Annotated in this window: 50 protein-coding genes, 4 tRNA genes and 1 other annotated feature (1 of these 55 running past the window's edge); of the genes, 12 read left to right on the plus strand and 42 right to left on the minus strand. The window is 40.7% G+C overall.

Going from position 1 to position 57,671, the window contains the following annotated elements:
- Positions 1-433: 433 nt before the first annotated feature.
- The 3 genes from clpB to rluD all read right to left on the minus strand — a co-directional run bounded on the left by clpB (position 434) and on the right by rluD (position 4,842).
- Complete coding sequence (gene clpB / locus ACPEH5_RS05510; protein ID WP_042848669.1) at positions 434-3,007, minus strand: ATP-dependent chaperone ClpB; 2,574 nt, start codon at positions 3,005-3,007, stop codon at positions 434-436.
- A gap of 123 nt (positions 3,008-3,130) precedes the next feature.
- Positions 3,131-3,865, minus strand: coding sequence for a purine nucleoside phosphorylase YfiH (yfiH, locus tag ACPEH5_RS05515; protein WP_042848670.1), 735 nt, complete (start codon positions 3,863-3,865; stop codon positions 3,131-3,133).
- Entirely contained in the window at positions 3,865-4,842 is a 978-nt protein-coding gene (rluD, locus tag ACPEH5_RS05520; RefSeq protein WP_042848671.1) for a 23S rRNA pseudouridine(1911/1915/1917) synthase RluD, read from the minus strand. The genes yfiH and rluD overlap by 1 nt, the downstream gene beginning before the upstream one ends.
- A gap of 138 nt (positions 4,843-4,980) precedes the next feature.
- On the opposite strand from rluD, the gene bamD reads away from it, so the two are divergent.
- The 3 genes from bamD (at position 4,981) to pheA (ending at position 7,817) form a co-directional block, all read left to right on the plus strand.
- Entirely contained in the window at positions 4,981-5,712 is a 732-nt protein-coding gene (gene bamD / locus ACPEH5_RS05525) for an outer membrane protein assembly factor BamD (RefSeq protein WP_042848672.1), read from the plus strand.
- A 315-nt stretch (positions 5,713-6,027) separates the two neighbouring features.
- Positions 6,028-6,357: a ribosome-associated translation inhibitor RaiA gene (raiA, locus tag ACPEH5_RS05530; RefSeq protein ID WP_042848673.1), complete on the plus strand. Its 330-nt coding sequence runs from the start codon at positions 6,028-6,030 to the stop codon at positions 6,355-6,357.
- 140 nt (positions 6,358-6,497) lie between these two features.
- Positions 6,498-6,619 (plus strand) — a sequence feature (Phe leader region).
- 25 nt (positions 6,620-6,644) lie between these two features.
- A complete protein-coding gene (pheA, locus tag ACPEH5_RS05535) occupies positions 6,645-7,817 on the plus strand; it encodes a bifunctional chorismate mutase/prephenate dehydratase (RefSeq protein ID WP_042848674.1) in 1,173 nt (390 codons plus the stop codon).
- Between the two features lie 76 nt (positions 7,818-7,893).
- On the opposite strand, the gene ACPEH5_RS05540 is transcribed toward pheA, so the two are convergent.
- From ACPEH5_RS05540 to ffh, 8 genes are all read right to left on the minus strand, one after another.
- Complete coding sequence (locus ACPEH5_RS05540) at positions 7,894-9,441, minus strand: methyl-accepting chemotaxis protein (protein WP_129466806.1); 1,548 nt, start codon at positions 9,439-9,441, stop codon at positions 7,894-7,896.
- A gap of 316 nt (positions 9,442-9,757) precedes the next feature.
- On the minus strand, positions 9,758-10,879 hold the full coding sequence (gene tyrA, locus ACPEH5_RS05545; protein ID WP_042848676.1) for a bifunctional chorismate mutase/prephenate dehydrogenase: 1,122 nt from the start codon (positions 10,877-10,879) through the stop codon (positions 9,758-9,760).
- A gap of 13 nt (positions 10,880-10,892) precedes the next feature.
- The gene (locus ACPEH5_RS05550) at positions 10,893-11,987 is read right to left on the minus strand and encodes a 3-deoxy-7-phosphoheptulonate synthase (RefSeq protein WP_042848677.1); all 1,095 of its coding nucleotides are present in this window, start codon (positions 11,985-11,987) and stop codon (positions 10,893-10,895) included.
- 641 nt (positions 11,988-12,628) lie between these two features.
- Positions 12,629-12,982: a 50S ribosomal protein L19 gene (gene rplS, locus ACPEH5_RS05555; protein WP_042848679.1), complete on the minus strand. Its 354-nt coding sequence runs from the start codon at positions 12,980-12,982 to the stop codon at positions 12,629-12,631.
- Between the two features lie 41 nt (positions 12,983-13,023).
- A complete protein-coding gene (gene trmD / locus ACPEH5_RS05560; protein ID WP_042848680.1) occupies positions 13,024-13,788 on the minus strand; it encodes a tRNA (guanosine(37)-N1)-methyltransferase TrmD in 765 nt (254 codons plus the stop codon).
- A gap of 38 nt (positions 13,789-13,826) precedes the next feature.
- Positions 13,827-14,372, minus strand: a complete 546-nt coding sequence (gene rimM, locus ACPEH5_RS05565) for a ribosome maturation factor RimM (protein WP_042848681.1) — start codon at positions 14,370-14,372, stop codon at positions 13,827-13,829.
- 18 nt (positions 14,373-14,390) lie between these two features.
- Entirely contained in the window at positions 14,391-14,639 is a 249-nt protein-coding gene (gene rpsP / locus ACPEH5_RS05570) for a 30S ribosomal protein S16 (protein ID WP_042848682.1), read from the minus strand.
- Between the two features lie 136 nt (positions 14,640-14,775).
- Complete coding sequence (ffh, locus tag ACPEH5_RS05575; protein WP_042848683.1) at positions 14,776-16,137, minus strand: signal recognition particle protein; 1,362 nt, start codon at positions 16,135-16,137, stop codon at positions 14,776-14,778.
- Positions 16,138-16,525: 388 nt separating this feature from the next.
- On the opposite strand from ffh, the gene ACPEH5_RS05580 reads away from it, so the two are divergent.
- Positions 16,526-17,317, plus strand: a complete 792-nt coding sequence (locus ACPEH5_RS05580; protein WP_042848684.1) for a cytochrome C assembly family protein — start codon at positions 16,526-16,528, stop codon at positions 17,315-17,317.
- A 39-nt stretch (positions 17,318-17,356) separates the two neighbouring features.
- Positions 17,357-18,643: a CNNM domain-containing protein gene (locus tag ACPEH5_RS05585; RefSeq protein ID WP_042848685.1), complete on the plus strand. Its 1,287-nt coding sequence runs from the start codon at positions 17,357-17,359 to the stop codon at positions 18,641-18,643.
- Between the two features lie 88 nt (positions 18,644-18,731).
- Here ACPEH5_RS05585 and luxS read toward each other — a convergent pair whose 3' ends face one another.
- From luxS to gpt, 18 genes are all read right to left on the minus strand, one after another.
- A complete protein-coding gene (gene luxS, locus ACPEH5_RS05590; RefSeq protein ID WP_042848686.1) occupies positions 18,732-19,247 on the minus strand; it encodes an S-ribosylhomocysteine lyase in 516 nt (171 codons plus the stop codon).
- Between the two features lie 154 nt (positions 19,248-19,401).
- The gene (gene gshA / locus ACPEH5_RS05595; RefSeq protein WP_042848687.1) at positions 19,402-20,961 is read right to left on the minus strand and encodes a glutamate--cysteine ligase; all 1,560 of its coding nucleotides are present in this window, start codon (positions 20,959-20,961) and stop codon (positions 19,402-19,404) included.
- Positions 20,962-21,144: 183 nt separating this feature from the next.
- Positions 21,145-21,221: transfer RNA gene (locus ACPEH5_RS05600), tRNA-Arg, on the minus strand.
- A 93-nt stretch (positions 21,222-21,314) separates the two neighbouring features.
- Positions 21,315-21,391: transfer RNA gene (locus ACPEH5_RS05605), tRNA-Arg, on the minus strand.
- Between the two features lie 139 nt (positions 21,392-21,530).
- Positions 21,531-21,607: transfer RNA gene (locus tag ACPEH5_RS05610), tRNA-Arg, on the minus strand.
- Between the two features lie 10 nt (positions 21,608-21,617).
- A tRNA-Ser gene (locus ACPEH5_RS05615) sits at positions 21,618-21,710 on the minus strand.
- A 435-nt stretch (positions 21,711-22,145) separates the two neighbouring features.
- Positions 22,146-22,331, minus strand: a complete 186-nt coding sequence (csrA, locus tag ACPEH5_RS05620; RefSeq protein ID WP_004264815.1) for a carbon storage regulator CsrA — start codon at positions 22,329-22,331, stop codon at positions 22,146-22,148.
- A 228-nt stretch (positions 22,332-22,559) separates the two neighbouring features.
- Entirely contained in the window at positions 22,560-25,187 is a 2,628-nt protein-coding gene (gene alaS / locus ACPEH5_RS05625; protein WP_042848688.1) for an alanine--tRNA ligase, read from the minus strand.
- A gap of 325 nt (positions 25,188-25,512) precedes the next feature.
- Positions 25,513-26,580, minus strand: coding sequence for a recombinase RecA (gene recA / locus ACPEH5_RS05630; RefSeq protein ID WP_048608224.1), 1,068 nt, complete (start codon positions 26,578-26,580; stop codon positions 25,513-25,515).
- Positions 26,581-26,672: 92 nt separating this feature from the next.
- Entirely contained in the window at positions 26,673-27,188 is a 516-nt protein-coding gene (pncC, locus tag ACPEH5_RS05635) for a nicotinamide-nucleotide amidase (protein ID WP_048608226.1), read from the minus strand.
- A gap of 14 nt (positions 27,189-27,202) precedes the next feature.
- On the minus strand, positions 27,203-28,405 hold the full coding sequence (gene lplT, locus ACPEH5_RS05640) for a lysophospholipid transporter LplT (protein ID WP_042848691.1): 1,203 nt from the start codon (positions 28,403-28,405) through the stop codon (positions 27,203-27,205).
- Between the two features lies 1 nt (position 28,406).
- The gene (gene aas / locus ACPEH5_RS05645) at positions 28,407-30,554 is read right to left on the minus strand and encodes a bifunctional acyl-ACP--phospholipid O-acyltransferase/long-chain-fatty-acid--ACP ligase (protein ID WP_042848693.1); all 2,148 of its coding nucleotides are present in this window, start codon (positions 30,552-30,554) and stop codon (positions 28,407-28,409) included.
- A 137-nt stretch (positions 30,555-30,691) separates the two neighbouring features.
- Positions 30,692-31,189 carry a shikimate kinase AroL gene (aroL, locus tag ACPEH5_RS05650; RefSeq protein ID WP_042848746.1) on the minus strand — a complete coding sequence of 166 codons (498 nt, stop codon included), beginning with the start codon at positions 31,187-31,189 and terminating at the stop codon, positions 30,692-30,694.
- 128 nt (positions 31,190-31,317) lie between these two features.
- The gene (gene proA / locus ACPEH5_RS05655; protein WP_042848694.1) at positions 31,318-32,571 is read right to left on the minus strand and encodes a glutamate-5-semialdehyde dehydrogenase; all 1,254 of its coding nucleotides are present in this window, start codon (positions 32,569-32,571) and stop codon (positions 31,318-31,320) included.
- Positions 32,572-32,573: 2 nt separating this feature from the next.
- Entirely contained in the window at positions 32,574-33,677 is a 1,104-nt protein-coding gene (gene proB / locus ACPEH5_RS05660) for a glutamate 5-kinase (RefSeq protein ID WP_042848747.1), read from the minus strand.
- A gap of 117 nt (positions 33,678-33,794) precedes the next feature.
- Entirely contained in the window at positions 33,795-34,196 is a 402-nt protein-coding gene (crl, locus tag ACPEH5_RS05665; RefSeq protein ID WP_042848695.1) for a sigma factor-binding protein Crl, read from the minus strand.
- A gap of 71 nt (positions 34,197-34,267) precedes the next feature.
- Entirely contained in the window at positions 34,268-35,518 is a 1,251-nt protein-coding gene (gene frsA, locus ACPEH5_RS05670) for an esterase FrsA (RefSeq protein ID WP_131680470.1), read from the minus strand.
- A 192-nt stretch (positions 35,519-35,710) separates the two neighbouring features.
- The gene (gpt, locus tag ACPEH5_RS05675; protein WP_042848748.1) at positions 35,711-36,175 is read right to left on the minus strand and encodes a xanthine phosphoribosyltransferase; all 465 of its coding nucleotides are present in this window, start codon (positions 36,173-36,175) and stop codon (positions 35,711-35,713) included.
- A 439-nt stretch (positions 36,176-36,614) separates the two neighbouring features.
- Between gpt and pepD the strand changes: the two genes are divergently transcribed.
- Positions 36,615-38,075, plus strand: a complete 1,461-nt coding sequence (pepD, locus tag ACPEH5_RS05680; protein WP_042848697.1) for a beta-Ala-His dipeptidase — start codon at positions 36,615-36,617, stop codon at positions 38,073-38,075.
- A gap of 50 nt (positions 38,076-38,125) precedes the next feature.
- Here pepD and dinB read toward each other — a convergent pair whose 3' ends face one another.
- Positions 38,126-39,181 carry a DNA polymerase IV gene (gene dinB, locus ACPEH5_RS05685; protein WP_042848698.1) on the minus strand — a complete coding sequence of 352 codons (1,056 nt, stop codon included), beginning with the start codon at positions 39,179-39,181 and terminating at the stop codon, positions 38,126-38,128.
- A gap of 290 nt (positions 39,182-39,471) precedes the next feature.
- Here dinB and ACPEH5_RS05690 point away from each other — a divergent pair, with 290 nt between their 5' ends.
- Complete coding sequence (locus ACPEH5_RS05690; RefSeq protein ID WP_048608232.1) at positions 39,472-40,368, plus strand: glycerophosphodiester phosphodiesterase family protein; 897 nt, start codon at positions 39,472-39,474, stop codon at positions 40,366-40,368.
- 316 nt (positions 40,369-40,684) lie between these two features.
- Positions 40,685-41,059 carry a hypothetical protein gene (locus ACPEH5_RS05695; RefSeq protein ID WP_281111335.1) on the plus strand — a complete coding sequence of 125 codons (375 nt, stop codon included), beginning with the start codon at positions 40,685-40,687 and terminating at the stop codon, positions 41,057-41,059.
- A gap of 227 nt (positions 41,060-41,286) precedes the next feature.
- Here the strand turns inward: ACPEH5_RS05695 and nqrM are convergent, their stop codons facing one another.
- From nqrM to ACPEH5_RS05735, 8 genes are all read right to left on the minus strand, one after another.
- The gene (gene nqrM, locus ACPEH5_RS05700; protein ID WP_042848701.1) at positions 41,287-41,514 is read right to left on the minus strand and encodes a (Na+)-NQR maturation NqrM; all 228 of its coding nucleotides are present in this window, start codon (positions 41,512-41,514) and stop codon (positions 41,287-41,289) included.
- Between the two features lie 18 nt (positions 41,515-41,532).
- The gene (locus ACPEH5_RS05705) at positions 41,533-42,564 is read right to left on the minus strand and encodes an FAD:protein FMN transferase (RefSeq protein WP_042848702.1); all 1,032 of its coding nucleotides are present in this window, start codon (positions 42,562-42,564) and stop codon (positions 41,533-41,535) included.
- A gap of 234 nt (positions 42,565-42,798) precedes the next feature.
- Positions 42,799-44,025, minus strand: coding sequence for an NADH:ubiquinone reductase (Na(+)-transporting) subunit F (gene nqrF / locus ACPEH5_RS05710; RefSeq protein ID WP_042848703.1), 1,227 nt, complete (start codon positions 44,023-44,025; stop codon positions 42,799-42,801).
- A gap of 15 nt (positions 44,026-44,040) precedes the next feature.
- Entirely contained in the window at positions 44,041-44,637 is a 597-nt protein-coding gene (nqrE, locus tag ACPEH5_RS05715; RefSeq protein ID WP_042848704.1) for an NADH:ubiquinone reductase (Na(+)-transporting) subunit E, read from the minus strand.
- 4 nt (positions 44,638-44,641) lie between these two features.
- Positions 44,642-45,271: an NADH:ubiquinone reductase (Na(+)-transporting) subunit D gene (locus ACPEH5_RS05720; RefSeq protein WP_042848705.1), complete on the minus strand. Its 630-nt coding sequence runs from the start codon at positions 45,269-45,271 to the stop codon at positions 44,642-44,644.
- Positions 45,264-46,058 (minus strand): Na(+)-translocating NADH-quinone reductase subunit C, encoded by a 795-nt coding sequence (locus ACPEH5_RS05725; RefSeq protein ID WP_071547816.1) that lies wholly within the window; start codon positions 46,056-46,058, stop codon positions 45,264-45,266. Before ACPEH5_RS05725 ends, ACPEH5_RS05720 begins: the two co-directional genes overlap by 8 nt.
- Entirely contained in the window at positions 46,051-47,289 is a 1,239-nt protein-coding gene (locus tag ACPEH5_RS05730; protein ID WP_042848707.1) for an NADH:ubiquinone reductase (Na(+)-transporting) subunit B, read from the minus strand. Before ACPEH5_RS05730 ends, ACPEH5_RS05725 begins: the two co-directional genes overlap by 8 nt.
- A gap of 4 nt (positions 47,290-47,293) precedes the next feature.
- On the minus strand, positions 47,294-48,637 hold the full coding sequence (locus ACPEH5_RS05735) for a Na(+)-translocating NADH-quinone reductase subunit A (protein WP_042848708.1): 1,344 nt from the start codon (positions 48,635-48,637) through the stop codon (positions 47,294-47,296).
- A gap of 414 nt (positions 48,638-49,051) precedes the next feature.
- Between ACPEH5_RS05735 and ACPEH5_RS05740 the strand changes: the two genes are divergently transcribed.
- Positions 49,052-49,789, plus strand: coding sequence for a L,D-transpeptidase family protein (locus ACPEH5_RS05740; protein ID WP_042848709.1), 738 nt, complete (start codon positions 49,052-49,054; stop codon positions 49,787-49,789).
- Here the strand turns inward: ACPEH5_RS05740 and ACPEH5_RS05745 are convergent.
- Together ACPEH5_RS05745 and lpcA are read right to left on the minus strand one after the other, a co-directional pair.
- Positions 49,760-50,527, minus strand: coding sequence for a class II glutamine amidotransferase (locus tag ACPEH5_RS05745; RefSeq protein ID WP_042848710.1), 768 nt, complete (start codon positions 50,525-50,527; stop codon positions 49,760-49,762). The two genes, ACPEH5_RS05740 and ACPEH5_RS05745, sit on opposite strands and share 30 nt — an antisense overlap.
- Before the next feature lie 27 nt (positions 50,528-50,554).
- Entirely contained in the window at positions 50,555-51,133 is a 579-nt protein-coding gene (gene lpcA, locus ACPEH5_RS05750) for a D-sedoheptulose 7-phosphate isomerase (RefSeq protein ID WP_042848711.1), read from the minus strand.
- Between the two features lie 387 nt (positions 51,134-51,520).
- Here lpcA and fadE point away from each other — a divergent pair, with 387 nt between their 5' ends.
- Positions 51,521-53,986, plus strand: coding sequence for an acyl-CoA dehydrogenase FadE (gene fadE / locus ACPEH5_RS05755; protein WP_042848712.1), 2,466 nt, complete (start codon positions 51,521-51,523; stop codon positions 53,984-53,986).
- A gap of 112 nt (positions 53,987-54,098) precedes the next feature.
- Here the strand turns inward: fadE and lysA are convergent, their stop codons facing one another.
- Positions 54,099-55,364: a diaminopimelate decarboxylase gene (gene lysA / locus ACPEH5_RS05760; RefSeq protein WP_042848713.1), complete on the minus strand. Its 1,266-nt coding sequence runs from the start codon at positions 55,362-55,364 to the stop codon at positions 54,099-54,101.
- 141 nt (positions 55,365-55,505) lie between these two features.
- On the opposite strand from lysA, the gene ACPEH5_RS05765 reads away from it, so the two are divergent.
- A complete protein-coding gene (locus ACPEH5_RS05765; RefSeq protein ID WP_166687059.1) occupies positions 55,506-56,444 on the plus strand; it encodes a LysR family transcriptional regulator in 939 nt (312 codons plus the stop codon).
- Here ACPEH5_RS05765 and ACPEH5_RS05770 read toward each other — a convergent pair.
- Positions 56,415-57,335 carry a LysR family transcriptional regulator gene (locus ACPEH5_RS05770; protein WP_166685465.1) on the minus strand — a complete coding sequence of 307 codons (921 nt, stop codon included), beginning with the start codon at positions 57,333-57,335 and terminating at the stop codon, positions 56,415-56,417. The genes ACPEH5_RS05765 and ACPEH5_RS05770 overlap by 30 nt on opposite strands.
- A gap of 136 nt (positions 57,336-57,471) precedes the next feature.
- Between ACPEH5_RS05770 and ACPEH5_RS05775 the strand changes: the two genes are divergently transcribed.
- Positions 57,472-57,671, plus strand: partial view of an MBL fold metallo-hydrolase gene (locus ACPEH5_RS05775; RefSeq protein WP_042848716.1) — the beginning only. The gene runs 673 nt beyond the window's last position; 200 of the gene's 873 nt are visible here — the first part of the coding sequence; the start codon lies at positions 57,472-57,474; its stop codon lies beyond the right edge, outside the window.

The following is a 57,671-nucleotide window of genomic DNA, read 5'->3' on the forward strand; positions in this document are numbered from 1 at the left end:
AGTCACTCTTCAAGACTTAAAATCAAATATTTTTTGATAGTGTCCTGTGAGTGCCCACACAGATTGTCTGATAAATTGTTAAAGAGCGTTGCGACTAAATCTGTTTGATTTTCGACTTCGAGGTCGTTGTCGCGAGGAGCCGTATAATACGCTTTCCTCTGTGAGAGTCAAGCAATTTTTTGTTTTTTCTTTTCAGAATCTCTCGCTGCCGTTTCAGTGTTCATCGCGCTTTGCGTTGTCTTGTTCCCGGTCAGTGGTGGCGCATTATAGGGAGTCAGAAAAATCTGGCAAGTGTTTTTTGAAAAAAAAACCTCAAGTGATTATATTTTATACTTTACGCCCAATTCTCAAGCAAAAAACGCGGTTTTATACGTAATTTGATATAAAAAAGGTGGCTAATATTAGCCACCTTTTGATTCTATAATAATATCAATTACTGCTTAGCAACTATCTCGTCATTTTCTACATCTAAAATGACAGGTTTACCCGGTAATAACCTACCTGACAAAATTTCTTGTGCCAGAGGGTTTTCAATTTCTTGTTGAATAGCACGTTTCAATGGCCTTGCACCGAAGATTGGGTCAAAACCTGCCTCACCAATTTTCTCAAGTGCAGCTGGAGTCGCTGTCACTTCATAGCCGTGTTCTTCAAGACGTTTATATAAACGAGCTAACTGAATATTAGCAATATTCGTAATTTGCTCTTTACCTAATGGATGGAATACAACCACTTCGTCAATACGGTTAATAAACTCAGGTCTGAAACTATGGGATACCACTTCCATTACCATATCTTTCATTTCTGAATAACCGATCATGCCAAACCTTTCTTGGATTAAGTCAGAACCCAAGTTAGATGTCATGATAATTACCGTATTACGGAAGTCTACCGTTCTACCTTGACCATCAGTTAAACGCCCATCATCCAGTACTTGCAATAAAATATTGAAGACATCTGGATGCGCTTTTTCAACTTCATCCAATAAAATAACAGAATATGGACGACGTCTAACGGCTTCAGTTAAATAGCCACCTTCCTCGTAACCGACATAACCTGGAGGCGCACCCACTAAACGCGATACCGCATGTTTTTCCATAAATTCAGACATATCGATACGCACCATTGCGTCATCGCTATCAAACATAAAGTTCGCCAGCGCCTTACACAGCTCAGTTTTACCGACCCCTGTAGGCCCTAAGAACATAAATGAACCTATAGGTCTATTTGGATCAGATAAACCTGCGCGACTACGACGAATCGCATTAGATACAGCAACAACCGCTTCATCTTGACCAATAACACGTTGATGTAATTGCTGCTCCATACGTAACAGTTTTTCCCGTTCACTTTCAAGCATTCTTGATACAGGTATCCCAGTCCAACGCGCTAAAATTTCAGCAATTTCAACGTCAGTGACTTTGTTACGTAAAAGCTTCATGCTTTTATTTTCCGCTTTCGTTGCGGCTTCAAGTTGTTTTTCAAGCTCTGGAATGCGGCCATATTGCAATTCAGACATTTTAGCTAAATCGCCCATTCGGCGTGCTTTTTCCATCTCTATACGTGTATTCTCTAGTTCAGCTTTTATATGCTGTGTACCAGTAAGAGATGCTTTTTCTGCTTTCCATTCTTCTTCTAACGCAGAATACTCACGTTCTTTCTCTGTTAGTTCTTCCTCTAACATTTCAAGACGTTTTTTACTTGCGTCATCAGATTCTTTTTTCAGAGCTTGCTGCTCGAGTTTAAGCTGAATAATCCGACGTTCTAGTCTATCTAAGGATTCAGGTTTTGAATCCATCTGCATACGCAAACTTGCACCAGCCTCGTCAATTAAATCAATAGCTTTGTCTGGCAGCATACGATCGGTAATATACCGATGGGATAATGTTGCCGCTGCGACAATTGCTGGGTCAGTAATTTGTACATGGTGATGTAGCTCATAGCGCTCTTTCAAACCACGTAAAATCGCAATAGTGTCTTCAACTGACGGTTCTGCGACATAGACTTTTTGGAAACGGCGTTCCAACGCAGGGTCTTTTTCAATATATTGGCGATATTCATCTAACGTTGTCGCACCAACACAGTGTAATTCACCGCGAGCTAGCGCAGGTTTTAACATGTTGCCGGCATCCATTGCACCGTCAGCTTTACCAGCACCAACCATGGTGTGTAATTCATCAATAAATAGAATGACATTACCTTCTTGCTTTGCAAGGTCATTCAAAACGCCTTTTAAACGTTCTTCAAATTCACCACGGTATTTAGCGCCAGCAATTAGTGCGCCCATATCGAGTGAAAGTACACGTTTGTTTTTTAACCCTTCAGGAATTTCACCATTAACAATACGCTGAGCTAAACCTTCAACAATCGCAGTTTTACCAACACCGGGTTCACCAATAAGCACTGGGTTATTTTTAGTACGGCGCTGCAACACTTGGATCGTACGACGAATTTCTTCATCACGACCAATCACAGGGTCTAATTTACCTTGTTCTGCTCGCTCGGTTAAATCGACAGTATATTTTTTCAAAGCTTGGCGCTGGTCTTCAGCGCTTTGGTCATTCACTTTTTCTCCACCACGCATCTGTTCTATTGCCTTTATTAAGTTATCTTTATTAACACCTGCTGCTTTGAGCATGTCTGCTAATGTTGTATTGGCTTCTAAAGCGGCGATAAGAAATAATTCTGAGGAGATAAATTCATCCCCATGCTTCTGTGCCAATTGGTCACATAAATTCAAATGACGCATTAAGTCACTTGATGGTTGAACATCCCCCGCAACACCTTGCACCTGAGGCAAACGTTCCAATGCATCTTCAATCTTTTGCTTAAACTGCACAGCATTAACGCCTAGCGTTGTCAGTAAAGGACGAACAGTGCCACCGTCTTGATTAAACAAGGCACTTAATAGATGAATTGGTTCGATAAATTGGTTTTCGCGCCCAAGGGCTAATGATTGGGCGTCAGCGAGAGCTTGCTGGAATTTATTAGTTAAACGGTCCAGACGCATAACACCTCCGATAAATGAGATTAAATTTGCTACTGGTTACTAAATGAGGTCTATTTTTAACTATTCAAGTTTTGCATGGGATTATTTTTATTATATTTGTTAATTTAGATTATAACTCTAAAATTAGTTGGATACCCATATTAGAGAGGCCATTCTGCCCGTTTTTCCTTCACGTCTATAGGAAAAAAATCTGTTTTCATCCGTTACTGTACAAAAATCACCACCATAAATGGCATTAATTCCCATCGTACTCAGTTTTTTACGTGCTAATAAATAGATATCGGCTAAATATTTTCCATTATGGGGAGTAAAAGCTGAGGCCAAATCAGACGATTGATTAACAAATGCGTCTTTCACTTCGCCGCCAACTTCAAATTTCTCAGCTCCGATCGCAGGCCCTAACCATGCCATAATTTCATTTGTTGGGCTGACAAATTGGCTCACCGTATTCTCAAGTACACCATTGCATAAACCTCGCCAACCCGCGTGTGCCGCTGCGACTTCACTACCTGCCATATTACAAAAAAGCACGGGTAAACAGTCTGCGGTCATGATTGCACAAACCTGACCTTTTTGATTGGTATATACCGCATCAGCTTGTTTATTCTTGATTTTACTGCCATCAAGATGAAGCACGCGGGTACCGTGTACTTGCTCAAGCCACACCGGTTGTTGCGGTAATTGAGCAAGTTTAACTAAACGTTGGCGATTTTCACTGACGGCCTCAAAGCGATCCTCAACGTGATCACCTAAATTTAAGCTATCAAAAGGTGGTAGGCTCACACCACCAGCACGGGTCGTACTACAGCTTGATACACTTTTAGGCTGTGGCCAGTCAGGGAAAATCAATATGCTCATTACCAGTCCATATCGTCTTTGTGAAGTTCAGTATCTGCCTTTAAGGCATCAATAAGCTTAACCATATCATCCGGTAACGGTGCATGCCACTCCATTTGAATACCTGAAATTGGGTGATACAGGCGCAACATAGTCGCATGCAGCGCTTGCCTATCAAAGCTACGCATGACTTCGAAGAACTCTTCTGTTGCGCCTTTTAATGGACGCGGACGACCGCCATATAAAGGATCTCCAATTAAAGGATGATTAATATGAGCCATATGGACACGGATTTGGTGAGTTCGACCTGTTTCCAAACGTAAACGTAAACGAGTATGAGCTCTAAAATGCTCCATCACACGGTAATGTGTCACCGCAGGTTTCCCCATTGGATGAACAGCCATGTGGGTTCTTTTGGTTGGATGGCGTGAGATTGGCTCTTCCACCATGCCACCAGCAGTCATGCGGCCTACCGCTACGGCTTCATATTCACGCGTAATTTCTCTGCGTTGTAACGCTTCAACTAAATGAGTTTGCGCAGGAACCGTTTTTGCAACAACCATCAAGCCAGTCGTGTCTTTATCTAAACGGTGGACGATACCCGCTCTTGGTACATCGGCAATTTCAGGGTAACGATACAATAATGCGTTAAGGATCGTCCCATCTGGGTTGCCAGCGCCAGGATGAACAACTAAATTACGTGGTTTATTAATAATTAGGATATCTTCATCTTCATAAATAACATTAAGTGGGATATCTTGAGGCTCCCAGCGATTATCTTCTTCGATAAGGGCATCGATTAAAATTTGTTCGCTACCAAAAACTTTTTCTTTTGGCTTATTGATAACTTTGCCATTAACCTGCACTCTATCAGCTAAAATCCATTCTTTTATGCGTGAACGAGAATAATCAGGGAACAATTCGGCTAAAGCCTGATCTAAACGTTGACCAAGCTGTGATTCAGCGATAGTTGCACTAAGTTGTACTTGTTGAGCCATAAATTAATCTACTTTTTTGGTGTTTGTATTTTGACGGCACAGCCGTTTCATTTAAAATATATGCTATTGTAACTCGAATTTTGCCGGGAGCCTTATGGATAGTCTCCCTCGAAACACTCAGAGGATAACCTACACGTGATGATACGTATGAAAAATCTGGTGGCCGCTGCCACGTTAAGTCTGGTCTTAGTCGGCTGCTCCAGTAACAATGAAGTCAGTCCTGATAGCTCCCCAGCTGAAATTTATAGTACGGGTCAGCAAAAATTACAGGACGGCAACTTTAAAGCTGCTATCAAACAATTTGAAGCACTCGATAACCGTTATCCATTTGGTCCATATGCTCAGCAGGTCCAATTAGACCTCATTTACGCATATTATAAATCAGCAGAGCTGCCAATGGCGATAGCTGCGATTGACCGTTTCATGCGTTTGAACCCAACTCACCCAAATATTGACTACGTCCTTTACATGCGTGGTCTTACTGCTATGGCATTAGATGATAGTTTACTGCAAGGGCTCTTTGGTATCGACCGCTCAGATAGAGATCCACAACATGCACGCGTTGCATTTAAGGACTTTAGCCAATTAGTTCGCTACTATCCTAACAGTTTATACTCAAATGATGCGAGTAAGCGTTTAGTCTACTTAAAAGACCGCTTAGCGAAATTCGACCTTTCCGTGGTTGAATACTACAACAAACGCGGGGCTTATGTCGCGGTTGTTAACCGTGTCCAACAGATGCTAAAAGATTACCCAGACACAGAAGCAACACGTAATGCCTTGGCATACATGGAAATTGCTTATAAAGAAATGGGGTTAAATCAAGAAGCGACTAAGGTTGCGAATATTATTGCAGCAAACCCACAATAATATAACCGAGTAATCTTAAACAGCAGCCTTGGCTGCTGTTTTTCTTTGTTTGCTATTTTGAGACTAACAATACTTTCATTGGCTTAATTTTAACCCAAAAAAAGTTCCGACTATTTGCCGTATCGATAGCCAACTTGACCAGTTTGTCTTAATCTACTCATTTTGGCAATGCTTTTTCACCCCTTTTATACGTGAAATCACACTTCAAATGTACCGACTCCCTCCCCTGAATTAGATGTGATCTATATCAATTTTTTATTAGAGATAATAGGTATTCTGGACTCATCAAAGACGGAAACAATGAGAGGTAACTATATGATAGTGAACATTACTAGCAAACAAATGGATATTACCCCAGCAATTCGCGAGCACATTGAGAACCGTCTAACAAAACTTGATAAGTGGCAAGTCTCACTCATTAACACTCACGTAGTGTTATCAAAAGAGCCACAAGGTTTCATGGTTGATGCAAACATAAAAACAGCGACAGGTAAACTGGTCGCAAGCGCCAAACATGAAGATATGTACGTTGCAATTAATGAACTAATTAACAAACTCGAAAGACAACTTAATAAAGTGCAACATAAAGGAGAATCAAGAAGAGCCAACAATAGTGTAAAAGAAGCGAACCTCGTTACGTTATAATTTTATATTATCTATCAACTTATCTTGAACCTTGTAAACGCGCCTACTATAGGCGCGTTTTTTTGTGTTCTTAACCTTTTTTATTGACATCTTATTAAGTATCGGGTCTATTTAATACAGGTCTAATAATAGGTGTTGCAGATGAATCTTAATTTTGTCTTTTTTTTCTTCTTTTTTAGTGACTCTTAAATAAGGGGCTTTTGTCGTTCGAGAAAAAAAGAAGACAAGATTAGAAAGCCCCCAGCTAGGGGGCTTTTTTATATCATGATATTTACAGGGTGGGCAGAATGGATAACAGTAATAATCTACTGAAAGTAAGAGAGAAAATCAGCCAATTGGATAGTGAATTACTTGGCCTTTTGGCAAAACGTCGTGGTTATGCCGTTGAAGTGGCAGAAACAAAGATTGATGATAACCGCCCCATTCGAGATAAAGATCGCGAACGCCAACTCCTTGATGTTTTGATTAATAAAGGCAAACCCCTTGGACTAGACGGGTTTTATATTACTCGTCTATTTCAGATGATTATCGAGGACTCGGTTCTCACACAACAAGCCATTTTACAAAAACATTTAAATCTAACGCCAAGTGATACGGCTAGGTTTGCTTTTTTAGGCCCTAAAGGTTCTTACTCACACATCGCCGCTCGTCAATACTCTGCACGCCATTTTGATCAACTAGTTGAATGTAGTTGTCATAAATTCCAAGATATATTTTCATTGGTTGAAAGTGGGCAAGCTGAATACGGTATTTTACCGATAGAAAACACCAGTTCCGGTGCAATTAATGATGTTTACGATTTACTGCAGAATACAACATTATCAATTGTTGGCGAAATTCGACTACCAATTAACCATTGCCTTTTAACAACGGGCAATACTGATTTAAGCTTAATTGATACGGTGTATAGTCATCCGCAACCATTCCAACAATGTAGTCAATATTTAGCACAATACCCCCACTGGAAGATTAAATATTGCGACAGCACATCCACTGCGATGCAAATGGTAGCAGAACAAAATTTACCTAACGTCGCGGCGCTAGGCAGTGAAGCTGGGGGGGCTTTATATAATTTAAGTGTAATAGAGCATAGCCTTGCCAATCAACAGATAAATATGACCCGTTTTATTGTAGTCGCTCCACAACCGATTGAAGTAACAGAACAAGTTCCTGCTAAAACCACGTTATTAATGACTACAGGTCAACAAGCAGGTGCTTTAGTTGATGCACTGGTTATTCTAAAAAACAATCAGATAATAATGAGTAAATTAGAATCTCGCCCAATTAACGGTAAACCTTGGGAAGAGATGTTTTACGTTGATGTGCACGCTAATTTGCGTTCAGAAAATATGCAACAAGCTTTAAAAGAGCTATCAGCAATTACACGCTCAATAAAAGTATTGGGTTGTTACCCATCAGAGAATGTTGTCCCCGTTGAGCCAGAAAAGATCACACCTTAATTGTCTATATCAAAATACGTTGGCTGCACAGGTAGTTGTGCAGCCTTATCATCAGATTTGCAACGATTCTATTGTACTAATTAATAGCTTTTATTTTAAAGTAATTCACTAGTTCTTTTAAGTGGAATGCCTGCTCATTTAATGAGTCTGCTGCCACAACAGATTCCTCTACCAAGCTAGCGTTTTGCTGCGTTGTTAAATCAAGTTGCCCGACAGCACTATTAATCTGTGCAATCCCATCACTTTGTTCTCGGCTCGCTTGGCCAATTTCTCGTAGTAATGTGTTCATCTCTTTTACACTGTCAATCATTCCATAAATTTGATCAGTGGCTTTTTCAACTAAATCCATACCGTCTTGAGTTTGGGATGAAGAATTTTCAATAAGCTCGCGAATGTCACTAGCTGATGCCGCACTTTTTTGAGCTAGCAGCCTGACTTCGCCAGCGACGACAGCAAAACCACGGCCGTGCTCCCCTGCTCTAGCGGCTTCAACTGAGGCGTTTAATGCCAAAATATTTGTCTGAAATGCAATTGAATCAATCAGATTAATAATTTCTGTCATTTGTAACGATGATGTATTGATAGCCCGCATTTTATTAGTTACTTGACTCATCATATCACCATTGTTTTGTACTATGATTGCGGCTTGATCAGCCAACATACTTGCTTCGTGAGTATGCTCTGTTGTATTTTGGACTGTTGAAGTAATTTGTTCCATTGAGCTCGCGGTTTCTTCAACAGATGCAGCTTGCTCTTCTGTACGAGACGCTAAATTTTGGTTTCCTGCAACAATTTGCCCTGCCGCAGCCGAAATACTCTCCGAACCTTGTTGAACTTCTTGGACAATTTCTAACAAACGCCCCTTCATGTCGTTAAGTGCTTGCAGCAGCACACCAGTTTCATCTTTTGAGGTTACTTGCATATCTTTAGTTAAATCGCCGCTTGCTATGGCTTGAGCAAAATGGACTGCATTTTCTAGAGGGCGAGTAATAATGGTAGTAATAAACCAACCAACTACACAGCCAATCCCAATACTGAAGAGCGACAATACCGCAAGCAGTATCTTATTACTTTCATAGTCAGCATTCACATTACGACCGATCTCTTGCATTTGTAGGTCTTGAATAGCCATTAGCGTCTGAATTTGCTCACGGTATTCGCGTTGAATACTAGAGGTTTTTGTCATCATTTCATCAATTGCAGCTTGGCGATTATTTTGCTGCAAGAATGTATTCATACGGGCTTGTGATGCATGGAATTGCTGACGAATTCCCCGTAGATCGGCCAATATTTCTTTAGAACGATCATCCGTTACACTACTTTCCAGTTTTTCCAGTAACTCCGTTATCTTAAGTGTAATTTTAGAGAGTTCTTCACGACGTTTATCGCTACCTCTATCATCAAGCAAAATAAGCTCTTGTATCCCAATAAAAGAATAAAAGTTATCCATCATTTGCCCTGCGGTCGATGCAATTGGATAGCTTTCATAAAGCACCTGCTTCATTCCTTCGTTTGCACGGTTCATGTTTGCCAAAGAAAATATTGAGCTCAAGATAATAAGCGCAACAAACCCGCCAAATGCTATCGTTAACTTCATACTGATTTTGAGATTCTTAAAAGACATATGTTTACCACACTAGCCATCATTTAATGATTAGTGTTATCGGTAAAGCCAGCCAAACCTTTATCATTTAAATCGATCGATTTATAAATATCAATTTTAAAAATTGATTAATTTAGAATTAAATAGTGGATAACTTGCTTTTTGAGCAGCTAAGGATATTATTCGAGAGAAACTACAGAAGTAAGTACAATTACTTATTTTAAATAAATAATCAGAATTAGATTGTCTAAAATTAGTATTTGTAAGGCATAACAATGCATTCGCAGAAGAAATAAAGCCTCCTACCGCAAGAAATACGATAGAAGGCGAGGAATGATTATTTACGGTTATCGTTCGCTCTTTGCAATAACGACTGACTTTCTTTCATAAAATGGTGGGCATCTTCACCAAACCATTCACTAACATGATTAAATTGGCGAATAAATTCCGCTTTATCTTTGCTTTCAAGTAAGTCAATTGAGTTTCCTAACAACTGATGGTAACGACGGATCAACTCAACATTTTCTTCAGAAGACATAATGATATCTGCGTATAGCTGCGGGTCTTGCGCGAATAACCGCCCAACCATCGCTAATTCTAAGCGATAAATAGGTGACGATAATTCAAGCAATTGCTGCAAGTCGATATTTTCTTTCGCTAAATTTTGCCCATACGTAAAGGTCGTAAAATGACGTAACGCTTGGATAAAGCTCATGTTTTTATCGTGTTCTTTTGCCGAAATTTCTTTCAGTCTAGCTCCCCAAACTAATAGCTGCTCAAGGAACCATTGATAAGATCCAGCACCACGGCCATGACAATAGGCAAAGACCTGCTTTGCAACACTACCAATATCAGGACCAAACATTGGGTGAAGCCCCAATACTGGCCCATCATGAGCCGCTAACATAGCGTCTAGTGGTTGCTGCTTAATAGAAGCGATATCCACTAAGATTGTGTCTTTGTCTAGTTTGGGTAATTTGTTGATCACTTGAACCGTCAAATGAATAGGTACACTCACCATTACTATACTAGCGCCCGCGACAATCGACTCGGCCTTAGACCAATCATTTTCAGTTAATGACTTAACTTGATAGCCCGATAAAGTGAGGAGACGATGAAATAACCGCCCCATTTTTCCATCGCCACCGACAATGACTATCGGCCCTGCTGATGGGTTCAATGTTTTGAACCCTTTATCATTTTCACGAGCATAGGACTCACGCATGACCCGCCGAAGAATATCCTCGATAAGATCAGGAGGGACCCCCATTCGCTCAGCTTCAGCACGACGAGCAGCTAACATGCTTGATTCACGTTCAGGCACGTATATTGGTAACCCATGTAAGCTTTTTACCTCACCGACCTCAGCAACCAATTGCAGCCTTTTTGCCAATAAATCTAATAACGATTTATCAACCTCATCAATTTTTTCCCGTAAATGGGATAATTCAGCAGACATACCAATACCCTGATCAGCTCACTTTACTCAGTTTTTGTGCGCGTTGTTCTAGCACTGGTAGCAGTGCTTGATGCAAATTGCGCAATACAGTTTCTGTTGTTTGCCAATTAATGCAAGCATCTGTCACAGAGACGCCGTATTTCATCATATCACGTGCTTGTTCAGACGTTTGATTACCTTCATTAATATGGCTTTCTAACATAATACCTGTAATTGACTCATTACCATTAACAATTTGTTCAATAATTGAATCAACAACCTGTGGCTGACGGCGGTAGTCTTTATTCGAGTTGCCATGGCTACAATCCACCATTAACGATGGTGCTAAGCCCGCTTTTTTCATTTCAACTTCACAAGCTGCAATATCTTCAGCTTCATAGTTAGGCTTTTTACCGCCACGTAATATAACATGGCCATTACTATTACCTTTTGTGTGTAATAAACACACTTGACCAGATTGGTTAATCCCCATAAAACGGTGAGGCATAGCAGCAGCTTTTAATGCATTGATTGCCGTAGATAAACTACCATCAGTTCCGTTTTTGAAGCCAACAGGCATAGATAAACCAGATGCCATTTCACGGTGAGTCTGAGATTCTGTTGTTCTAGCACCAATTGCAGACCAGCTAAATAAATCCCCTAAGTATTGTGGATTATTAGGGTCTAATGCTTCAGTTGCTAATGGCAGCCCCATATTGACTAAGCTGGTTAATAAATCACGAGCAATATGTAACCCCTTTTCCATTTCAAAAGAACCGTCCATGAATGGGTCACTAATTAAACCTTTCCAACCTACTGTAGTACGAGGTTTTTCAAAGTACACGCGCATCACAATATATAAGCTATCACTTAATTCTTCGGCTAATTTTTTCAGGCGCTCACCATATTCAATAGCGGCATCCACATCATGGATTGAGCAAGGACCACATACCACGAGTAAGCGAGGGTCACGTTGGTGAATGATGTCGGCAATCACTTGGCGCGATGTCGCAATGGCATGCAGGCTGCTGTGACTCAGCGGATATTTCTGTTTCAGACTCTCAGGAGTAATTAATACCTGCTCATCTTGAATATTCACATTGTTGAGTACATCTTTTTGCATGATCATTTTTTACCTACTTATTAGCTTATATTTGTTTATTGTGATTAAGTGCGTGTTAATAACATACCATGCATCGTAAACAATTCAATCCATTTGTGTAAAATATTTCCATATATGTAAACAATAATTTACACACATTCAATTTATTGATAATTATATTAATTTACATAAAATTAACATTTATAGTATTTAAATCAGAGTTCAATACCAATTTTTAGTAAATATTTATTTACAGATTAAGAGATTAATCTCTCAGCTATATTCTAAATAGTTCGAAGTGTAGCAAGGCGGCAAAGGAATGAGGCACTAGGAGCATACACAAGTATGTGACTAGTGCGAATGAGTGCTGCCAACACAGCTACAACTTGAAATATGACGAATATAGGTATGTGACCTGTGTGGCTGAGCGCTGCCAACACAGCTAGGACTTAAGATAAACTCTCTCAGCTATATTCTAAATAGTTCGAGGTGTAGCAAGGCGGCAAAGGAATGAGGCGCTAGGAGCATACACAAGTATGTGACTAGTGCGAATGAGTGCTGCCAACACAGCTACAACTTGAAATATGACGAATATAGTGACAAATATAAAAAGGCCCGCATCTGCGGGCCTCTCTCATAACATAACTTTCGGATGTAGCGAAAGCGTATTACTTGGCGTTCAGACGCTCTTTGATACGAGCTGCCTTACCAGAACGCTCACGCAGGTAGTACAGTTTAGATCTGCGAACAGCACCACGACGTTTAACAGCAATGCTATCTACGACTGGAGAGTGAGTTTGGAATACACGCTCAACACCTTCGCCGTTAGAAATTTTACGAACAGTGAATGCAGAGTGCAGACCGCGGTTACGAATAGCGATAACCACGCCCTCGAATGCCTGCAGACGTTTTTTAGAGCCTTCAACGACCCATACCTTAACTTCCACGGTGTCACCCTGACGGAACGAAGGTACGTCCTGCTTCATTTGCTCGTCTTCAAGTTGTTTAATAATATTGCTCATAATAACTCTCTTACCCTAGGTAAACTGATATGTTTAGACAATTAATTGTCTGGATTCATTTGTTGCTCGGACTGATATTCATTTTGGAATTCAGTCAGCAACATCCTCTGCTCGTCAGTCAGAGCTAGGCTTTCCAGAAGCTCAGGTCTTCTAAGCCAGGTACGACCAAGTGATTGTTTCATGCGCCAACTATCTATTTTGGCATGATTCCCTGAAAGCAGTACCTCAGGAACTTGCATGCCATCTAACACTTCAGGGCGGGTATAATGTGGACAATCTAACAAGCCATCAGCAAAAGAATCTTCTTGTGCAGAAGCTTGATGACCAAGTACCCCCGGAATAAACCGCGAGACTGAGTCTATCAACACCATAGCAGGGAGTTCCCCACCACTGAGAACGTAATCACCAATTGACCATTCTTCGTCAACTTCGGTTTGAATAATACGCTCATCAATACCTTCATAGCGACCACAAACAAGAATTAGCTTCTCATTGGTTGCTAGTTCGCAAACGCCGTCTTGACTTAATTTGCGCCCTTGAGGTGAAAGATAAATAACCTTTGCACCAACACCGGCCTCAGTTCTTGCTGTGTTGATTGCATCCTTTAAAGGTTGAACCATCATCAGCATACCTGGACCACCTCCATAGGGGCGATCATCGACTGTTTTATGCCTATCATGGGTAAAATCCCTAGGATTCCAGCACTCAACAGTCAGCAGGCCATTTTTCACTGCCCGACCAGTTACCCCGTACTCGGTTATTGCGCGGAACATTTCGGGAAACAGGCTAATTACACCAATCCACATAATTTAGTCCCACTTATCAAAACCGTTCAACCGGAGATTTAAAAACCAGGATCCCAATCCACTTCAATAAGTTTGGCATCGAGATCGACTTTCTTGATAACCTGCCCATCAAGAAACGGAACTAACCGCTCCTTGATGCCAAATGCATCTTTTAAATTCGCCTTAATAACTAGTACATCATTTGAACCAGTTTCCATCATGTCAGTAACAATACCAAGGCCATACCCTTGTAACGTAACAACTTGGCAACCCATAAGGTCTTTCCAGTAGTATTCGTTTTCTAACTCAGGAAGTTGGGTTGAATTCACCGCAATTTCAAAATTAGTCAAGAGTGCTGCTGCGTCGCGGTCATCGACCCCACCCAGCTTAACAATGATATCCTTGTTATGATGTTTCCAATCTTCAATTTCAATGTGTTGCCATTGACCTGAACGTTGGATAAACCAAGGCTGATAATCAAAAATACTTTCAGCATGTTCGGTGGACGAAAAAACTTTGAGCCAACCGCGAATACCGTATGCTGCACCTAATTTGCCCAATACAATTGGGTTTTCAGGTGGCAGTAACTTAGTTTGCTTGCTCATTGTTACCACCGTGACAGATTAAGCTACTTTCTTAGCTTGTTTGACCAGTTGTGCAACACGGTCAGAAATAGTTGCGCCTAAGCCAACCCAATGCTCAACACGGTCCAGATCTAAACGCAGTTCTTCTGCTTGACCTGCTGCGATCGGGTTGAAGAAACCGATACGCTCAATGAAACGACCGTCACGCGCATTGCGGCTATCGGTTACAACGATTTGGTAGAACGGACGTTTTTTAGCGCCGCCACGAGATAAACGAATTGTTACCATAACATCCTCATTAGTTAACAAAACAACCAGACTCCATCGAGGGATAGAGTCCGGCTGTCATATAAAAAGCCCGAAAAGTTTACTCACTTTGACGCAAAAATCAATCAAAAGTACGTTTTGTTTGAGGCTTTATTGTTTAACGCCCCGGAAAACCCGGAGGCATCATACCCTTCATACCGCGCATCATCTTGGCTAAGCCGCCTTTTTTCATTTTCTTCATCATGCGCTGCATATCATCAAATTGTTTTAAGAGGCGGTTCACCTCTTGTACTGTTGTACCAGAACCTGCTGCGATACGACGTTTACGTGAACCTTTAATAATTTCCGGTTTCTCACGCTCTTTACGCGTCATAGAATTAATCATCGCTTCCATTCGAACAGTGATTTTATCATCCATTTGCGATTTGACGGCATCAGGTAATTGGGACATCCCCGGCATTTTACTCATCATACTCGCCATGCCGCCCATATTACGCATTTGCTTTAATTGGCTCAGGAAGTCATTTAAATCAAAGCTATCACCCGTTTTTAGCTTTTTCGCTAATTTTTCAGCTTCATCACGGTCAACTTTATGTTCGATCTCTTCAATCAGAGAAATCACATCCCCCATACCAAGGATACGGGAAGCGACACGCTCAGGGTGAAAAGGCTCTAAGGCATCAGTTTTTTCACCAACCCCTAAGAATTTAATTGGCTTGCCTGTGATAGCACGGATTGACAGTGCCGCACCGCCTCGAGCATCCCCATCAACTTTGGTTAATACAACCCCTGTCAGTGGTAATGCTTCATTAAACGCTTTTGCAGTATTTGCCGCATCTTGACCTGTCATTGCATCAACGACAAATAAGGTTTCAACGGGTTTGATAATGCGGTGAACTTCTTGGATTTCCTCCATCATCGCTTCATCAACGTGTAAACGACCGGCGGTATCCACTAACAACACATCATAGAATTGTAACTGTGCATGTTTTAATGCTTTTTGTACGATGGCTGCGGGTTTTTCCTGTGCATCGGAAGGGAAAAAATCAACCCCAACAGATTGAGCTAATGTTTCTAGCTGTTTGATCGCCGCAGGGCGATAAACGTCAGCTGAGACCACCAGTACCTTTTTCTTTTGTTTTTCTTTTAAATGCTTACCAAGCTTGGCAACACTGGTCGTTTTACCCGCACCTTGCAAGCCGGCCATTAAGACTACCGCAGGCGGTTGCGCAGATAAATTAAGCTGATGGTTTTCATCCCCCATCGACCTAGTCAGTTCATTTTGAACAATTTTAATAAATTCTTGGCCAGGTGTTAGGCTTTTATTAACATCTTGACCAACAGCACTTTCTTTGACTTTTTGAATAAATTCACGGACAACTGGCAAAGCAACGTCTGCTTCCAGTAAGGCCATGCGAACTTCGCGTAATGTGTCTTTAATATTGTCATCAGTAAGGCGTCCCCGCCCACTGATATTGCGCAACGTGCGCGATAGTCTGTCAGTTAAATTATCAAACATATGTCTTAGCTCAATTCTGTTGATGGGCCGATGCTCAGCCTGATCTGGTTGCTAATACAGCTAATTTCAAGTGTATTGGTTATAACGACTTGAATTATAAGTATCAATCCTTTCATAATTATGAAAGAAAAACCAACGCTAAAATAATTCGGGCAAAATAATTATGCTATTGTAACATGCCCATTGTTTTTTCGCTGCCCCCTGTTTGAAACTGATGATACAGGTTATTATGGTTCTAATTTATGGTGATAAATCAAATCAGTTGGCGCATGAAGTGCTATCAACAACGAATATGCTGTGATTAGCCCGTCCAATGGTTGGAGCCTACACCCGTACAAGTTATACTATGTAATAACTTTCCACTAACCAAGAACAACGACACTATACTATGCCCGTATTTGCAGTCATAGCAGTTTGTACATACATGGTCAGTCTGCTACTGATCGTCCCCGGTCAAGTGCGTAAGCAGCCATTCTATCGTCGCCTAGCGATTTTGCTTGCTGTTATTGCGTTAGTGACTCATGCAATAACACTGAAATTACTTATTTTCAGTGAGGCCGAGGGGCAAAATCTCACACTGTTGAATCTAGGTTCTGCGGTTAGCTTGCTTATGTGTGTGATTATGACCGTTGTGGCTTATTGGGGAAAAGCCTGGTACTTAACTCCGATTGTATATAGTTTTGCTATCATTAATTTAATGTTATCCACCATCATGCCCGGTGAGTTTATTACTCATCTAGAAGCGAGCGTCCCTCTATTCGTTCATATCGGCTTAGCTTTATTGAGCTATGCAACGTTGCTCATTGCAGCGTTATATGCTCTCCAAGTGGCGTTGATTGACCACCAATTAAAAAATAAAACCTTAAAATTTAGCCCAGATATGCCACCCATGATGGTTGTAGAACGCAAGATGTTTCATATCACTCAGGTTGGTGTGATTTTGCTTACATTAACCTTATGCACAGGCTTTATTTATATGGATAATATTTTTGGTAAAGAAAATATCCATAAATCAGTATTATCTGTTATTGCTTGGTTTGTTTATATTACTTTGCTTTGGGGGCATTTCCATGGTGGATGGCGGGGTAAACGCGTGTTGTTTTTCCACGTTGGGGGCTCCATTATCTTAACAATGGCTTTTTTTGGTAACCGCCTTATACAGGAATTTATAATATTTTGACAACTAAACCACCATTAGCCTCATATAAGGAACCTTGTTTTGGATGATGTGTCTACCAGTACGCTAATCATCATATTGATTGTTTTAATTTTTATGTCGGCCTATTTCTCTGCTTCCGAAACAGCGATGATGACATTAAACCGCTATCGTTTAAAACATTTAGCAAAACATGGCAATAGCTCTGCGATCCGCGTCGAAAAATTACTCAAGCACCCCGATAAACTCTTAAGTTTAGTGCTTATTGGCAATAATTTGATCAATATTGTCGCCTCTGCATTAGCGACGATTATCGGCATGCGTTTATACGGCAATGCCGGTGTAGCAATGGCGACGGGGATTCTAACATTTGTGATCCTTATATTTGCCGAGGTTATGCCTAAAACACTCGCTGCGCTGTATCCAGAAAAAATTGCGTTTCCTAGCAGCTACCTTTTAAAGCCGCTACAAGTCATTATGATGCCGATTGTGTTGGCATTTAATACCATTTCAGCCTTGTTGTTACGTTGTATAGGTATACGGTCGCTAACTGCCCGTACGGATGCCGTCAACAAGGAAGAATTGCGGACCATTGTTAACGAATCAAAGCATAAAATTAGCCGTCGCAACCAAGACATGCTGATTTCAATATTGGATTTAGACAAAGTCACCGTTGGCGATATTATGTTGCCAAGAAATGAAATTGTGGGCATTGACGTAAATGATGACTGGAAATCAATTATTCGACAGCTAACGCATTCACCTCATGGACGTATAGTGCTTTATCGTGATTCCCTTGATGATTCCATTGGTATTTTGCGTGTTCGAGAAGCCTATCGTTTGATGATGGAAAAACGCGAATTCAACAAGCAAAATCTGATTAAAGCAGCTGATAATATCTATTTCATCCCGAATAGTACGCCACTTAATATTCAACTTGTTAATTTTCAGCATAACAAAGAAAAGCTAGGCATCATTGTTGACGAATATGGTGAAATTCAAGGTCTTATTACTGTCGAAGATATCTTAGAAGAAATTGTAGGGGACTTTACAACATCTATGTCTCCATCACTAGCTGAAGAGGTTTTGCCACAAAGCGACGGTAGCGTACTTGTAGACGGTTCTGCCAATATCCGTGAGCTAAATAAGGCATTCGATTGGAATCTCCCTATTGATGGCCCTAGGACGGTTAATGGCATGGTATTAGAGGTGATAGGTGATATCCCTCAACCTGAAGAGCAAATCGTGGTAGGCCATTACCTTATCGAGGTATTAGTCATGAGCGAAAATATTGTTAAGCAAGTCAGGATAACCCCTCTGGCATTTAGCTCCCAAATCCCAGACCTTTAATTTAAACTGCCACTCTTAGCTCACAACCTAAAAAGAGCCAGATATTGGCTCTTTTGTTTTATATATAGATCAACTAAAAAATAGATAACTAGACGTGCAGTTGCTCTAGTTTGTCTGCTGGTAACGCTAATTCATCATTTTTATTGATACCAATCTCGGAAGCGAGAACATTACGTGCAATTTGTTGCGCTTCTTCTAATGAATGCATTTTATATGTACCACACTGATATACATTCAATTCAGGAATTTTGTTTTGATCTTCAACCTTCAAAACATCTTCCATTGCCGCTTTCCACGCATTAGCAACACGCTGCTCCTCTGGTTGGCCGATTAAGCTCATATAAAAACCTGTACGGCAGCCCATTGGAGAGATATCAATAATTTCTACACCATCACTGTTGAGATGATCACGCATAAAGCCTGCAAATAAGTGCTCTAAAGTATGCGTTCCTTTCTCTGTCATGGCTTCTTCATTTGGCACGGTAAAACGTAAATCAAACACTGTGATAGTATCATCATTCGGTGTTTTCATGGTTTTTGCCACACGTACAGCAGGCGCTGACATGCGAGTATGATCGACAGTAAAGCTATCTAATAATGGCATTTTGTGACCTCCTCAAAAATATAAAAATTATTTCTAAAAATAAATGAAACTATTTTGAAAATGCAGAGTCTGAAATATTGAAAGACGCGCAATTTGTTATCATCCCTAATTCTCTAAGAGATTTTTATTTGGCCACCTAGTGTGGCCATTTCTTTTAGCGTCCTGCATGGATGCGCAGATAGTCTTCAAAGCTTTCAGTTTCACTTTGCTCCATCTTTGCTTGCTTCTCAATTGAAGCTAACCGTGCTTGTTCAAATTGCTCTTCAGTAATCACTTCATAAGGTTCATTAACTAACTGTTCAAAATACTTCTCAGCTAATTCTAGCCCATAACCACCAATGCCTTTTTCCAACATCTCATCCATAACGAGCGCTGAGTATGTCAGTGTTGGATCTTCAAACATGGCAACAAACTGGTGGCAAGCTTCTTGATACCTTTCATCACAGCAAGTATCAAGCACTTCAGCAACCCGAATTAAATCATTAAATAATTGCTGACCAACCTCAACTAATGGTTTGACTTCACTACCACAACCAAAACCAATCACTTGTCCAGGTTTACGCCCTTCAAGGATCACCCTGTTCCAATTTTGGCGACAGCAATCAAGCTCTTGAGCATTCATTTCAGGTGCATCTGCAAGCACACACCATATTAAGAATAGATCAACAAACCGAGCTTGTGTTTCATTTACCCCAATTGCACTGAACGGGTTGATATCCAGTGAACGAACTTCAATATACTCAATACCACCACGCATTAGAGCATCTGAAGGTGATTCATTACCTTTAGGTACACGTTTCGGCCGTATAGGGGCATACAGCTCATTCTCTATCTGTAATACATTCGTATTTAACTGAACATATTCGCCATCTTTTTTTACTCCTAGCTTTTCAAACTCAGCCGAAGGTTTATGAATGGCTTTTTTCAAGTTTTCTATATATTCATCCAGTTTATTGAACGTAATATTTAGATCACTTTGCGACTTATTTGTATAGCCTAGGTCACTCATGCGCAGTGATGTCGCATAAGGTAAGTAATAGGTGCCACAATCTGTTTTATCAAATGATAACGCTGTGTCTCTATCCTTTAAGAAAGAGCCACAAATGGCTGGAGATGCGCCGAATAGATACGGAATAACCCAACCGAAGCGGTAATAATTTCTGATCAGACGTAAATAGCCCTCTGAAATTTTTTCCTTACCGCTTTCTTCATCTTTTACACCAGCCCAAGCCTGCCAAAATTCAATTGGCAAAGAAAAGTTATAATGCACCCCTGCTATCGTTTGCATTAGCGCACCATAACGATTTTTTAAGCCCTCTCGATACAGGGTTTTAAAACGCCCGACATTAGAAGAACCATATTGAGCAAGAGTGATTCTATCTTCACTTTCAATAAAGCACGGCATACTGAGCGGCCACATTCTTTCATTTTTAAGTTGGCGCGCAGTATAACGATGTAAGTCCCGAAGAAAGGCCAAATTATGGCTGATGCTTTTATCTACAGGAGTAATAAATTCGAGTAAGGACTCCGCAAAATCTGTCGTGATCCATTTATGTGTTAAAGCTTTTCCCAGCCCTTCTGGATGCAATGTTTCTGCTATCGCACCTGTTGGGGACACACGCAATGTTTCGCGCTCAATACCACGTTGAATTCCATTTAGTGCTTCTGGGTGCGCCTCTAACCATGAGAGCGCTTTTGATACGTCCGGGATCAAATCGACCTCCCGCCTGTGATGTTAATTTATTTTATTGAGGCAATTACTTTAGCTTAAATCACATAAATTGTCGCTGTCTAGATGTGTGGTTTATCGAGGATTACATACAAAGATATTAGGTGAATGGCATTTTTTCTAATTTTAGGCAAAAAAAAACTCCTCAAAGTGAGGAGTTTCTAATGATGGTGCATCCGGGAGGATTCGAACCTCCGACCGCTCGGTTCGTAGCCGAGTACTCTATCCAGCTGAGCTACGGATGCAAAATTCTTTCGATTATAAATCGATGTTCCAATAACTTTTTATGAATTAGATTAAAATGTATTATTGATATGCTAAATTTAGCAACTAAGAGATGGTGCATCCGGGAGGATTCGAACCTCCGACCGCTCGGTTCGTAGCCGAGTACTCTATCCAGCTGAGCTACGGATGCATGTTTAGTGCAAGACTGATTTTTATCTCAAAATTTTTATCAACTACTAAAAACTAACTTCTAAGTTACTGCATGTTTTGGTTTCCAATATTCTAGAACCAAAACAAAACCCCATCAGATACTCTTATAGGGTTAAATATGGTGCATCCGGGAGGATTCGAACCTCCGACCGCTCGGTTCGTAGCCGAGTACTCTATCCAGCTGAGCTACGGATGCATATCTAAAATGGCGGTGAGGGAGGGATTCGAACCCTCGATGCAGCTTTTGACCGCATACTCCCTTAGCAGGGGAGCGCCTTCAGCCTCTCGGCCACCTCACCATATTTTAGTTACACACGATTTGTTTTTTCAAACATCTCGTTGCTGTGTGGCGCACATATTACTTTCCTAGACTTAGAAGTCAAACAATTTTTCCAAACTTTTTGCATTCCGTAGTCTGTTTGCACATTTCACAAGCAAGATGATTAGTTTAGCACCGAAAAAGATCTTTTTCAGCCCTTATCTCACTAAGTTTATAAACAAAAAGCAGGAAAAAAAATGATGATAGCACTCAACAAAAAGTATATTTTTTAGCCAAATGAAAAATAGACATGCAATAAAAAAATAAATCGAGCACGATGAAAATTAATGCTCAGCAAAATACAGTCGCTAAACACTAAAAAACTGCATATTAGATTAACAAAAGGGAATAATAGAATAGGAAAGACAAGCGTCCATTCTTGCTGTGTGGTCAATCATTGGACGCTTCTTTTTTATTATTGATTATCTGGTTGAGTTTTTTCAGCCTGGATCCGTTGATAAATTTCTTCACGGTGAACAGAAACTTCTTTTGGGGCGTTAACACCAATACGAACTTGGTTGCCTTTGACACCCAATACAGTAACTGTTACCTCATCGCCTATCATGAGTGTTTCACCAACTCGACGAGTCAGAATAAGCATTCTTTGCTCCTTGAAATATTAAAAGAGTCGGGTCTTTAGGTATCCCCCGCTATTGTCCATCACACACCGTGAAAACGTAAAGCAATGATATTCACCTAAAGCATTGATGCCATCAATGCAAGCATTCTAATTATTTACAAGCAAAATATAACACTACAAGCGATACATTAACAATGCCGCAACAGCTTAAAGTTGCCTCATATTTTAATGAGGCAACTTTGTCGACGCTTATAGCCGTGATTCAACCCATTCTTCGACACTTGCCATCGCAGCAGGTAATGCATTCACGTCAGTACCCCCTGCCTGTGCCATGTCTGGTCGCCCACCACCTTTACCGCCAACCTGCCCTGCAATAAAGGAAATCAAGTCACCTGCTTTAACTTTAGCAGTTAAATCATTAGTCACCCCAACGATCATACTGACTTTATCACCACTTGTTGTTGAAAGCACGATAATCGCAGATTTCAGCTGGTTCTTGAGATCATCTACCATAGTTCTCAGTAGCTTAGGATCAGTATTGCTCAATTGAGTCACTAACAACTTGATGCCTTTCACATCTTTCGCTTTACTACCTATTGAAGCACTTTCTTGCGATGCTTGCTGATCTTTTAGTTGCAAAATTTCTTTCTCGAGCTGACGAGATTTGTCTAATGCAGCTTTAACTTTTTCCACAAGACTATTGGAGTCACCTTTTAATAGGTGAGCAATTGCTGAAAGTTGCTCGGATTGATTGTGAATATTTTCAATCGCCATCGCCCCCGTTGTTGCTTCGATACGACGAACGCCAGCAGCAGTGCCTGATTCGCTAAGAATACGGAATAAACCAATATCCCCAGTTCGACTAGCATGTGTACCACCGCATAATTCAATAGAAAAATCACCCATACTCAAAACGCGTACACGTTCTTCATATTTTTCACCGAATAATGCCATAGCGCCTTTCGCTTTAGCTCCCTCTAAATCCATCAACTCAGTTTCAATTTCTGAGTTTTTTCGGATTTGAGCATTCACAATATCTTCTACCTGACGTAGCTCTTCCTGTGTCATCGCTTCAAAATGGGAGAAATCAAAACGGAGATATTTATCGTTAACCAATGAGCCTTTTTGTGACACATGCTCACCCAATACCTGACGTAATGCAGCATGAAGTAAATGTGTCGCTGAGTGATTTAAGCGGATAGCATCACGCCTCGCGCTATTAATCAAAGCAGTAATACGATGGTTAACAACTAATGTACCTGACTCTACTTTACCTATGTGACCAATCGCTTGGCCGTATTTTTGAGTGTCTGTTACATTAAAGCTTGCACTGTCACTATTTAAATAACCAGTGTCACCCACTTGCCCACCGGACTCTGCATAGAATGCAGTTTTATCTAGGATAACCAACCCTTCTTCACCCTCTTTAAGGGTATCAACAGGTTGACCATCTTTATACAAAGCCGTGATTGTTGCTTGTTGCTCATCGTATTGATAACCAGAGAATTCGCTACGCTTATCAACTTTGATTAATGAGTTATAATCTGCGCCAAAACCGCTCGATTCTCTAGCACGACGACGTTGGTCTTCCATCGCATGCTCAAAACCTTGCTCATCGACTTTAATATTGCGTTCACGGCAAACGTCCGCCGTTAAATCGATAGGGAAGCCATAGGTATCATATAAACGGAATGCAGCCTCACCATCAAGTGTATCGCCTTTTAGGGAAGCAAGTTCTTCGTCTAATAATTGCAAGCCGCGTTCTAAAGTACGAGCAAATTGTTCTTCTTCAGTTTTAAGAACTTTTTCTACCATTGCTTGCTGACGTGCAAGCTCATCCGCAGCAGAGCCCATCACGTTAATTAGTGGAGCAACTAATTTGTAGAAGAAGGTATCCTTTGCACCAAGCATGTAACCGTGACGCACTGCTCGGCGAATAATACGCCGTAAAACATAGCCACGCCCTTCATTTGATGGAATGACACCATCACTAACAAGGAATGCACAAGAACGAATGTGGTCAGCAATAACACGCAATGATTTATTTTCCAAATCAGTTGCCCCTGTTGCTTTCGCAGCAGCAGCAATGAGTTCGCGGAAAATATCAATCTCATAGTTAGAATTTACGTGTTGAAGTACCGCAGAAATGCGTTCTAAACCCATCCCTGTGTCGACTGAAGGTTTTGGCAGTGGCTCCATAGTACCGTCTGATTGACGGTTAAATTGCATGAAGACAAGGTTCCAGATTTCAATATAACGGTCACCATCTTCTTCAGGGCTCCCCGGAGGACCACCCCAAATATGCTCACCATGGTCATAGAAAATCTCTGTACATGGACCACAAGGGCCTGTATCACCCATTTGCCAGAAGTTATCTGACGCATATGGTGCACCTTTATTGTCACCAATACGAATAATACGCTCAGCTGGAACACCAATTTCTTTGTTCCAGATATCATACGCTTCATCATCTGTCGCGTAGACAGTTACCCACAGCCTTTCTTTTGGTAAATTAAACCACTCTTCGCTAGTTAATAGTTCCCAAGCAAAGCGGATAGCATCATGCTTAAAGTAATCACCGAAGCTGAAGTTACCTAGCATTTCAAAAAATGTATGGTGGCGAGCGGTATAACCCACATTTTCTAAGTCGTTATGTTTACCACCTGCTCGAACGCAACGTTGCGCAGTTGTCGCTCGGGAATATGCTCTCTTATCCAGGCCAAGAAATACATCTTTGAACTGGTTCATCCCTGCGTTTGTGAACAGTAGTGTAGGGTCATTATTTGGCACTAGCGAACTGCTGGTGACCACTTGATGACCTTTCGTATGAAAAAAGTCGAGAAACGCTTGACGGATCTCAGCGGTGCTTTTACTCATATTTATCCCGATATCAAGCTGGAAACAGAATTACGAATTGTTGAGATGGTATGTAACATCACCTCTAATCAACTCTCCGATTAAAAAGTGACTGATAAGATAAAGTCTCTTTATGCAGAAGTAAAATATAGATACATCCATTAGCAGCTTTCATTGTAAAGCGTCTAGATATTTTCTGAAAGCATGTTTATACCCCGCGCTGGGGTATTTTTCCACAGAAAAACTGTTCGATAAACTATTAATGTAATAGGCCAAAATAAAAATGGCGCCCCCTTATGAAAGGTGCGCCACTAATTTAGATGATAATCAAATAGTTACACTTGAATTAAATTTCTTCTGGTGTTTCTTCTTCATCAGAACCACTGACGAAATCTTCCGCAGCGCTACTAAATTCACCAGTATGATTTAATAACATTTCGCGTAGTTTCGTATCAATTTCCTGTGCTATTTCAGGATGCTCTTTTAAATAAGTTGTTGAGTTAGCTTTACCTTGACCGATTTTGTCCCCGTTATAGCTATACCAAGCACCCGCTTTTTCAATTAATTTATGTTTTACACCTAAGTCAATAAGCTCACCGAAGGTGTTAATCCCTTCACCATAAAGAATTTGGAATTCAGCTTGTTTAAATGGTGCTGCGACTTTATTTTTCACAACTTTAACACGGGTTTCGCTACCTACAATTTCTTCACCGTTTTTCACCGCACCGATACGGCGAATATCTAAACGGACAGATGCGTAGAATTTCAATGCGTTACCACCTGTAGTGGTTTCCGGATTACCAAACATAACACCAATCTTCATACGAATTTGGTTGATAAAGATCAGTAAGGTATTTGACGTTTTTAAATTCCCCGCCAATTTACGCATTGCTTGGCTCATCATACGGGCTGCTAGGCCCATATGAGAATCACCAATCTCGCCTTCAATTTCAGCTTTAGGTGTTAACGCAGCAACAGAGTCAACGATAATGACATCAACCGCCCCTGAGCGTGTTAATGCATCACAAATTTCAAGAGCTTGTTCACCTGTATCGGGTTGTGAACATAATAAGTTATCAATATCTACGCCTAATTTTTTCGCATAGATAGGGTCTAAGGCGTGCTCTGCATCGATAAATGCGCAAGTTTTACCACTGCGTTGTGCCGCAGCAATAACCTGTAAAGTTAATGTTGTTTTACCCGAAGCTTCAGGACCGTAGATTTCAACAATACGACCTAATGGCAAGCCACCAGCGCCTAATGCAACATCAAGGGATAAGGAGCCTGTTGAAATCGTTTCAACATCCATAGAGCGGTCTTCACCAAGACGCATAATGGAGCCTTTACCAAATTGTTTTTCAATTTGGCCTAATGCTGCTGCAAGTGCTTTTTGTTTGTTTTCATCAATAGCCATGATTACTCCCTAAGTGCAATGGCTTGACCACTGCGAATAAAACGATTGAATTGGGTTTGTTAAAATTAATTATACTGTATAATCATACAGTATCAAGAAAATTTTTCATTTAACAACTTTAAAAGTGTTTCTAGGACATAACCCGTTGATTGTAAACGAACTTGGTTTCTATCCCCTTGGAATACACAGTGCTGTGTTGTTACGGTTATGGTTTTATCAGCCTGTTTTTTAGCAAAACCAAACCAGACTGTCCCAACAGGCTTTTCTATACTACCGCCGTCGGGGCCGGCAATTCCACTGATTGAAACAGCAAAATCGGCCCTCGCTTCCCGCAATGCCCCTAAAGCCATTTCTGCGACAACTTGTTGGCTTACTGCGCCATATTGTTGTAAAGACTCCTCTTTAACACCAATCATTTGGTGTTTGGCTTCATTGCTATAAGTGACGAAGCCACGCTGGAAGTAAGCTGAGCTCCCTGCGATATCGGTCAATACCTTAGCAACCCAGCCACCAGTACAAGATTCAGCAGCGGTGACTGTTTTACCTTGTTCTGTTAGTTTCTGACCAATTTGAATACTCAATATTTCGAGTTGCTTCTCATCTATCATGATGCTACCTACCTTTACTTCATTTTTTTACGAGCGCGATCCCAAACCCACAAACCCGCAATAGCTATCGCAAATACAGCACCGAAACCAATCCCTGCATTCACTACTGACAAACCAGCTTTAATTGCCAAAGAGTACAAGCCTAACATAATTAGCATTGCACTGTTTTCGCCTAAGTTTTGCACAGCAATGGCATTCCCTGCTCCAACAGTCTCTTTCCCCTTTTCTTGAAGTAATGCATTAAGTGGAACCACAAATAAGCCACCAAATACCCCAAGTATTATCAGAATAAAATATGCTGGAATAATATTAGTTTGCAATGAGAGTAAAACCACCATGATACCGATGATAACCCCAGCAGGAATACAACGATAAACCGTTTTTAAGGTAATAAATTTAGCAGCAAGCCCCGCTCCAACGACAATCCCTATAGCAACCATCGCATTGAGGATTGTTGGGGTTGTGTTGTCTTGTAAGCCTAAAGCGACAGGTACCCATGCCACTAATAAAAAACGTAAGGTGACACCCGCCCCCCAAAATAAACTGGTCCCCACAAGTGAGAAGCGACTTTCTTGGTTAGACCATAGAATACGGCAAGCACCGAAAAAATCAGTCACTAATAGTTTAATATTCCAGCCTTTGCCTGGCCGTGCAGCCACTAGCGGTGGGATAAAGAAATTGGCAATAACAGCTAATGCATACAATACAGCACAAGTTCCGAGCGCTAATATAAGGTTAATATCGGAAAGCACCCCACCGACCACTGAGCCCACTAGAATAGCCGCGATTGTCGATGCTTCCATAACTCCATTTGCTTTAACAAGGTTATCTCCCCCTGTTAATTCCCCTAAAATACCGTATTTAGCAGGGGAATAAGATGCAGCGCCTACCCCCACTAGACCATAGCAAAGGAAAGGGTTTAACCCCAAACAAATACCAAGAGCCCCAATAAATTTAAAAATGTTAGAAAACAACATTACGCGCCCTTTTGAGAACCTATCGGCGATTTGCCCTACAAAAGGTGCCAGTACAATATAAGTAAATACAAACACCATTTGCAGAATAGGATGGCTCCACTCAGGGTAAAACTCTGCTTTAAGCTGTGCAAGTATTGCAAATAATAATGCATTATCAGCAAATGCAGAGAGGAATTGAGACGCCAATACGGCTTTCATTCCTCGGCTCATTAATGGCGCATTTTGCATGCTTTCTTGCATATTATTCATCCTTTAACGCCATCTGTTTTAGTGTAACAAAGTCCGTTTTACCACTTCCCAAAACTGGCAGTTCTTTTACTAAACGAATGTCACGCGGGACAGCTAATTCAGTTAAGCCTTTGCTTTTCGCTGCCGCAGACAATGCGCTGCGGTCTAATTCTTTATCTGTCGTGAATAAAACAAGCGCCTCACCCTTACTACTATCAGGCTTAGTGACAACGCCATGATTCTCATTTGGTGAAATACCCGCGACCATTTGTTCAATACTTTCAAGAGAAACCATTTCCCCTGCAAGTTTTGCAAAACGCTTAACACGACCTTTAATAGTACAGAAGTTTTGATTGTCTAAAGTAACGATATCACCCGTGTCATACCAGCCATCTTCTAATTCACCTTGCTCATTTTCCGCTTTAGGCGTTTCTAAGACACCAGGGGCTTCAACACGTAAATACCCCTTCATGATATTTGGCCCTTTTAGCTGTAATTTCCCCCCCTGTTCAATACCTGGGATAGGGATAATCCTCGCCTCCATTTCGGGTAAAATTTGACCTACTGAACCTTCTTTAGCGGCCATTGGTACGTTAATTGAAACGATAGGAGCACATTCAGTCACCCCATACCCTTCAAGGATACGAATACCAAATTTATCAAACCAGATTTTTTTAGTTTTATCAGAGAGCTTTTCAGCGCCAGCAACGACATAGCGCAAACGTGCAAAATCATACTGATGCGCAAAACGCGCATAATTACCTAAAAATGTCGAAGTCCCAAAAAGCACTGTACAATTTTTGTCATAGACCAATTCCGGAATGACTCGATAGTGCAAAGGGCTTGGATAAAGAAACACTCGGCTTCCTGAAAATAGAGGAATGAACAAACCAACAGTTAGACCAAATGCATGGAATAATGGTAATGATGACATAAAACGGTCACGAGGAGTGAAGTCAGCAATGGTCTTAATTTGCTCAACATTCGCCATTAAGCTCCCGTGGCTATGAACCACCCCTTTCGGTGTTCCCTCTGACCCTGAAGTGAATAGCACGATCGCTTCATCTGTCGTTTTGCGCGGGATAACGGCTTTACGTGGATTAAATAAATGCTTAACAATCCAAAGTTTATCTTGCCATGTCACTGTATCTTTTAAATCTTCAAGGTAAATCCAGTTAGCTTCAGTAACTTGCTCGGGAATATGCGTTAAATGACCTTTTTCTAAAAATTGGCGAGAGGTAAATACGACAGTGGCTGCAGATGCTTTTAATGCATTACTGATCCCATGGCTTCCCGCAGTATAATTCAGCATCGCAGGGACTCGTCCCCTCATTAGGGCCCCAAAAATAGCCGCAGCCGTAACTGTTGTATTTGGCAATAATAAGCCTACACGCTCATTTTCATGGGTATAACGTTCTATAATACGCCCGACTCCCAGAGCTTTTTTCAATAAGCTTTGGTAGGAGTCTTCTTTAAAAGCGATATCTTCAATACAGGGCGTATATCGACCAAACTTATGAACACTTTGAATAAACTCTTCGACCAATGTGACTTGGGGCAAACAAGCCATACGCGCAGATTTCATAATTTGGTACAAATGCTCTCCAGCTAAGGCTCGGCGCTCAACAGCTCGAGGGGCTTGAGGCATAGGAATGCTTTGTGCAGGCAAAATATGTAATGTGATTTTTGGGAACCATTTTAATGGAATAATGCCTTTTAACCGACCAAAGTGACTGCGCTCCGCACCTTCAATACGAATAGGAACAACTTTTGCCTCCGACTTTGCAGCAACAAATGCAGCCCCTTCATAGATTTTCATTAAAGAACCATGCACAGTAATACGCCCTTCTGGAAAAATGACGATTGGGCGCCCTTTTTCCACCTCTTTAACAAGGTGACGTATCCCTAAAGGGTTAGCAGGGTCAAGAGGAACAATATCCGCATAAGGTTTAAGACGCTTCACCATTTTTGGTGTCGCAAATGATGAATACACAGCAAATACAGGTTTTACAGGTAAAAAAAGTGCAATCAAAACACCATCAAGGAAAGAAACATGATTGGGTGTAATCAAGCATTTATCTTGATTAAATTCTTTTGCATCACCGGTAACTTGGACGCGAAATAAAAATTTAAGTATTGCCTTGATGATGTTTGCCAACATAATGAATCCCTATATTATGATTATGTTTTATATGCAAATAAGTGAAGTATTTCCGTTATCATACCTATCTTACTTAGCTCTGCTCTTTCTACTAAGCGGTATATTCCGAAAACGTACTTTACTGATACCTAATTAGTTTAAGTCAAATCATTAAGTTGCGCGATAATATCATCAATGGATTGTGTGGCATCAATAACATGGTGTGCCGTCGCACGGTAGATAGGTTCTCTTTGCTGCATAACTTCTTCAATTTCTTCAACTAATGATTTGCCTGTTAAGCTTGGCCGCTGGTCAGCTTGTGGCTCTGCGGCTAGGCGTTTAGCTAAAACGTCAGGCTTAGCATTTAAATAAATCACTGTCCCGTTATCACGCATGATCTTCTGGTTTTCCTCAGCAAGAACCAGCCCGCCCCCTGTTGAAACAATCGTTTTATCTTGAAGAATTGATTTTAACGTTTCCGTTTCTAATTGACGAAAATATTCCCATCCGTACTGTTCAACAATTTCTGCTATCGTTTTACCCGCTCTTTCGAGTATCAATTTATCTGTATCAACAAACTGGTAGCCTTTAGATTCGGCCAATTTTTTACCAATTGTCGTTTTACCCGAACCTCTTGGACCGATAATGTAAAACATTAATTTCCACCCCATCATCATGAATACTAAGCAAAACTGGTTATGTATCTGCTTATGAAAGTTGCCTAATGCGGCAAATAATAAAAAATAAAGCCACACAAGTGTGGCCTATTAATCTATTTTAGTCTTTATGGGCGATTTAAAAAATCGCCATAACCAACCCATTTATAGGTTGTTAAGGCATCTAGCCCCATAGGGCCTCGAGAATGTAATTTCTGAGTGCTAACCGCAACCTCTGCCCCTAAACCAAATTGCCCACCATCTGTGAAGCGAGTACTCGCATTCACATAAACAGCCGCCGAATCGACACACTGTACAAAATAATCTGCTTGGCGGATAGACTCGGTCAAAATAGCATCAGAATGCGCAGTACCATATTGGCGAATATGGTTAATAGCGGCGTCAATGTCATCAACAATCTCTACATTGAGGTCTAAGGATAACCATTCATCAACCAAATTTTCAGGTTTTACATCAACAACTGTTGCTGGGCCTTGTTCCAATAATGGCATTGCTTTTTCACTAGCGTGCAGTGTGACTTGCTGTTCAGCCATTTTCTCACTTAAAAATGGTAAGAAATTACCCGCAATATCTTTATGAACTAGCAAAGTTTCCAGTGAGTTACAAGCACTTGGGCGCTGTACTTTTGCATTGATGATTACGTTAATCGCTTTATTAAAATCAACTGACTCATCGACAAAGGTGTGGCAAACACCTATACCGCCGGTGATCACAGGGATCGTTGATTGCTCACGACATAATTTATGTAACCCCGCACCACCACGAGGGATCAGCATATCAATATAACGATCTAATTTTAATAATTGAGAAACTAATTCACGATCAGGGTTATTGATAGCTTGTACAGATTCTTCTGGCAACCCACTATTTTTGAGTGCTTTTTGGATAACACTCACCACAGCAAGGTTCGTATTATGGGTTTCTTTACCACCACGTAGAATGACTGCATTACCGGTTTTTAAACATAACGAAGCCACATCGACAGTGACGTTTGGACGCGCTTCGTAAATCACCCCGACAACACCTAGAGGTACGCGTCGGCGCTGTAAGTTTAAACCGCTATCAAGCTGGCTACCATCAATGATTTGCCCAACAGGGTCAGCAAGCTGACAAACCTTTCTGACATCATCAGCAATGCTTTTCAAGCGTTCTGGAGTCAGCAATAGACGGTCTTGTAAGGCTTCTGCCATACCACTGGCTTTTGCTTGTTCCATATCCTGCTGGTTAGCAGATAATATCACTGCGCTTTCTTTTTCTAGTAATTCAGCAATTTGCAATAGTGCCGAGTTTTTTTGTTTGGTGCTTAGCTGAGCTAATTGCCATGACGCTGCTCGTGCAGCCTTACCCATTGTTTCTAACATAATTAACTCACTATCATATCGTCACGATGAACAGCGACTGAGCCGTGTTCATAGCCAAGTATTCTGCCAATTTCTTGTGAATGATGACCTGCTATCATCCTTAGTGCATCACTATTATAGTGACTAACACCGTGTGCAAGGTCTTTCCCCGCCATATTTAGAATGCGGATCACGGCGCCTCGGGAAAAATCACCTTCAATCTTTTTAATTCCTTTTGGTAACAATGAGCTACCTTTTTCTATAATTGCTAATTGTGCACCATCATCAATATACACATCACCCGCAGCTGGCGCCCCGAAAATCCAACGTTTACGATTTTCCATGGGGTTTTTCTGCCCATAAAAACGAGTCCCCACTGGAATATTTTCAATCACAGCGCTAATGACATCAGGTTTATTACCTGCTGCGATAATAACATCTATCCCTGCGCGGCCAGCAACATCAGCCGCTTGTAGCTTAGTTGCCATGCCCCCTGTACCTAAACCGCTGACACTTCCCCCTGCCATTTGACGAAGCTCGTCGTTGACACCATAGACTTCAGGAATTAATTTCGCATTTGGGTTGCTACGGGGGTCTGCATCATATAGACCTTCTATATCAGTCAGTAGCAACAGTTTATCAGCATCACCAAGAATAGCGGCTAATGCGGATAAATTATCGTTATCACCGACTTTTATTTCTGCTGTCGCAACGGCATCGTTCTCATTAATAACGGGAATAATGCCATTATTCAGTAATGCTTGTAAGGTGTCTCGAGCATTTAGAAAACGCTCACGGTCTTCTAAATCTGCACGTGTTAACAGCATTTGCCCTATGTGGATCCCGTAAATGGAGAACAACCTTTCCCACAACTGAATAAGACGACTTTGGCCGACTGCCGCAAGCAACTGTTTAGATGCAATGGTAGCCGGCAATTCGGGGTAATTTAAGTGTTCGCGACCCGCGGCAATTGCCCCTGATGTCACAATGATAATACGGTGCCCTTTTTCATATTGCTGCGCACACTGCCTGACTAACTCAACAATATGAGCTTGATTCAAACGGCGCGAGCCCCCTGTTAGCACACTGGTTCCTAGCTTAACAACCAGCGTCTGGCTATTTTTCATCATTTTTCTGCCATTAGGATTAAGAAAACAAAAAAGTAGATACCATTTTTATCAGGAGAAGCGCGTTATGCCAACAGGCATAACGCAAAATTCAACAAAAGTTGGTTTAAAACAAATTTATGCGCTTAATTCCAGTTTTAATTCTGCCATTAGTGGCGAAGGGAAGAGGCTTAACTCAAGCTCAAGTAATTGCTTAGTAAGTGCTTGATGAAATGATACTAAATTTTTTTCAACGGCTTCAGTGGTAGCCGCATCTTTGAATGCTTTGACTTGCCAACTACCATGGCTATTATAAATACCAAAATGATAAGTGAACTCAAAGCCTTTTTCAGTTGCAACTAATTTTAACCACCACCCCCAAAATTCACGTTTCTCAGGCGCAATACTCGCATTAATACAAACAACAAGGCTATCGAATATATAACAGCCATTGATACATTGTTTTTCGCGTAAATAAGGCCCCATTGCAGCAAATTTCTTTAAATACTTTCCATTTGAATAATCAGTCGGTAAAGCCATGTTAAGGATCTCCTTCTTGGGTAGACCCCTTTTTAACAAATGGGAAAAAATAAGCAAGATATTAAATATAATTAAAGTATTTTTGCTTTCAGCCAATTAGTAGTTTCACTTAGTGCCTTTTCAAAATTAGCAAAAACAGGCTGACTTGGTAGTATTATTGTATCTGCATCCATTGATGAACGCCGAATTAGATCCGATTCTGCTTTCGGACTATAGATATCATCTTTTAAGCTTACCGATAACATCGGAACTTTGCTTCTTTTTCCTAAAAGGCCCTGATTTTTAAGTGAATAACAACTCAATTCATGACGTAAAGCGGCACCATCAACCTGATAAATTCCCAAACGACTCGCGAACACATCCAAAACTACCCGAGGAATATCTTGTTGATATTTCTCTTCGTGCAATAAACTATGCACAATTGGACCTATGACAGCGACTGCTTTAATTTTTTCTGGGCACATATAAGCTAATCTTAAGGCTATATTGGCACCAAAGCGCATCCCGACGATACCGAAGCGGGTATGGTCAATCCATGCAATATCCTCAAGCTGGCGAACAATTTGCTCATGCAGTGTTGTTGTTTCTTGTGTCAATTTATGTTTTATCGAATAACCAATAGAAGGCATATCGAGCGTTAGCATCGCAATACCTAGTGGTTCGAGATAATCGCGAAAATAGCGACAAAAATCGATTTGTAAGCTGTCTAACATGCCGCAAATCATGACGGTAGGATAAGGCCCCTGACCGTGGGATGGGATATGTAAAAAGCCACAAACTTCTTTCCCATCATCCACTTTGAATGCAACTTTCTTTAACCGATATTCTGAAAATTTGGCAGCATTATCATAGGCTTTACACGCTAATAAAATAGCTTGGTCTGCTAGTTCATCCCCTTTAATAAAAGGGTATGCTGCAATACTGTATAAATTTGCGGCTCGCAACCATGCATTACCCGCATCCGGCCCTTGCTCGAATTCCAAAGCTTTCTGTTGCCAGCGCATAGCCTGCTGTGACCATTCGAAGCACCAATTCCCACGCCTATTACCAATGACGGTATCCAACTGGGTTTCATTACTGCGTGGCGCATCGGAAACTGCTATTCGGCTAAGTACCTCTTCAATTTCTAGTGCATCAATACCACGCCAAATCCAAATTAGCCGGTTGATCATACGATACCAGCCAACATGATGAGAACCACTTAGAACGCTATGAGCTTTTATCAGAGGAGTCGTTTCTGACGAGTAGGATACAAGTGTCGACGTTTCAACTTGTCTGACTCTAGGTTTGAAAAGTTTTTCTGAAAGGTTTTGCTGAGTCATCCCTATTTCCTTGTCTACCTGAGCTGAATTGTGCCAAAAAACCAAAAATAAGGGGAATGCAAAAATGCACTCCCCCGAGATTATATCGCGTTTGACTCAAAAATTTTAGGTATTTATGTGTTATGCCTATGAGGAAAAACCCCAAAGGCTGTTAATGACAATCTATTACCAGAAAATAAGTTTAACTTCGATTTATTTGTCTTGTTCACACAATGGCTTTATAAAAGCAACGCCCATATCCCAAGGCTGCTCTATCCATGTGTCTTGCGGGATATCAACCACATAGTCATCAACTAATGGACGACCAGCTGGCTTAGCGAAGATAGTAACAAAGTGTGCTTTTGGATACATATCACGAATAGCTTGCGCTGTACCACCGGTATCGACCAAATCGTCAATGACGATATAGCCTTCGCCATCACCTTCAGCGCGCTTTATAATTTTTAATTCGCGTTGATTATCATGGTCATAGCTAGATATACATACGGTATCAACGTTACGAATGCCCAGTTCACGTGCAAGAAGCGCGCCTGGAACAAGACCACCACGGCTAACCGCGATAATACCGGTCCATTGTTCTACTGGTAATAAACGTTGTGCGAGTTTACGGGCATGTATTTGCAACATATCCCACGTTACGACATATTTTTCGCTCATAAAATTCGGGTCCCGACTGCTGAGTAAATCTGAAATGTGTCTTGCGGAAAAAAGGTTGCGCGAGATTATAGTGATTTGGCGCGTTAAAAACCAGTAAAAAGCATCATTCGCCATTAATTATTATCATTTACACTATCCATTCTTCAAAAGAAAGTGTTATCCTGAGATTATAAAAGATGCAGCCTTTAATTCGAAACTTCAGGCTGTTAGGTCATAATTACAGCAATATTCCTTTTAAAAATTGAAGCTGAAATTAACGTTGGTTGCCAATCAGTTCCTACATGGGTTATTCAGGATATTATTCCTAAATAGTTCAATTTGTAGCTAGGCGGCAAATGAGTAAATCCTTTGAGGATACATAAGTATATGCTTGGAGTTTACGAGTGAAGCCAACAATGCTACAGATTGAAATATAAAGGGAAAATAAAAGGAGAGAAACGTGTCTGAGCTAGCTACATTATCCCCCCAACCGCTATGGGACATCTTCGCTACCATCTGCTCTATTCCGCACCCTTCATATCATGAAGAAGCTTTAGCTGCGCATATTATCGACTGGTCAAAACAAAAAGGTTTTCATGTAGAACGCGACGAAGTTGGTAATATTTTGATCCGTAAACCTGCAACAACGGGTTACGAAAACCGCAAAGCAGTAGTCTTGCAAGCACACCTAGACATGGTGCCACAAAAAAATAATGACACCGTGCATGACTTTAAAACAGACCCAATCCGCCCATATGTTAATGGTGAATGGGTGACCGCTGAAGGTACAACTTTAGGCGCAGATAACGGTATTGGTTTAGCTTCTGCATTGGCGGTTCTGGCTGATGACAGTGTCGAGCATGGGCCTATGGAAGTTTTACTCACCATGACTGAAGAAGCTGGCATGGAAGGTGCGTTTGGTCTAAAAGCAGGTTGGCTACAGGCGGATATTCTGATTAACACCGACTCTGAAGAAGAAGGTGAGATCTATATGGGTTGTGCTGGAGGGGTTGATTTCACAACAACATTTGATCTACTGCGTGAACCTTTACCACAAGGTTATCAGACGTTTACTTTAACCCTAAAAGGGTTAAAAGGTGGTCACTCCGGTGGTGATGTTCACTTAGGCTTAGGTAATGCGAATAAATTACTCGCACGATTCCTTGCTGGACATGCGGAAGACTTAAGCCTGAAATTGTTAGAATTTAGAGGCGGTACCGTACGTAATGCTATCCCACGTGAAGCGCATGCAATTATCTCTGTTCCGACAGAAAAAGTTGCTGAACTGACAGCATTAAGAGAACGCTACGAAGGTATTTTAAAGAATGAGTTAGCCGTTATAGAACCTAACCTTGTTCTACTCTTAGATGAAACACAAAGTGACTTGAAAGCACTGTCTGATGATTGCCAAAAACGTTTTACGTTCTTCTTAAATGCTGCACCTAATGGCGTAATTCGCATGAGTGATGTCGCTGTAGGTGTCGTAGAAACATCGCTTAATGAGGGCGTTGTTCGCATGACAGAAGACCAAGCGGAGGTTATCTTCCTTGTTCGCTCACTGATTGATAGTGGCAAAAACTATGTTGTTAACATGCTCACTTCTATTAGTAAATTAGCACAAGCACAGTACCGCGCTGAGGGGAGCTACCCAGGTTGGCAACCAGATGCCGATTCAGCCGTAATGCACTTAGTGAGTGAAACTTATAACAAGCTATTTGGTAAAATCCCAAATGTGATGGTGATCCACGCAGGCCTTGAGTGTGGCTTATTCAAAAAGCCTTACCCAGATATGGATATGGTTTCAATTGGGCCAACCATTCGTGGTGCTCACTCTCCTGATGAAAGAGTGCATATTGCAAGTGTTGGTGAATATTGGAAACTGTTGACCGCTGTTTTAAAAGCAATCCCGGTTAAAGGTTAAAACCTGATCATAACTGAAACATCTGCCATTCATTATGGTAGATGTTTTATTTATAGTTCTAATAACAATTGCCTTTCCAATTGAGGGCTTTGTAACATAACATGCAACCCAACTAATCGTACCCCTCGCTGTTCACGTCGATTAACCCAGACTTGTTTTGCCAACTGGACTAAATCTTGCTTATTAAGCATTGGGTAAACATGCTCTTGTGTTGTTTGTTGAAAATCATCAAATTTAAACTTTACGCCTTGGCGCGCAATGCGTAAATCAGGTTTCACTTTAGCTAAACGCAATTGCAGTTCATCATAAAGTTTATCTAATAATAAAAGGCAATCATTCCATTCATGAATATCTTCAGCAAGAGTCCGCTCAACACCAACGGATTTCCTTAGTCTATCTGGGTTTACAGGCCGTTCATCGATACCGTGACAACGCTCCCATAGTACCTGCCCAAACTTCCCCATGCTTTTAATCAGTGTAACAACGTCATAGTTTTGCACATCAGCACAAGTCGTTAGCCCCATATCTGCTAGCTTTTGTGCGGTGACTTTTCCCACTCCCGGAATTTTTCTTAGTGGTAAAGTCAGAATGAATTGATCAATATTTTGCGGGGTGATCACAAATTGCCCATTTGGTTTATTCATATCAGAGGCGATTTTAGCAAGGAACTTGATAGGGGCTATCCCCGCTGAGGCTGTCAATTGTAATTCATCAAAAATTTGCTGACGAATTGCCTCTGCGATTAACGTAGCTGAACCATGTAATTGTGAGCAGTCAGTCACATCAAGATAAGCTTCATCGAGGGAAAGCGGCTCGATTAAATCTGTATATCGCGCAAAAATCTTACGTATATGAATGGACGTTTCTTTATATAACGCCATTCTCCCTGAAACGACTTTAAGTTGAGGGCAAAGCCTTAGAGCAATAGCGGTAGACATGGCACTATGTACGCCATAACGACGAGCTTCATAGTTTGCGGTGCTGATCACACCACGGCGATCGGCACTTCCTCCTACCGCAATAGGGATACTACGCAAGCTTGGGTCATCACGCATTTCGATGGCTGCATAAAAGCAATCCATATCAATATGTATAATTTTACGCACAAGTTAGCCCACACAATCAATCAACTGATTAAATATACAGTATTATTATTAGCCGTGCAATCTGGGCCTATTCGCTGACATCAATTCTAAAATAGCAGATAACCTAATGATAATAAAAATAATTAATATTATTGAAATAATAGTCTGCCACACTATATAACAGCATTTGTTATTTAAAGTTTGTCTTAAAAACAATCGTAAATACTTACTTTACCGTGAAAATGTAATAAAACAGATGCGTCCTTTTCACTCATTATATTTTATAAAAAATTCTTTTATGGATGATACCTATGGCAATTCTATCAACATCAAAATATGTTAAAACTATGGCGTCAGTTATTCTACTTCTTGCAAGTCAAACTGCTTTAGCATTATCACCACAAATTGTTGCACACAGAGCCGGTACTGCTGATGCACCGGAAAATACAATTTATGCAATTGATTTAGCAAAAGAAAATAAAGCCGATGCTATTTGGCTAACAGTACAATTAAGTAAAGATAATCAATTAGTTTTATATCGCCCAAGTGATTTAGACTCGTTAACAGAAAAAAAAGGGCCAGTATCTGCTTATACCGCAGAGCAATTAAGTCATATCAATGCTGCCTATAAGTTTAGTAAAAAACATAACCAACAATTCCCTTTGCAAAAAACAACAATTAATACATTAGAAGCTGTTCTACAGAAATACCCTAATACCACTTTCTATATTGACTTAAAATCCCCTGATGCCGACCCTGCTCAGCAAGCACAAGCTATCCTTACATTATTAAATAAGACTAAGGCATTTAAACAAGTCCGTTTTTATTCAACTAATGATGCCTTTCTAACGGCATTAAAGTCTCTTTCACCTCAATTCCAATTATTTGAAAGCCGTGATGAAACAAGAACAATGCTAGCGAATAGTGTTATGAGTCGCCAATGCCCTATAGAAAATGATAAAGATAATACTCGCTGGTATGGTTTCGAGCTTCATCGTAAAGTTGAAGTTGTTGAAAAGTATACTTTAGGTGAAGCTCGTTCACCTGCAACCTTATCATGGGATAAAAACGCTATCGATTGTTTTAGAAAAAATGGTAAAGCGTATATTATTGTATTTGGTGTCAATAACGAAAAAGACTATCAACTCGCAAAAGAAATTGGTGTTGATGCCGTAATGGTTGATTCCCCAAAAAACTTCAAAAAATAATCTAATAATTAAGCTATTTTATTTTGAATTATGTTTAATCAAATAAATTAGCTTAATTTCCTCACCTAAACTACCTCCTATTTTATTTTTATAACACTTTAATGTTAATCATTATTTACATCTACTTTAAATAAAACCAATATTAAAAAGTGCAATATTTTCTTGACTTCTATTTTTAGAAAAAATTAAAAATACCAGTTTATAATAATACTATTTTTTATTTAAACTACTAATTTAATTTCAATAATTACCTTTAAAAACTAACTAAGCCTATTCTTACAAAATGAACTTTCATTATAAATATCAAGAGGATAAAATGTCAAAATCAAAAGGAACAATCTCTATTGAAAATAAATGGGATGAAGACTTTAAAAAAGTCGAAATTATTTATCAAAGCAGTGAAGATGATGTAGATAAGGCTTTCATTACCTATAATATAAGGGCTCAACAAACGCATAATGATGTATTTGATATCGAATACTCATCCACGGGGAAAAGTTCATGGATAGGGACAGTTACCACTTCTAGCGGCCAAAAATGGAGTAGTGGAAGTCCCCTAAAATGTAATGCAAACAAAGCCGAGAACTGCGAAATTATCATTAAATTTGATGAATACCGTAAAGAAATGGGTGTCATATATACCCCACAAAATTCATGCCATAAGAAAATGAGTCAACTAAAATCTATATAATAAAATAGAAGAATAATGCTGTTTAAATATTATACGAATAGTATATTCGGCTATTATTGCTGTCATTGACACTAGAAATAAAACCGCATTGAAATACCTTAACTCCCTTCCATTATAGCTAGTTATACGACAAAAATGCGGATACCGTTTTAACTGGCTAATGCTATAAAAAAACCTTAGCCATATACTTTATATGGCTAAGGTTTAGAAAACAGATAGATTAAATACTAAAGTATGCGGTTTTTTTCCAGCATCTTTTGGCGAGCTTCTTCACGTGCCATGCGTTTTTTGCGGGCGTCACAAGGCTCAGGGCAATCGCATACTTTATCAACCCCGATACTACTTAAGCCGCCACAACTACCTTGAATACTTTTACGCTTGAAAATATACCCAAGAGACATTCCTAAAAACGCCAGCAAGAACAGTGCAAAGGCGGCAATAAAAATATTTAGCATTCCTTTATCCTCCCCGAATTACTGCTTCTTGGTTAAAAATGGTTCGAATGCTTTAGTATAACGCTCTTCAAAACCTTTATCTGTCTTAACAATCATAAAAACAGGAATATTCATTTTCTCAGCTAAGGCAAAGCCAGCTTCAGGCCCTAGCACATTTAGCCCTGTTGATAGCCCATCGGCACTCATACAGTTATCTGCAATAACCGTAATAGAAACTAGATTATGGGTAATCGGTCGCCCTGATTTTGGGTCAATAGTATGAGAAAAACGAACTCCATCCTGTTCAAAATAGTTACGGTAATCCCCAGAGGTTGCAATTGAGCTATCTCCAGGCTCGATAACTTCTTGCACTGTTTGGCTTACACCATCTGCCGCAGGTTTTTCAATGGCAATACGCCAAGGCGCCTCTTTACCATTGGTACCTTTAGTGCGCACTTCACCACCAATATCAACCATGTAGTTGTTGATACCCGCTGACTCTAAGTATTCAGCAACAACGTCTACACCATAGCCTTTCGCAATTGATGAAAGATCTACATATAGTTCAGGAATGGTTTTGACTAGGTTATTGTCTTGAACGGATAATTTGTCAATCCCTACCCATGCTCTGCGCTTGGCCAATTCTTCATCTGAAGGGGCTTTAGTGACTCTCCCTTCTGGGCCAAACCCCCATAAGTTAACTAAAGGCCCAACAGTTACATCTAAAGAGCCATCTGTGATTTTATTAATCTCAATAGCTTTTTTAACAACTGTTGCAGTTGCTGCGGAGACAGGGAATGGTGTATTTATGTCTTTAGACTGGTTAAAACGACTTAACTCAGAGTCAGGTCGGTAAGTTGACATCTGGTCATTAACTTCTTCTAAGCGCTTATCTATCTCAGCTTGAATCGCTTCAGGTTTTGCCCCTGAAGAATCCGTAACATATTTAACCGAGTAATAAGTGCCCATTGTTTGTCCCTGAAGATTTTGTTGCTCTGGCCCACCACAAGCAGCAAGAAACAGGGTCGCGACAAACAGAAGTATTGGGGTATAAATTCTTTTACTTAGCATCGTTTTCTCCGCGTCAATCATGAGCGAGTCTGTAGAAGTCGCTCAGACTATTAACACACTTTACATCGTCACCCATGCAGAGAATGTTTCAGTCAAAATAATTATTAACTTACTAATTACCAATTAGATAATTAGTAATTAGCCATCATTGTTAAATTACAAAGAGGGAAGTAGCTTCCCTCTTTAAAGTGTTATCACTGTACTAACCTTGTTAAGTACAATAAACCTAATAACTTAACCACCAAAGTCATCTAGTAAGATGTTTTCATCTTCAACACCAAGGTCTTTAAGCATCTTAATTACAGCAGCATTCATCATTGGAGGCCCACACATATAGAACTCACAATCTTCTGGTGCTGGGTGATCTTTTAAGTAATTGTCATACAGAACATTATGGATAAAGCCGGTATAACCATCCCAGTTATCCTCTGGTAAAGGATCTGAAAGTGCAATATTCCATGTAAAGTTTTCGTGTTCCGCGGCAAGTTGGTCAAAATCTTCTGTATAGAACATTTCGCGAACTGAACGAGCCCCATACCAGAAACTAATTTTACGCTTAGAATTTAAACGGCGCAATTGGTCAAATATGTGGGAACGCATTGGCGCCATACCCGCACCACCACCGATAAACACCATTTCAGCTTCAGTTTCTTTTGCAAAGAACTCACCAAATGGACCGGAAATTGTCACTTTATCCCCTGGTTTTAATGACCAAATATAAGAGGACATAATTCCTGGTGGAACATCTGGGTTACGTGGCGGAGGCGTTGCTATCCGCACGTTTAACATAATAATGCCGTATTCTTCAGGGTAGTTGGCCATTGAATAGGCACGTACAGTAGGCTCTTTAACCTCTGAAACATAACGGAATAGGTTAAATTTATCCCAGTCTTCACGATACTCTTCAGGTACATCGAAATCTTCATATTTAACAATATGTTCAGGGCATTCAATTTGAATAAAACCACCGGCACGGAAAGGAACAACCTCCCCTTCTGGTATCTTCAATCTCAGCTCTTTAATGAAAGTGGCTTTATTGTCATTAGAAATAACTTCGCACTCCCACTTTTTCACACCAAAGATTTCTTCTGGAAGCTCAATTTTTAAATCTTGCTTAACGTTAACCTGACAAGCTAAACGACAACCTTCTTTTGCTTCTCGCTTATTAATGTGGGAAAGTTCTGTCGGCAGAATATCACCACCACCCTCTTTGATTGTCACACGGCACTGGCCGCATGAACCACCACCACCACAAGCAGATGAAACAAAAATACCTTGATTAGATAGCATACCTAACAGCTTATCGCCAGCTGGAGCCTCAAAGCTTTTGTCAGGGTCGCCATTTACTTCAACTTTGATGTTCCCTGTATTGACTAACTTGGATTTTGCAAACAGGATTAAGCCTGTAAGCACCAAGACAATCAGGGTAAACATCACTACACCTAAAATAATAATTTCCATGAATTCTTCTCGCCTTTATAGCTGCACACCGGAGAAGGACATAAAGCCCAATGCCATCAAGCCGGTTGTCACAAAGGTGATACCTAACCCTTTTAGACCCGCTGGAATATCTGAGTACTTCATTTTCTCACGGATAGCTGCCAACAAGACAATGGCAAGCATCCAACCGATCCCCGAACCAAACCCATACACTATCGATTCGCTAAAGTTATAATCGCGTTGAGCCATGAAAGAAACACCACCGAAAATTGCACAGTTAACAGTAATCAATGGCAAGAAGATACCAAGTGCGTTATACAGTGATGGGAAGTAACGATCCAAAATCATCTCAAGGATCTGAACCAATGCAGCAATAACACCGATAAAGGTGATGAAGTTCAAAAAGGATAAATCAATACCCTCTGCTATTGCCCCATCACGCAACACTAAGTTATACACCAAGTTATTAGCTGGAACAGAGATACCAAGAACGACAGTTACTGCGATCCCCAGTCCAAAGGCTGTTTTAACATTCTTTGAAACAGCGAGAAAAGTACACATACCTAAAAAGAATGCTAACGCCATATTTTCAATAAAAATGGATTTAACAAATAGGCTAATATAGTGTTCCATGTGATTAGTCCTTCTCTACCTGAGCTGGTTTCAGGATACGTAGTCCCCAAATCAGCATACCGATGATAAAGAATGCACTTGGCGCGAGGAGGAACAAGCCATTAGGCATGTACCAGCCACCGTTTTGCAGTGATTCAAAGACAGTGATACCAAACAGTTTGCCGGAGCCAAATAATTCCCTAAAGAAACCGACTAATACAAGGATCACACCATAGCCAAGACCATTACCGATACCATCCATAAAGCTTTCTATTGGTGGCGCTTTCATTGCATAAGCTTCAGCACGCCCCATTACGATACAGTTAGTAATAATCAAACCAACGAATACTGAAAGTTGCTTTGATATTTCATAGGCATACGCACGTAAAATTTGGTCAACCACGATGACGAGAGAAGCGATGATTGCCATCTGTACAATAATACGCACACTGCTTGGAATATAATTTCTAATCAGTGAAATAAAGAAGTTAGAAAATGCCGTAACTAATGTTACCGCAATGGTCATAACCAATGCTGTTTCTAACTTAGTTGTTACTGCTAATGCAGAACAGACCCCCAGTATTTGCAAAGCAATTGGGTTGTTATCTAATAGTGGTCCAAGTAGGACGCGTTTTATTTCTTTTGAATCAGCCATTATTCAGCGCTCCTTCACGTACTTTTTTCAGGAACGGACCAAAGCCGTTATCCCCTAACCAAAAATCAAACATATGTTGAATTCCGTTTGACGTTAGGGTTGCACCTGAAAGGCCATCGATACCGTATGGGCTATCTGTGGCACCACCACGTACGATTTTAATTGCCGGAATACCCTGTTCATTGAACAGTTTTTTACCCGGCCATTGGGCTTTCCATTGTGGGTTATCGACTTCGCCACCTAAACCTGGTGTTTCACCATGCGAGTAGTAAGTGATACCGCGTGAGGTTACCCCATCAACATCGATTGCCACAAACGCATACATTACAGACCACAAACCTGAACCATAAACAGGTAAAATAATTTGTGATACTTTGCCGGCATCATCTTTCACTAAATAGATTTCAGCACTATTGGCGCGACGGCGAATTTTTGCGATATCCTCTGCTGGAGAAAGGGCAATACTGGTTTCATCGCTACGTAGCTCAGCATTTAGATCATAACGGCTAGTGCTATCAGATAGTTCATTCGTTTTGAAATTCAAAAGCTTAGGTTCGATGCGCTCCCCATAAATTTTTTGGATTTCTTCTGCGGTCATTTTAGGCTGCATTAAACCTGCCACGCTTAAAATATTACGCTGAGTATCTAACTGAATTTGTTCTTGCTGCTTCGGCTTCAAACCAACTGCAGCACCTGCGACAACAACAGAACAAACTAGACAAAGGATAAAAATAACTAGAAATGTTCTACCGACGCTATCTTTATTAATTGGTTTATCATTAGCCACGAGCTTTTCTCCGCTTAATATTTGCTTGAACGACCAGATAGTCAAACAAAGGAGCAAACAGGTTGGCGAACAGAATAGCCAGCATCATCCCTTCAGGATAAGCCGGATTTACTACCCTGATAAGTACACACATTACGCCGATCAGAATGCCATATGCCCATTTACCTTTATCAGTGAATGAAGCGGATACTGGGTCTGTCGCCATAAAAATCATACCAAATGCAAAGCCACCCAGAACCATATGCCACCACCAAGGCATGGCAAATAACGGATTGGTGTCTGAACCAATAGCATTAAATAGGTAAGACATGGCAATCATACCAACCATGACACCCGCCACAATACGCCATGATGCAATGCGGAAGAACATGATGAGTGCGCCACCAATAAACAACATCAGCGTCGAAACTTCACCGATCGAGCCTGGCATATTACCTAAGAACGCTTGCATCCAAGTGATAGGCTCACTTGTTACTGTGTTCATTAGCGCGTGTTCGCCACCTGAAGCCCACTGTGATAATGGAGTTGCTCCCGAGAAACCATCCGCTGCAGTCCAAACCAAGTCACCGGAGATTTGAGCAGGGTAAGCAAAGAATAAAAATGCACGACCCGCTAACGCAGGGTTTAAGAAGTTACGCCCTGTACCACCGAAAATTTCCTTAGCAATCACGACACCGAAGGTAATACCAAGAGCCGCTTGCCATAAAGGAATTGTTGGAGGCACAATCAAAGCAAACAAGATAGAGGTTATAAAGAAGCCTTCGTTGATTTCATGACCACGGATCATGGCAAACAACACTTCCCAGAACCCACCGACAAGGAAAACAACGGCATAAATAGGAAGAAAATAAACTGCACCAAGCAGCATTTTACTTCCCCAACCAGCATCCATTGACAGCGAGGCACCTAAAAATTGTGCCAAACTATAATGCCAGTCACTCGCGAGCACTTGCTGTAGCTCTGCTCCACTATACAGTTGATGAAGTGCAGGGATAGCTTGGTTGCCTACGTTGTACATCCCCCAGAACATTGCAGGGAAAACAGCAAGCCAGACTAAAATCATCATGCGCTTCAGGTCAATAGTGTCCCTGACATGAGAACGACCTTTCGTCACCGTTCCCGGTGTATAGAACACTGTAGAAACTGCTTCATACAATGCATAGTATTTAGCGAGTTTTCCACCGGGCTCAAAATGGTGTTCATACTTTTCAAATAAATTTTTCAGACCCATGGAATCACCCTTCTAGCTCAATCTTGGTCAGAACATCACGTAATACAGGACCATACTCGTACTTCGCTGGGCAAACATAGGTACATAAACCTAAATCTTCTTCGTCCAACTCTAAACAGCCCAATTCTTGTGATGTATCGGTATCTCCAGCGAGGAGATCGCGCAACAAATGAGTGATCATGATGTCAAGAGGCATAACACGCTCATAGTTACCAATTGGTACCATTGAACGCTCACCGCCGTTCATTGTTGTCGTAAAATTAAAGCGCTTATTTTTCAGGAAATGCCCGATCGTAGTACGAGTGATCGTAAATTTATTAACACCAGGCATAATCCAGCCAAATAGTTCTTTATCGCGACCTTCGGCTAATACAGAGACTTGATTGTGAAAACGGCCAAGATAATGATGGGTATCATCACAAGTTACGCCCCAAAGGACAGAGCCTGAAATAATACGGTTTTCGCCCGCTTTAAGCTGGCCTTGAGTTAATTCATATAAATCAGCGCCAAGGCAAGTGCGTAATAAACGCGGCTTTTCAACCTGTGGCCCTGCCAATGAAACGATACGGTCAGTATAAAGCTGCCCAGTGACAAACAGCTTACCAATCGCAATAACGTCTTGGTAATTAAGGCTCCATACCTTTTTCTTGATGCTTACTGGCTCCAAGAAATGGATATGAGTCCCCGCTAACCCAGCAGGATGAGGACCCGCAAACTGGGTGTATGAAATCTGGCTATGAGCCTCAACTTTTGGTAAATCCCCCTCTCCATGACATACATGGATTTTACCTTCTGTTAAATGGCTAAGGACTAATAACCCATCGTTAAATGCCTGTTCTTGTTCACGAATAACCAAAACGGCATCAGCAGCAAGAGGGTTTGTGTCCATTGCGGTAACAAAAATAGCGCTAGGTGAAGAACCTGGTTGTGGCGAACGACTAAATGGACGCGTTCTTAAAGAGGTCCACAAACCTGATTTAATCAGATTATCTTCGACTTGTTCTCTGGTTAATGCAGATAACTCAGTACGAGTATAAGCTGCAAAGTTTTCCTGTTCATCACCGTCAATTTCAATGACAACAGATTGAAGCACACGACGCTCACCACGATGAATAGCAACAATTTTACCACAGGCTGGACTTGTAAAAACAACCCCCGGATTCTTTTTATCTTCAAAAAGAACCTGCCCTTTTATGACACGTTCACCTTCTTTAACCAGCATCGAAGGACGCATTCCGACATATTCTTCACCTAGCACAGCTACGTGTTGAATTTTCGGGCCGTCTTCTATCACTTGGGCTGGCTCACCTGCGATGGGAAGGTTAAGGCCTTTTTTAATTTTAATCATAAGATCTGCACAAGTTTATCAGTTAAACCCTAAGCTAACGATTCAGCAATGAATGATAGCGACTCAGTAATAAAAACAGCTCAAGCCACTTTCGCCACTTAAGCAGGTATTTTCACATAATTGTTACTAAATTTTTTCTTCTGCCGGACGTAATTTTATCAGTTCCCACTCACTATGTCCGTCTATAGAAGTGACATAGTTCAAGCAAATTGCATTAATATTTAAATTTTTCTGTTAACAATTCGAAATTGCCGAACTATAACATCACCTTTATCGATTGCTGATTACTATTTAACCGATAAAGATTCATCTAAAAACTATTAACAAGCTATATTAATTTTCTATTTACTCGTCTAAAATGCATAAATTCTGTATTCTTTTTAATCAGTGAAAACTTCTACATTTGGCCTTAGTATGAAATTAAGTAAATTTTTTAGTGCAATTTTTCCATTTGTACTCATATATCCACCTGTAATTCAGGCGAGCAACTCTTCATTTATACTTAAGAATAATGCTTTGGATAATCAAAATTCATCTATTTTTATTCAAATATTTAAGCAAGAGGGTTTACTCGAACTCTATCAAAAAACCCCTTCTGGAAAATATAAGCTGACCAAAACTTACCCAATTTGTAAGTTTTCTGGGGGCCTTGGCCCGAAAAAAATAGAAGGAGACCTCAAAAGCCCTGAGGGATTTTATCAAATTACCGCAGAACAGCTCAACCCAAATAGTCGGTATTACCGATCTATCAATATTGGATTCCCTAATGAATACGATAAAGCACAAGGTTACAGCGGTAGTTACCTAATGATCCATGGCAGTTGCGTTTCTGTAGGATGCTATGCCATGACAGATAAATATATGGGTGAAATTTATCAAACCGTCGAAACTGCCTTATTAAATGGCCAGCCAACCATCAATGTCAGCATCTACCCATTTAAGATGACAAATGAAAATATGACGCGCTACAGAAACTCAAGTCACTATTCATTTTGGAAACAGCTACAGCCTGCTTACGAATACTTTAACCAAACAGGAAGACCCGCAGAAATTTCAGTGACATTAGGTAAATACGCGGTAGTTAGCTTACCAGATACCCCAACGAAATTATTAGGATCTAAATCACAATATGCGCTCACCAAGATGGAATAATACAAAGTTACCTGGCTCGATCCGCTGCCAATTTTCATTTCCCGTTAAAGGTTGAGTTGCAATAACAGAAACAATATCAGTGGGTGTGGTGCATTGCTCGAAATCAATTTCAATATCTTGATCTAATAATTTCGCTTTACCAAAGGGTGCTCTACGCGTCAGCCAATGTAAATTCGTTGAACTAAACGCCATCAAATATTGCCCATCAGAGAGCAACATATTAAACACCCCTTTATGACGTAGCTGATCCGCCAATGTCGCGACAAAACGAAACACGCTTTTCCAATTGGAGGGTTTTCGTGGGTACTTTTCACTTAACTGATGTAAAATCCAGCAAAATATCCATTCGCTATCAGTTTCACCGATAGGCCAATAACGCCCTGTTTTCAATGAACGATAGCCCTTTAATTGGCCATTATGAGCATAAGTCCAATTGCGCCCCCACAATTCACGCGTAAAGGGATGTGTATTGACTAATGATACATCACCTTGATTTGCTTGCCGAATATGCGCAACAATCGTTTCTGATTTAATAGGATATTCCTGCACAAAGCGGGCAACGGGTGATAAAAAACTTGGTTGAGGATCTTTAAATGTGCGACATCCCAAGCCTTCATAGAACGTAATTCCCCAGCCATCTTTGTGTGGACCGGTATGCCCACCTCGAGAAATTAACCCACTAAGACTAAACGTAATATCAGTTGGAACATTGGCACTCATGCCAAGTAACTCACACATTTAAAGGCTCCTAAACCGGTTAAAACTTTACTTCACCATCTCTTTTTCAATCAACTGAATTAAGATATGGATAACTTTAATATGAATTTCTTGAATGCGATCAGCATAACCAAAGTGTGGGACACGGATTTCAATATCTGCGGTACCTGCCATTTTCCCGCCATCTTTACCTGTTAGCGTGATTACTTTCATCCCTTTCTCACGAGCAGCGCTAATCGCTTTGATAATATTCCCTGAATTACCAGATGTTGAGATGCCCAGTAAAACATCACCCTTCATCCCTACTGCTTCAATAAAACGTGAAAAAACATATTCATAACCGAAGTCATTACTGACACAAGACAGATGACTAACATCTGAAATTGCAATCGCTGGATAACCGGGACGATTTTCACGATAGCGCCCTGTTAACTCTTCAGCAAAATGCATCGCATCGCAGTGTGAACCACCATTACCACAAGACAATACTTTGCCACCAGCTTTAAAAGAATCGGCTAACAATACGGCTGCTTTTTGAATAGCTTCAATATTTGCGTCATCGCTAAGGAAATTTGATAGCGTGTCGGCAGCTTCTGTTAGCTCGCCACGGATCAGGTCTTGATACATGAGGTTTCCTCTTAATTAAGAACATGTTACAGAGAGTATGATTAATTTATATTTAAAATAGCCTAAATAAAAATGCCATCTAATGGCAAAGAGCAGATAGGTATCCACAATTAACCTTTAATACTCAGATTGTTGCACAGGGATTGTTTTGTTTCTACTTTTGATTGTGCTGCCTTAGCTTCGTAGAAAAAGACCTCCTTTTTCCTTACTAGTAACCATAATTTTTTAATGGCCTTAATGTAAATTACCTTAACCATTTTCATAATTTGGTGTTTTTGTGAGCCAAGTTGTAATTAGGATGTAAATACATTGCTAATTCTTTATTAATGGGTATAGATTAAGATAACAAACAGGTCAGACCTCTTACAAGTGGACAGGAGCTTAACTATGATCCTTCTCAGCATTGTGTTATTCCTAGCCTTAATTGGCGTACTTTGTTATCACAAAACATCGTTGGTTTTTAGCGCAATATTATTATTGGCTTATACTGCTGTTATGGGTGTGATAAATATTTGGAGCTACTGGATGTTATTGCCAGTCGCCTTAGTATTATTTCCATTTGTTTTCAGCCCAATACGCCAATCATTATTTTCCGCCCGCGCTATGAAAATGTTTCAAAAAGTCATGCCACCAATGTCAAGAACAGAAAAAGAAGCCATTGATGCAGGGACAACTTGGTGGGAAGGCGACCTTTTCCGAGGAGCCCCTAATTGGAATAAGCTTCATGACTACCCAAAACCACAATTGACTGCCGAAGAACAAGCATTTATTGATGGTCCCGTTGAAACAGTTTGTGGCATGGTCAATGATTTTGAAGTGAGTCATGAGCTCGCAGACCTCCCTCCTGAAGTGTGGCAATATTTACGCGATCACCGTTTCTTTGCCATGATCATCAAAAAAGAATACGGAGGTCTTGAATTTTCTGCCTATGCTCAATCACAAGTATTACAAAAACTTGCCGGAGTTTCGGGCATACTGGCAATAACTGTCGGTGTTCCTAACTCTTTAGGTCCTGGTGAACTCCTACAACATTATGGTACCGATGAGCAAAAACAGCGTTATTTACCGGGTTTAGCTACTGGTGAAGAAATTCCATGTTTTGCTTTAACAAGCCCTGAAGCAGGGTCTGATGCAGGTGCGATCCCAGATACTGGCATAGTTTGCATGGGTGAATGGCAAGGTGAACAAGTCCTTGGTATGCGTTTAACATGGAATAAACGCTACATTACCTTAGCACCAATCGCGACCGTGTTAGGGCTAGCCTTTAAATTATCTGACCCAGATAAACTATTAGGCGGAGAAAAAAACCTTGGTATCACTTGTGCTTTAATTCCAACCAATACACCGGGGGTCGAAATTGGCCATCGCCATTTCCCTCTTAATGTGCCATTTATGAATGGCCCGACTCGCGGTCAAGATATCTTTGTTCCTATTGATTACATCATTGGTGGGCCAAAGATGGCGGGGCAAGGTTGGAGAATGCTTGTCGAGTGTCTCTCTGTCGGACGCGGTATTACATTACCATCTAACTCAACAGGAAGTCTGAAGAGCATCGCTATTGCAACAGGGGCTTATTCCTATATTCGTCGCCAGTTCAAATTATCAATTGGTAAAATGGAAGGGATTGAAGAACCATTAGCACGCATTGCTGGTAACACTTATTTGATGGATGCAGCAGCAACTTTGATTACGTCGGGGATTATGTTAGGCGAAAAACCCGCGGTTCTCTCTGCTATCGTAAAATACCATTGTACTCATAGAGGTCAACGCGCCATTATTGATGCAATGGATATCACTGGTGGTAAAGGAATTTGCCTTGGCGATTCAAACTTTGTCGCCAGAGCCTACCAAGGTGCGCCAATCGCTATTACGGTTGAAGGGGCCAATATTCTCACTCGTAGTATGATCATCTTCGGCCAAGGTGCTATTCGTTGTCATCCATTTGTATTAGACGAAATGGCTGCTGCAAAAGATAATAATTTGCATAAATTTGATAAAGCTGTATTCGGGCATATCGGTCATGTGATTAGTAACCAGTTCCGGAGTTTCTGGTTAGGCTTGACTAACGGTCGTGGCAGTAGCGCGCCAACAAAAGACGAAACACGCCGTTATTATCAAATGTTAAATCGTCAAAGTGCTAACTTAGCTTTATTGTCTGACGTGGCAATGGGGGTGTTAGGCGGAAGCTTAAAACGCCGTGAGCGTATTTCGGCACGCTTAGGGGATATTTTAAGTAACCTGTACCTTGCCTCTGCAACCCTAAAACGCTATGAGGATGAAGGTCGCCAAAAAGCAGATTTACCGCTAGTAAAATGGGCTGTTGAAGATTGTCTCTATCAGTCAGAAAAAGCCATGGATGATTTATTGAAAAACTTCCCTAATAAAATGGTAGCGGCGATAATGCGAGTGACACTCTTCCCTGTTGGCCGTTCTATGTCGATGCCATCTGACCGACTTGACCACAAACTGGCGCAGCTACTGATGGAACCTTCTGAAACACGGGATAGATTAGGTCGTGGTCAGTACTTAACGCCAACAGAAAACAACCCGCATGGCTTAGTAAACCAAGCACTACTCGATATTATTGCTGCTGAGCCAATCTTTGACCGTATCTGCCGTTTAAAAGAGCGTAAACTCAGCTTTACTCGCTTAGATGAACTAGCAGACCAATTACTCCCTGAAAATGTAATTACGCAAGAAGAAGCTGATATTTTACGTAAAGCGGAAGCTAGCCGGTTACGGACTATTAATGTGGATGAGTTTGAGTTTGATGACTTAGGGGTACTTCCGTCAAAAAAGTCTCCTGACGAACCTTCAAGTGAAGATACAAGTAAGAAAAAGAAAGCAGCTTAATTTATAAATTAAATTATAAAAGGTTATCTTCTTAGAAGTGAGTTTAAGGGTAACAACAAAAAGCCAGCTAGTTATTATAGCTGGCTTTTTGTATGTAAATTATATTTAAAACTTATAATTCCAATTCTAATGCTAATAATTCTTCAATCGTTTGGCGGCGACGGATCAGCGTTGGCTTGCCATCTACAAACATGACTTCCGGTAATAATGGACGACTATTATAATTCGAAGACATAGATGCACCATAAGCGCCAGTATCGTGGAAAACTAAATAATCCCCTACTTTGACCTCAGGTAATGCGCGTGTAACAACTAAACCACCCTCTAATTGAGTAAATACATCCCCTGACTCACATAGAGGGCCTGCAATAATAGTATCGATGAGTTGAGAGCTATCAGCACAACTGCCATCCGCAGTTAGAACAGATACATGATGATAGCTGCCGTACATCGCAGGGCGCATTAAATCATTAAAACCGCTATCCACTAACACATAATGGCGGCTCCCCATATCTTTAACCGCACGGACTTCCGCCAGCAAAACACCGGATTCAGCCATTAAATAACGCCCCGGTTCTATCTCAAGTTCGACTGAGTGCCCTAAATGCTGCTCTATACGCTGACGGGCGTTATTCCATAAACTATAATAATGTTGTACATCTATTAATTCATCGCTTTCACGGTAAGGGGTTGATAACCCTCCCCCTGCCGAAATCGCATGCAGGTCAACCCCAGCGGTGGTGACCAATGCCACCATTGAATCACACACATCAGCAAGATGTTGGTAATCAACGCCAGAACCAATATGCATATGAATGCCCACTAACGATAAATTATAGTGACGAATTTTTTCTAACGCGGCTGGTAAATCTTCATGCCAAATACCGTGCTTGCTATTCTCACCCCCCGTATTAGTCTTTTGGCTATGGCCATGACCAAACCCCGGGTTAATCCGCAACCAAACTGGGTGACCAGATTTTTTCTGACCAATTTGGTCTAACATGTCAATCGACCCTGCATTTACCGGAATATCCAGAGCCGTCACTTTTTCTAATGTTGCTCTGTCCAATACATCTGCGGTAAAAACAATTTCTGAGTTTTCACGCCCTGCTTGGAAGCCAGCGACCAGCGCACGCTCTATTTCACCTAAAGAAACAGAATCTACTTTGACCCCTTGCTCTTTCATTAAACGGAGGATATGAATGTTAGAGCTTGCTTTTTGTGCAAACCTAACAGTATCAAAGACTTGTAATTGCTTAATACGCTCAATGATTACAGCGCTATCATAAACCCAAACAGGGGTCCCATACTGGGCTGGTAATCCACGCAAATGTTCAGGTGTTAAATACTGGCTTGTCGTAGTTGCGAATGAAGTCATTGTCTTTCTCGTTTGCAAATTTTTATGGTCTTAATAATTTATTGTATTGAAATCTATTATTCAGAGAAAAAACGGGAAAAAAAATATCCATTTTGCTAAAGTCTATTCATATTTGATATAGCATTTATTTAGAGGCTAAACATGCAAGCTATCTCTTGGCGTCATATTGAAATATTCCGTGCCGTCATGACTACCCCAAACTTAACGGAAGCTGCTACATTACTGAGCACATCACAGCCCACCATCAGTCGTGAACTTGCTCGCCTTGAATATCTATTACAATTTAAATTATTTGATAGGGTAAAAGGCCGCTTACAACCAACTGCGCAAGGCTTACGTTTTTTAGAAGAAGTCGAGCGTTCTTATTATGGATTAGAGCGGATCAAAAATTCGGCTAAAACTATTCGGCGTTTTGAACACGCACAAATATCCATTACTTGTTTACCGGCTTTTGCCCAGTCTTTATTACCTCAGGTTTGTCAGTCATTTATGGAAAGTTACCCTGATGTAAATATCACGGTGATCCCACAAGAATCCCCAGTTCTGGAAGAATGGCTTTCTGCTCAGCGTTATGACTTTGGCTTAACAGAACACCTTCAACTACCACCCGGCACTGAACAGCAAACGTTAGGCTGTTTAAATGAGGTGTGTGTGTTACCTGCAGGGCACCCCCTTGAACTAAAACAGGTTTTAACGCCTACTGACTTTCAACATCAACGATTTATCAGTTTGTCATTAACAGACAGTTACCGCCAGTTAATTGATTCAACCTTTACAGAACACCATATTGAACGAAAAATGGTGATGGAGACACACTCTGCATCATCCATATGCGCTATGGCATTAAAGGGGATCGGGATATCCATTGTAAACCCATTAACAGCGTTAGACTTTCATCAGCAATCTGCAGGGAAATTGGTGATCCGTCCCCTCAGTTTTTCCATTCCATTTACAGTGAGTTTAATTCGCCCCATTCACCGCCCATCTTCTCAACTGACAGATATTTTCACCCAATCACTAAAAAATACCTTCAGCCAAATAGAAGAGAGCTTAGCGTCGGCCTTGTTGCATCAACGCTAACCAATATGGTGACGTTTTGAACCAGTCTGTAAGGAAATCAATCACAGCACGTAATGGTGTAGGCATTTTTTGTCGACTGGTGTATACCCCGTAAATACCTAATGGCATTGGTTGGTAATCAGATAATAATTGAATTAACTCACCACTTGCTAAATACTCTGCGACGGAATAATAAGGTTGCATGGTAACCCCTGCACCATTTAAAGCGCCTTGGGCAAGAAATACGGACTCATTGGCGCTCAACCGCCCGCCAACTAATACCGTATGCTGTTCCCCTTGTTTTTCAAAACGCCAAATGCTGCGCCCAAAAAAGCTATATGTAAGACATTCAAGTAACACTAAGTCTTCAGGTTTAGTGGGCATTTTTTTCCCCGTTAAAAACTTTGGGGAAGCACAAATTACAGAGTGGCAGGTCGATAAAGGCTTAGCAATTAAGTTAGGTTCTAGCTGGTTAGTAATACGGATCGCTAAATCGATACGTTCTTCGATAAGATTAATCGATTTATTAGATATTTGCATATCTATCGTCATATTTGGGTATTGCTGCAAAAATTCTGCCATAGCAACGGATAATGCACTTTGGGCTATCGATTGTGAACAGCTAATACGTACCAAGCCAGATAGCTCTTTTGCATCATGATGTTGTTGTACAGGTACTAATTGTGAAATCGCATTGAGCTGTAATGATTGCTGATACACCCCCTCACCAGCGGAGGTTAAACTTAAACGCCTTGTTGTTCGATTAAGTAACCGTACTCCAGCCCATTGTTCCATTTCAGATAAATAACGTGTCACCATCGCACGCGACATATCTAACTTTTCAGCAGCACCAACTAAACTGCCTTGTTCCACTATCGTGATAAACACTTGTGCTGCCTTTAACCTATCCATTTACACCCCATTCGTCCGGTTTATGCAACAAACTTCACCTAATTATGGTGTTTTTCCGTTAATCATTGCAACTTAATATACATACCAAGCAAAAACGCCTAGTTCATTCTCAGACAATTCAATTTTAGGACTCAAAATGAAATTAACTTTTTTAGCAGCAACAGTATTCATCGCAACATCATTTCAAGTAGCACAAGCCGAGAAATTAACACTCGATATCTATAACCCAGGTAACAACAGTGTATTCCCTGTGTCATCTGAAATTATTAGTGGCCCTAATGAAGTCGTATTAATCGATGCTCAGTTTCAAAATAATGATGCTCAACAACTGGTCGA

This window comes from Providencia sp. NPDC089933 (assembly GCF_049545585.1).
GTDB classification, from domain to species: Bacteria; Pseudomonadota; Gammaproteobacteria; order Enterobacterales; family Enterobacteriaceae; genus Providencia; species Providencia huashanensis.

Excerpts from the sequence above, each read along its gene's own strand:
- frsA (WP_131680470.1), bottom strand. The coding sequence starts at position 35,518 with ATGACTCAGCAAAACCTTTCAGAAAAACTTTTCAAACCTAGAGTCAGA.
- ACPEH5_RS05540 (WP_129466806.1), bottom strand. The coding sequence starts at position 9,441 with ATGTCTTTTAAGAATCTCAAAATCAGTATGAAGTTAACGATAGCATTT.
- ACPEH5_RS05745 (WP_042848710.1), bottom strand. The coding sequence starts at position 50,527 with ATGTGTGAGTTACTTGGCATGAGTGCCAATGTTCCAACTGATATTACG.
- bamD (WP_042848672.1), top strand. The coding sequence starts at position 4,981 with ATGATACGTATGAAAAATCTGGTGGCCGCTGCCACGTTAAGTCTGGTC.
- yfiH (WP_042848670.1), bottom strand. The coding sequence starts at position 3,865 with ATGAGCATATTGATTTTCCCTGACTGGCCACAGCCTAAAAGTGTATCA.
- lysA (WP_042848713.1), bottom strand. The coding sequence starts at position 55,364 with ATGACTTCATTCGCAACTACGACAAGCCAGTATTTAACACCTGAACAT.
- proB (WP_042848747.1), bottom strand. The coding sequence starts at position 33,677 with ATGAAAAATAGCCAGACGCTGGTTGTTAAGCTAGGAACCAGTGTGCTA.
- ACPEH5_RS05770 (WP_166685465.1), bottom strand. The coding sequence starts at position 57,335 with ATGGATAGGTTAAAGGCAGCACAAGTGTTTATCACGATAGTGGAACAA.
- ACPEH5_RS05550 (WP_042848677.1), bottom strand. The coding sequence starts at position 11,987 with ATGATCATGCAAAAAGATGTACTCAACAATGTGAATATTCAAGATGAG.
- rluD (WP_042848671.1), bottom strand. The coding sequence starts at position 4,842 with ATGGCTCAACAAGTACAACTTAGTGCAACTATCGCTGAATCACAGCTT.
- pheA (WP_042848674.1), top strand. The coding sequence starts at position 6,645 with ATGGATAACAGTAATAATCTACTGAAAGTAAGAGAGAAAATCAGCCAA.
- trmD (WP_042848680.1), bottom strand. The coding sequence starts at position 13,788 with ATGTGGATTGGTGTAATTAGCCTGTTTCCCGAAATGTTCCGCGCAATA.
- rpsP (WP_042848682.1), bottom strand. The coding sequence starts at position 14,639 with ATGGTAACAATTCGTTTATCTCGTGGCGGCGCTAAAAAACGTCCGTTC.
- crl (WP_042848695.1), bottom strand. The coding sequence starts at position 34,196 with ATGGCTTTACCGACTGATTATTCAAATGGAAAGTATTTAAAGAAATTT.
- clpB (WP_042848669.1), bottom strand. The coding sequence starts at position 3,007 with ATGCGTCTGGACCGTTTAACTAATAAATTCCAGCAAGCTCTCGCTGAC.
- nqrE (WP_042848704.1), bottom strand. The coding sequence starts at position 44,637 with ATGGAACACTATATTAGCCTATTTGTTAAATCCATTTTTATTGAAAAT.
- lplT (WP_042848691.1), bottom strand. The coding sequence starts at position 28,405 with ATGCAAGAAAGCATGCAAAATGCGCCATTAATGAGCCGAGGAATGAAA.
- lpcA (WP_042848711.1), bottom strand. The coding sequence starts at position 51,133 with ATGTATCAAGACCTGATCCGTGGCGAGCTAACAGAAGCTGCCGACACG.
- ACPEH5_RS05690 (WP_048608232.1), top strand. The coding sequence starts at position 39,472 with ATGGCAATTCTATCAACATCAAAATATGTTAAAACTATGGCGTCAGTT.
- ACPEH5_RS05705 (WP_042848702.1), bottom strand. The coding sequence starts at position 42,564 with ATGCTAAGTAAAAGAATTTATACCCCAATACTTCTGTTTGTCGCGACC.
- ACPEH5_RS05580 (WP_042848684.1), top strand. The coding sequence starts at position 16,526 with ATGCCCGTATTTGCAGTCATAGCAGTTTGTACATACATGGTCAGTCTG.
- pncC (WP_048608226.1), bottom strand. The coding sequence starts at position 27,188 with ATGATAGATGAGAAGCAACTCGAAATATTGAGTATTCAAATTGGTCAG.
- fadE (WP_042848712.1), top strand. The coding sequence starts at position 51,521 with ATGATCCTTCTCAGCATTGTGTTATTCCTAGCCTTAATTGGCGTACTT.
- luxS (WP_042848686.1), bottom strand. The coding sequence starts at position 19,247 with ATGCCATTATTAGATAGCTTTACTGTCGATCATACTCGCATGTCAGCG.
- aas (WP_042848693.1), bottom strand. The coding sequence starts at position 30,554 with ATGTTGGCAAACATCATCAAGGCAATACTTAAATTTTTATTTCGCGTC.
- ffh (WP_042848683.1), bottom strand. The coding sequence starts at position 16,137 with ATGTTTGATAATTTAACTGACAGACTATCGCGCACGTTGCGCAATATC.
- ACPEH5_RS05740 (WP_042848709.1), top strand. The coding sequence starts at position 49,052 with ATGAAATTAAGTAAATTTTTTAGTGCAATTTTTCCATTTGTACTCATA.
- rimM (WP_042848681.1), bottom strand. The coding sequence starts at position 14,372 with ATGAGCAAGCAAACTAAGTTACTGCCACCTGAAAACCCAATTGTATTG.
- aroL (WP_042848746.1), bottom strand. The coding sequence starts at position 31,189 with ATGTTTTACATTATCGGTCCAAGAGGTTCGGGTAAAACGACAATTGGT.
- ACPEH5_RS05720 (WP_042848705.1), bottom strand. The coding sequence starts at position 45,271 with ATGGCTGATTCAAAAGAAATAAAACGCGTCCTACTTGGACCACTATTA.
- proA (WP_042848694.1), bottom strand. The coding sequence starts at position 32,571 with ATGTTAGAAACAATGGGTAAGGCTGCACGAGCAGCGTCATGGCAATTA.
- csrA (WP_004264815.1), bottom strand. The coding sequence starts at position 22,331 with ATGCTTATTCTGACTCGTCGAGTTGGTGAAACACTCATGATAGGCGAT.
- alaS (WP_042848688.1), bottom strand. The coding sequence starts at position 25,187 with ATGAGTAAAAGCACCGCTGAGATCCGTCAAGCGTTTCTCGACTTTTTT.
- recA (WP_048608224.1), bottom strand. The coding sequence starts at position 26,580 with ATGGCTATTGATGAAAACAAACAAAAAGCACTTGCAGCAGCATTAGGC.
- raiA (WP_042848673.1), top strand. The coding sequence starts at position 6,028 with ATGATAGTGAACATTACTAGCAAACAAATGGATATTACCCCAGCAATT.
- ACPEH5_RS05730 (WP_042848707.1), bottom strand. The coding sequence starts at position 47,289 with ATGGGTCTGAAAAATTTATTTGAAAAGTATGAACACCATTTTGAGCCC.
- gpt (WP_042848748.1), bottom strand. The coding sequence starts at position 36,175 with ATGAGCGAAAAATATGTCGTAACGTGGGATATGTTGCAAATACATGCC.
- tyrA (WP_042848676.1), bottom strand. The coding sequence starts at position 10,879 with ATGTCTGCTGAATTATCCCATTTACGGGAAAAAATTGATGAGGTTGAT.
- ACPEH5_RS05735 (WP_042848708.1), bottom strand. The coding sequence starts at position 48,637 with ATGATTAAAATTAAAAAAGGCCTTAACCTTCCCATCGCAGGTGAGCCA.
- ACPEH5_RS05765 (WP_166687059.1), top strand. The coding sequence starts at position 55,506 with ATGCAAGCTATCTCTTGGCGTCATATTGAAATATTCCGTGCCGTCATG.
- nqrF (WP_042848703.1), bottom strand. The coding sequence starts at position 44,025 with ATGGAAATTATTATTTTAGGTGTAGTGATGTTTACCCTGATTGTCTTG.
- nqrM (WP_042848701.1), bottom strand. The coding sequence starts at position 41,514 with ATGCTAAATATTTTTATTGCCGCCTTTGCACTGTTCTTGCTGGCGTTT.
- ACPEH5_RS05695 (WP_281111335.1), top strand. The coding sequence starts at position 40,685 with ATGTCAAAATCAAAAGGAACAATCTCTATTGAAAATAAATGGGATGAA.
- rplS (WP_042848679.1), bottom strand. The coding sequence starts at position 12,982 with ATGAGCAATATTATTAAACAACTTGAAGACGAGCAAATGAAGCAGGAC.